This window comes from Burkholderia sp. AU19243, assembly GCF_018148075.1.
Taxonomy (GTDB): domain Bacteria; phylum Pseudomonadota; class Gammaproteobacteria; order Burkholderiales; family Burkholderiaceae; genus Burkholderia; species Burkholderia latens_A.
This window is the reverse complement of the sequence record NZ_JAGSTV010000019.1, coordinates 57,131-105,259: the sequence shown is the minus strand read 5'-3', so window position 1 is coordinate 105,259 and position 48,129 is coordinate 57,131. Positions and strand designations below refer to the sequence as shown.

47 protein-coding genes, 1 other RNA gene and 1 riboswitch (1 of these 49 running past the window's edge) are annotated in these 48,129 nt (G+C 67.9%); of the genes, 21 read left to right on the top strand and 27 right to left on the bottom strand.

What is annotated here, in order from left to right:
- From KDW55_RS26525 to apbC, 5 genes are all read right to left on the bottom strand, one after another.
- On the bottom strand, positions 1-531 hold a 531-nt coding region (locus tag KDW55_RS26525), incomplete at its 3' end, for a lysozyme inhibitor LprI family protein (RefSeq protein WP_212198083.1).
- Positions 531-2,810, bottom strand: a complete 2,280-nt coding sequence (locus KDW55_RS26520) for an arginine/lysine/ornithine decarboxylase (protein WP_040141407.1) — start codon at positions 2,808-2,810, stop codon at positions 531-533. The genes KDW55_RS26520 and KDW55_RS26525, both read right to left, overlap by 1 nt.
- Positions 2,811-2,891: 81 nt before the next feature.
- Positions 2,892-3,461, bottom strand: a complete 570-nt coding sequence (dcd, locus tag KDW55_RS26515) for a dCTP deaminase (RefSeq protein ID WP_006398615.1) — start codon at positions 3,459-3,461, stop codon at positions 2,892-2,894.
- A gap of 195 nt (positions 3,462-3,656) precedes the next feature.
- Positions 3,657-4,193, bottom strand: a complete 537-nt coding sequence (locus KDW55_RS26510) for a superoxide dismutase family protein (protein ID WP_040141408.1) — start codon at positions 4,191-4,193, stop codon at positions 3,657-3,659.
- 133 nt (positions 4,194-4,326) lie between these two features.
- Complete coding sequence (gene apbC / locus KDW55_RS26505) at positions 4,327-5,418, bottom strand: iron-sulfur cluster carrier protein ApbC (RefSeq protein WP_040141410.1); 1,092 nt, start codon at positions 5,416-5,418, stop codon at positions 4,327-4,329.
- Positions 5,419-5,771: 353 nt separating this feature from the next.
- On the opposite strand from apbC, the gene KDW55_RS26500 reads away from it, so the two are divergent.
- Entirely contained in the window at positions 5,772-6,413 is a 642-nt protein-coding gene (locus KDW55_RS26500; RefSeq protein WP_040141411.1) for an OmpA family protein, read from the top strand.
- Between the two features lie 376 nt (positions 6,414-6,789).
- Positions 6,790-8,961 carry a methionine--tRNA ligase gene (metG, locus tag KDW55_RS26495; RefSeq protein ID WP_209820775.1) on the top strand — a complete coding sequence of 724 codons (2,172 nt, stop codon included), beginning with the start codon at positions 6,790-6,792 and terminating at the stop codon, positions 8,959-8,961.
- A 169-nt stretch (positions 8,962-9,130) separates the two neighbouring features.
- Here the strand turns inward: metG and KDW55_RS26490 are convergent, their stop codons facing one another.
- Positions 9,131-13,180 carry a translocation/assembly module TamB domain-containing protein gene (locus KDW55_RS26490; RefSeq protein WP_212161865.1) on the bottom strand — a complete coding sequence of 1,350 codons (4,050 nt, stop codon included), beginning with the start codon at positions 13,178-13,180 and terminating at the stop codon, positions 9,131-9,133.
- A 28-nt stretch (positions 13,181-13,208) separates the two neighbouring features.
- Positions 13,209-15,035, bottom strand: coding sequence for an autotransporter assembly complex family protein (locus tag KDW55_RS26485; protein WP_212198082.1), 1,827 nt, complete (start codon positions 15,033-15,035; stop codon positions 13,209-13,211).
- 255 nt (positions 15,036-15,290) lie between these two features.
- Here KDW55_RS26485 and KDW55_RS26480 point away from each other — a divergent pair, with 255 nt between their 5' ends.
- The 4 genes from KDW55_RS26480 (at position 15,291) to panD (ending at position 17,877) form a co-directional block, all read left to right on the top strand.
- Positions 15,291-15,479, top strand: coding sequence for a DUF3460 family protein (locus KDW55_RS26480; RefSeq protein ID WP_212198081.1), 189 nt, complete (start codon positions 15,291-15,293; stop codon positions 15,477-15,479).
- Between the two features lie 4 nt (positions 15,480-15,483).
- Positions 15,484-16,356, top strand: a complete 873-nt coding sequence (locus KDW55_RS26475) for a ScpA family protein (protein ID WP_040141422.1) — start codon at positions 15,484-15,486, stop codon at positions 16,354-16,356.
- 254 nt (positions 16,357-16,610) lie between these two features.
- Positions 16,611-17,450: a pantoate--beta-alanine ligase gene (gene panC, locus KDW55_RS26470; protein WP_040141424.1), complete on the top strand. Its 840-nt coding sequence runs from the start codon at positions 16,611-16,613 to the stop codon at positions 17,448-17,450.
- 40 nt (positions 17,451-17,490) lie between these two features.
- Positions 17,491-17,877: an aspartate 1-decarboxylase gene (panD, locus tag KDW55_RS26465; RefSeq protein WP_040141426.1), complete on the top strand. Its 387-nt coding sequence runs from the start codon at positions 17,491-17,493 to the stop codon at positions 17,875-17,877.
- Between the two features lie 169 nt (positions 17,878-18,046).
- Here the strand turns inward: panD and KDW55_RS26460 are convergent, their stop codons facing one another.
- The 4 genes from KDW55_RS26460 to KDW55_RS26445 form a co-directional block, all read right to left on the bottom strand.
- On the bottom strand, positions 18,047-18,706 hold the full coding sequence (locus KDW55_RS26460) for a ParA family protein (protein ID WP_040141428.1): 660 nt from the start codon (positions 18,704-18,706) through the stop codon (positions 18,047-18,049).
- Positions 18,707-18,834: 128 nt separating this feature from the next.
- Positions 18,835-19,248, bottom strand: coding sequence for a DoxX family protein (locus tag KDW55_RS26455; RefSeq protein WP_040141430.1), 414 nt, complete (start codon positions 19,246-19,248; stop codon positions 18,835-18,837).
- A gap of 171 nt (positions 19,249-19,419) precedes the next feature.
- The gene (locus KDW55_RS26450; protein ID WP_167432646.1) at positions 19,420-19,557 is read right to left on the bottom strand and encodes a hypothetical protein; all 138 of its coding nucleotides are present in this window, start codon (positions 19,555-19,557) and stop codon (positions 19,420-19,422) included.
- A gap of 82 nt (positions 19,558-19,639) precedes the next feature.
- Complete coding sequence (locus tag KDW55_RS26445) at positions 19,640-21,142, bottom strand: cobyric acid synthase (RefSeq protein ID WP_212161576.1); 1,503 nt, start codon at positions 21,140-21,142, stop codon at positions 19,640-19,642.
- 74 nt (positions 21,143-21,216) lie between these two features.
- Between KDW55_RS26445 and cobU the strand changes: the two genes are divergently transcribed.
- The 4 genes from cobU to KDW55_RS26425 are packed head-to-tail and all read left to right on the top strand — an operon-like array spanning position 21,217 to position 24,641.
- A complete protein-coding gene (gene cobU, locus KDW55_RS26440) occupies positions 21,217-21,777 on the top strand; it encodes a bifunctional adenosylcobinamide kinase/adenosylcobinamide-phosphate guanylyltransferase (RefSeq protein WP_069241646.1) in 561 nt (186 codons plus the stop codon).
- On the top strand, positions 21,771-22,715 hold the full coding sequence (gene cbiB / locus KDW55_RS26435) for an adenosylcobinamide-phosphate synthase CbiB (RefSeq protein ID WP_059548809.1): 945 nt from the start codon (positions 21,771-21,773) through the stop codon (positions 22,713-22,715). The genes cobU and cbiB overlap by 7 nt, the downstream gene beginning before the upstream one ends.
- Entirely contained in the window at positions 22,708-23,727 is a 1,020-nt protein-coding gene (cobD, locus tag KDW55_RS26430) for a threonine-phosphate decarboxylase CobD (protein WP_069241647.1), read from the top strand. The genes cbiB and cobD overlap by 8 nt, the downstream gene beginning before the upstream one ends.
- Positions 23,724-24,641 carry a cobalamin-binding protein gene (locus tag KDW55_RS26425; protein ID WP_059548849.1) on the top strand — a complete coding sequence of 306 codons (918 nt, stop codon included), beginning with the start codon at positions 23,724-23,726 and terminating at the stop codon, positions 24,639-24,641. Before cobD ends, KDW55_RS26425 begins: the two co-directional genes overlap by 4 nt.
- A gap of 42 nt (positions 24,642-24,683) precedes the next feature.
- Here the strand turns inward: KDW55_RS26425 and cobC are convergent, their stop codons facing one another.
- From cobC to KDW55_RS26400, 5 genes are read right to left on the bottom strand one after another with little or no spacing between them, the layout of a single operon-like run.
- On the bottom strand, positions 24,684-25,268 hold the full coding sequence (cobC, locus tag KDW55_RS26420) for an alpha-ribazole phosphatase (RefSeq protein WP_212161574.1): 585 nt from the start codon (positions 25,266-25,268) through the stop codon (positions 24,684-24,686).
- Positions 25,253-26,029, bottom strand: a complete 777-nt coding sequence (locus tag KDW55_RS26415) for an adenosylcobinamide-GDP ribazoletransferase (protein WP_040141446.1) — start codon at positions 26,027-26,029, stop codon at positions 25,253-25,255. The genes cobC and KDW55_RS26415 overlap by 16 nt, the downstream gene beginning before the upstream one ends.
- A complete protein-coding gene (gene cobT, locus KDW55_RS26410; protein ID WP_069241649.1) occupies positions 26,019-27,083 on the bottom strand; it encodes a nicotinate-nucleotide--dimethylbenzimidazole phosphoribosyltransferase in 1,065 nt (354 codons plus the stop codon). The genes KDW55_RS26415 and cobT overlap by 11 nt, the downstream gene beginning before the upstream one ends.
- Positions 27,084-27,135: 52 nt before the next feature.
- The gene (locus KDW55_RS26405) at positions 27,136-27,936 is read right to left on the bottom strand and encodes an ABC transporter ATP-binding protein (protein WP_069241650.1); all 801 of its coding nucleotides are present in this window, start codon (positions 27,934-27,936) and stop codon (positions 27,136-27,138) included.
- Positions 27,933-28,934 (bottom strand): iron ABC transporter permease, encoded by a 1,002-nt coding sequence (locus KDW55_RS26400; RefSeq protein WP_212161573.1) that lies wholly within the window; start codon positions 28,932-28,934, stop codon positions 27,933-27,935. The genes KDW55_RS26405 and KDW55_RS26400 overlap by 4 nt, the downstream gene beginning before the upstream one ends.
- Positions 28,935-29,018: 84 nt before the next feature.
- Between KDW55_RS26400 and KDW55_RS26395 the strand changes: the two genes are divergently transcribed.
- From KDW55_RS26395 to KDW55_RS26370, 6 genes are all read left to right on the top strand, one after another.
- On the top strand, positions 29,019-29,426 hold the full coding sequence (locus tag KDW55_RS26395) for a hypothetical protein (RefSeq protein WP_212161572.1): 408 nt from the start codon (positions 29,019-29,021) through the stop codon (positions 29,424-29,426).
- Positions 29,427-29,481: 55 nt separating this feature from the next.
- A riboswitch (cobalamin riboswitch) is annotated at positions 29,482-29,733 on the bottom strand.
- A gap of 165 nt (positions 29,734-29,898) precedes the next feature.
- On the top strand, positions 29,899-30,249 hold the full coding sequence (locus KDW55_RS26390; protein WP_069241652.1) for an ATPase: 351 nt from the start codon (positions 29,899-29,901) through the stop codon (positions 30,247-30,249).
- Complete coding sequence (locus tag KDW55_RS26385) at positions 30,246-30,560, top strand: cell division protein ZapA (RefSeq protein WP_040141458.1); 315 nt, start codon at positions 30,246-30,248, stop codon at positions 30,558-30,560. The genes KDW55_RS26390 and KDW55_RS26385 overlap by 4 nt, the downstream gene beginning before the upstream one ends.
- An 80-nt stretch (positions 30,561-30,640) precedes the next feature.
- Positions 30,641-30,822: non-coding RNA, 6S RNA (gene ssrS / locus KDW55_RS26380), on the top strand.
- Between the two features lie 69 nt (positions 30,823-30,891).
- On the top strand, positions 30,892-31,353 hold the full coding sequence (locus KDW55_RS26375) for an EVE domain-containing protein (RefSeq protein WP_212161570.1): 462 nt from the start codon (positions 30,892-30,894) through the stop codon (positions 31,351-31,353).
- Positions 31,354-31,558: 205 nt separating this feature from the next.
- Positions 31,559-32,299, top strand: a complete 741-nt coding sequence (locus KDW55_RS26370; protein WP_040141462.1) for an SIMPL domain-containing protein — start codon at positions 31,559-31,561, stop codon at positions 32,297-32,299.
- Positions 32,300-32,450: 151 nt separating this feature from the next.
- Here the strand turns inward: KDW55_RS26370 and lgt are convergent, their stop codons facing one another.
- On the bottom strand, positions 32,451-33,341 hold the full coding sequence (gene lgt / locus KDW55_RS26365) for a prolipoprotein diacylglyceryl transferase (protein ID WP_040141464.1): 891 nt from the start codon (positions 33,339-33,341) through the stop codon (positions 32,451-32,453).
- Positions 33,342-33,451: 110 nt separating this feature from the next.
- Complete coding sequence (locus KDW55_RS26360; RefSeq protein ID WP_040141466.1) at positions 33,452-34,369, bottom strand: LysR family transcriptional regulator; 918 nt, start codon at positions 34,367-34,369, stop codon at positions 33,452-33,454.
- Between the two features lie 135 nt (positions 34,370-34,504).
- Here KDW55_RS26360 and ilvD point away from each other — a divergent pair, with 135 nt between their 5' ends.
- A complete protein-coding gene (ilvD, locus tag KDW55_RS26355) occupies positions 34,505-36,178 on the top strand; it encodes a dihydroxy-acid dehydratase (protein ID WP_212161569.1) in 1,674 nt (557 codons plus the stop codon).
- Between the two features lie 125 nt (positions 36,179-36,303).
- Entirely contained in the window at positions 36,304-36,633 is a 330-nt protein-coding gene (locus KDW55_RS26350) for a c-type cytochrome (RefSeq protein ID WP_069241655.1), read from the top strand.
- A 143-nt stretch (positions 36,634-36,776) separates the two neighbouring features.
- On the opposite strand, the gene KDW55_RS26345 is transcribed toward KDW55_RS26350, so the two are convergent.
- Genes KDW55_RS26345 through KDW55_RS26335 form a run of 3 tightly spaced genes read right to left on the bottom strand, consistent with a single transcriptional unit; the run spans position 36,777 to position 39,514 of the window.
- On the bottom strand, positions 36,777-37,526 hold the full coding sequence (locus KDW55_RS26345; protein ID WP_212161568.1) for a DUF2486 family protein: 750 nt from the start codon (positions 37,524-37,526) through the stop codon (positions 36,777-36,779).
- Between the two features lie 25 nt (positions 37,527-37,551).
- A complete protein-coding gene (locus KDW55_RS26340; protein WP_040141470.1) occupies positions 37,552-37,968 on the bottom strand; it encodes a DNA polymerase III subunit chi in 417 nt (138 codons plus the stop codon).
- 34 nt (positions 37,969-38,002) lie between these two features.
- Entirely contained in the window at positions 38,003-39,514 is a 1,512-nt protein-coding gene (locus KDW55_RS26335; protein ID WP_040141471.1) for a leucyl aminopeptidase, read from the bottom strand.
- 122 nt (positions 39,515-39,636) lie between these two features.
- Here KDW55_RS26335 and lptF point away from each other — a divergent pair, with 122 nt between their 5' ends.
- From lptF to KDW55_RS26320, 3 genes are read left to right on the top strand one after another with little or no spacing between them, the layout of a single operon-like run.
- A complete protein-coding gene (gene lptF / locus KDW55_RS26330; protein WP_069241658.1) occupies positions 39,637-40,728 on the top strand; it encodes an LPS export ABC transporter permease LptF in 1,092 nt (363 codons plus the stop codon).
- 3 nt (positions 40,729-40,731) lie between these two features.
- A complete protein-coding gene (lptG, locus tag KDW55_RS26325; protein WP_040141473.1) occupies positions 40,732-41,880 on the top strand; it encodes an LPS export ABC transporter permease LptG in 1,149 nt (382 codons plus the stop codon).
- A 25-nt stretch (positions 41,881-41,905) separates the two neighbouring features.
- Positions 41,906-42,289 carry a CbiX/SirB N-terminal domain-containing protein gene (locus tag KDW55_RS26320; protein ID WP_040141474.1) on the top strand — a complete coding sequence of 128 codons (384 nt, stop codon included), beginning with the start codon at positions 41,906-41,908 and terminating at the stop codon, positions 42,287-42,289.
- A gap of 123 nt (positions 42,290-42,412) precedes the next feature.
- Here the strand turns inward: KDW55_RS26320 and cobA are convergent, their stop codons facing one another.
- The 6 genes from cobA to KDW55_RS26290 form a co-directional block, all read right to left on the bottom strand.
- Entirely contained in the window at positions 42,413-43,162 is a 750-nt protein-coding gene (gene cobA / locus KDW55_RS26315) for a uroporphyrinogen-III C-methyltransferase (RefSeq protein WP_212161577.1), read from the bottom strand.
- An 85-nt stretch (positions 43,163-43,247) separates the two neighbouring features.
- Complete coding sequence (locus KDW55_RS26310) at positions 43,248-44,564, bottom strand: sulfate adenylyltransferase subunit 1 (protein WP_212161567.1); 1,317 nt, start codon at positions 44,562-44,564, stop codon at positions 43,248-43,250.
- 22 nt (positions 44,565-44,586) lie between these two features.
- Entirely contained in the window at positions 44,587-45,549 is a 963-nt protein-coding gene (gene cysD / locus KDW55_RS26305) for a sulfate adenylyltransferase subunit CysD (RefSeq protein WP_040141477.1), read from the bottom strand.
- Positions 45,550-45,624: 75 nt separating this feature from the next.
- A complete protein-coding gene (locus tag KDW55_RS26300) occupies positions 45,625-46,371 on the bottom strand; it encodes a phosphoadenylyl-sulfate reductase (protein WP_212161565.1) in 747 nt (248 codons plus the stop codon).
- Positions 46,368-46,925, bottom strand: a complete 558-nt coding sequence (locus tag KDW55_RS26295) for a DUF934 domain-containing protein (protein ID WP_040141479.1) — start codon at positions 46,923-46,925, stop codon at positions 46,368-46,370. The genes KDW55_RS26300 and KDW55_RS26295 overlap by 4 nt, the downstream gene beginning before the upstream one ends.
- A gap of 25 nt (positions 46,926-46,950) precedes the next feature.
- Positions 46,951-48,129, bottom strand: the 3' portion of a protein-coding gene (locus KDW55_RS26290) for a nitrite/sulfite reductase (RefSeq protein ID WP_040141480.1). The gene runs 501 nt beyond the window's last position; 1,179 of the gene's 1,680 nt are visible here — the last part of the coding sequence; its start codon lies off the right edge, out of view; the stop codon is at positions 46,951-46,953.

Sequence of the window (48,129 nt, the reverse complement as noted above, 5' to 3'; positions counted from 1 at the left end):
GGCCGGCGCCGCGCCCGGGACAACGCCCCGCGCGCCGCTCGCGGCCGCGACCGGCAACGCAGCCGGCGGTGGCGCATAGCGATCGGCCGCCGCGCGCAGCGCGAGCGCGCGATCGCGCACCGGCTGCAGCTGCATGTCGGCGCTCGACATCGCGTACGACGTGCCGCGTGTCGTGTCGTACACGGCCTTCAGCAGCTGGAGTTCATCCTTGCGCCATGTGACCCAACGGCGCTGGCTGTCCTGCCAGCCGCGCTTCGCGTCGGCCGGCGCATCGCTCGACAGTCGCTGGTACGCGCGGTCCATCACCGCCTGCCACTGCTGCTGCGCTTCGCCCATGCACTGGATCTGGCCGGCCGTGGACGACCGGTCGCGCCGTGCGAGACACTGCCGCATCGCGACGTCGATCGGATCGGCCGCGGCAACTTCCGCACGAGCGACGCCCGCGCCCGCGAGCCCCGTCAATCCTGCCGTCCAGACGACGAGCGCGGCAAGCGCCGCACGCATCGTCCGGATTCGTCCCTGCGCCGCCATCAGTCGCGCACGCAGTCGACGAAGTACTCGACGCGGCCGTTGACTTCTTCCGCGACGAGGCCGTGGATATCCGTATGGAAACCCGGGAAGCGCTCGTTGAAGTCGCGCGCGAACCGCAGGTAGTTCACGATCGTCTTGTTGAAGCGCTCGCCCGGAATCAGCAGCGGAATACCCGGCGGGTACGGCGTGAGCAGGATGCTCGTCACGCGGCCTTCGAGCTCGTCGAGCGGCACGCGGTCGATCTTGCGGTGCGCGAGCTTCGCGAACGCATCCGACGGCTTCATCGCCGGCTCCATGTCCGACAGATACATCTCCGTCGTCAGGCGTGCGATGTCGTTCGCACGGTATACGTCGTGAATCTGCGTGCACAGGTCGCGCAGCCCGACGCGCTCGTAGCGCGGATGCTGCGCAACGAATTCCGGCAGCACGCGCCACAGCGGCTGGTTGTTGTCGTAGTCGTCCTTGAACTGCTGCAGCTCGGTCACCATCGAGTTCCAGCGGCCCTTCGTGATGCCGATCGTGAACATGATGAAGAACGAGTACAGGCCCGTCTTCTCGACGATGATCCCGTGCTCGGCCAGGTACTTCGTGACGATCGCGGCCGGAATGCCCGTCTCGCCGAACTCGCCGTCGACGTCGAGACCCGGCGTGATGATCGTCGCCTTGATCGGGTCGAGCATGTTGAAGCCTTCCGCGAGCGGGCCGAAGCCGTGCCAGTGGTCGTTCGGCTTCAGCATCCAGTCGTCGCGCGAGCCGATGCCCTCTTCCGACAGGTCGTCCGGGCCCCACACGCTGAAGAACCAGTCGTCGCCGTATTCGGCATCGACCTTGCGCATCGCGCGACGGAAGTCGATCGCCTCGGCGATCGATTCCTCGACGAGCGCGGTGCCGCCCGGCGGCTCCATCATCGCGGCCGCGACGTCGCACGACGCGATGATCGCGTACTGCGGGCTCGTCGACGTGTGCATCAGGTACGCCTCGTTGAAGCGGTGCTTGTCGAACGTGCGGTTCTCCGAATCCTGCACGACGATCTGCGAGGCCTGCGAGATGCCCGCGAGCAGCTTGTGCGTCGAGTGCGTCGCGAACACGAGCGCGCCCGTGCGCGGGCGGCCGTCGCCGATCGCATGCATGTCGCGGTAGAACGGGTGGAACGTGGCGTGCGGCAGCCACGCTTCGTCGAAGTGCAGCGTGTCGAGCAGGTCGCCGAGCAGGTCCTTGATCATCTCGACGTTGTAGACGACGCCGTCGTACGTGCTCTGCGTGATCGTCAGGATGCGCGGCTTCAGGTCCGGATTCTGGCGCATCGCCTCGCGCGCGAACGGGTTCGCGTCGATCTTCTTGCGGATGTTCTCCGGCTTGAATTCGTCGCGCGGAATCGGCCCGATGATGCCGAAGTGGTTGCGCGTCGGCGTGAGGAACACCGGAATCGCGCCGGTCATCGTGATCGCGTGCAGGATCGACTTGTGGCAGTTGCGATCGACCAGCACGATGTCGCCGGGAGCGACCGTCGCGTGCCAGACGATCTTGTTCGACGTCGACGTGCCGTTGGTCACGAAGAACAGGTGGTCCGCGCTGAAAATCCGCGCGGCGTTGCGCTCGGACGCCGCGACCGGCCCCGTGTGATCGAGCAGCTGGCCGAGTTCGTCGACCGCGTTGCAGACGTCCGCGCGCAGCATGTTCTCGCCGAAGAACTGATGGAACATCTGGCCGAGCGGGTTCTTCAGAAACGCGACGCCGCCGGAGTGGCCCGGGCAGTGCCATGAGTACGAGCCTTCGTCCGCGTACTTCACGAGCTCCTTGAAGAACGGCGGCGCGAGCGAGTCGAGATAGACCTTCGCTTCGCGGATGATGTGGCGTGCGACGAACTCCGGCGTGTCCTCGAACATGTGGATGAAGCCGTGGAGTTCGCGCAGGATGTCGTTCGGCAGGTGGCGCGACGTGCGCGTTTCGCCGTACAGGAAGATCGGAATGTCCGCGTTGCGGCGGCGCACTTCGGTGACGAACGCGCGCAGCTCGATGATCGCGGTCGCGAGTTCGGGCAGTTCGCCGTCCGGGCCGATTTCGCCGAGCATGAGTTCGTCGTCGTCGATCGACAGGATGAAGCACGACGCGCGGCTCGATTGCTGCGCGAACGACGTCAGATCGCCATAGCTCGTGAGGCCGAGGACTTCGACGCCCTCTTTCTCGATCGCTTCGGCCAACGCCCGGATGCCGGAGCCCGAGATGTTCTCGGAGCGGAAATCTTCGTCGATGATCACGACGGGGAAACGAAACTTCATGGGCGATTCTCCAAAAAGAACGACCGCGGCGCGTCACGCGCAGCGGTCACCCGAAAACTGGTGAGACGTTATGCAACCAGATCAGGTTTTCGGCAGCGTGACACCGCGCTGCCCCTGATACTTGCCGCCGCGATCGGCGTACGACACGTCGCACACTTCGTCGCTTTCGAAGAACAGCACCTGCGCGACACCTTCGTTCGCGTAGATCTTCGCGGGCAGCGGCGTGGTATTCGAGAATTCCAGCGTGACGTAGCCTTCCCATTCGGGTTCGAACGGCGTCACGTTGACGATGATCCCGCAGCGCGCGTACGTCGACTTGCCGAGGCACACGGTGAGCACGGTGCGCGGGATGCGGAAATATTCGACGGTGCGGGCCAGCGCGAACGAGTTCGGCGGGATGATGCACACGTCGCCCTTGAAATCGACAAACGAACCTTCGTCGAAGTTCTTCGGATCGACGATCGTCGAGTTGATGTTCGTGAAGATCTTGAATTCGTCCGCGCAGCGGATGTCGTAGCCGTAGCTCGACGTGCCGTAGCTGACGATCCTGCGACCGTCCTCGGACGCGCGAACCTGATCGGGCACGAACGGCTCGATCATCTTGTGTTCTTCGGCCATGCGCCGAATCCACTTGTCGGACTTGATGCTCATGCGTGCCTCCGCCGGGCCGTCCCAGGAAGGCGGGCCGTCCCCTCGGGGGACAGCGAACGAAGCGGGCGTTGGGGTCGTTTCATTTCAGGGCGCCAGGAAACGCTGCGTGACGGTAAGTGAAGGCCGCCGGTTCGGGACGGCGGCCGCGAAAGGCGCACATTTTACGCGATCATCGGGTCGGGCACGCGACGGCCGTCACCGGATCACGCCGCACGCGAGCGCGGGCCCCGCGCCGTGCTGCGGAAACGCGGGGTCGCTCGACTCGCGGTGCACCAGCGCCGCGCGGTTCAGCACGGACCGCACGCCGTCGAGGGCCAGATCGGGGGCGACGATGAAGCCCGCCGCGACGCCATTCGCATCCGCATGGATGTTGCCGAGATCGCCGGCGACCCGCGCGCCCGCGCGCAGCCGTTCGGCGGCCGGCGCGAACACGGGGCCGGCGCTCGAGCCGTCGCCCGCGTTGCAGTCGCCGCGTTCATGCACCTGCAGTGCGTGATCGCTGTTCGGCGGCAGGCCGACGAGGTTGTACGTGACCTGGACGCCGTCCGGGCGTTCGACGAACGTCACCGCGCCGCGCGTCTGCGAGCCGACGGTCGGCTGCAGTTGCACGTCGGCGCGCTTTTCGTGCGACGAGGAAAACGAGGTACAGCCGGCCAGCAGGCCCAGCGCGGCGGCGGCCAGCAGCGCGCGCTGCACGCGGCCGGCGCGCGCGCCGTGATGTGGTTGGTTCATTCGATCCTCATGCCGGCTGGCGACCGTGCGACACGGCGGCCATGCCGGGCGGGTAAAGGGACCCGGGAAAAGTCGCCATGATACCGCGCCTCGCGGCGCCGTAAACAGCGTAAGGCCCCGCCCCGCAAGGGTTTTACGTATTTTGAACAACGATCGACGGGAACTTCGACGTCATGTCGCGTGCGCGCTCGGCGATCGCCAGCGCGACGCCGCGCGCGATCTCGCGATAGCGCCGCGCCAGCGCACCGTCCGGCTCGGCCACGACCGTCGGTGTGCCGCTGTCGGCGCGCTCGCGGATCGCGATGTCGAGCGGCAGGCTGCCGAGCACGTGCACGCCGTAGTCCTTCGCCATCCGCTCGGCGCCGCCCGCGCCGAAGATGTGCTCTTCGTGCCCGCAGTTGGAGCACACGTGGATGCTCATGTTCTCGACGATCCCGAGGATCGGAATCCCGACCTTCTCGAACATCTTCAGGCCCTTCTTCGCGTCGAGCAGCGCGATGTCCTGCGGCGTCGTGACGATCACGGCGCCCGTCACCGGCACGCGCTGCGCGAGCGTGAGCTGGATGTCGCCCGTGCCCGGCGGCATGTCGACGATCAGGTAATCGAGCTCGCGCCAGTTGGTCTGGCGCAGCAGTTGCTCGAGCGCGGACGTCGCCATCGGGCCGCGCCATACCATCGGGTTGTCTTCCTCGATCAGGAAACCGATCGAGTTCGCCTGCAGCCCGTGGCCCGCGAGCGGGTTCATCGACTGGTTGTCCGGCGACTCGGGGCGCTGGCCGTGAATGCCGAGCATCGTCGGCAGCGACGGCCCATAGATGTCGGCGTCGAGAATGCCGACCGACGCGCCTTCCGCGGCCAGCGCCAGCGCGAGGTTCACGGCCGTCGTGCTCTTGCCGACGCCGCCCTTGCCCGATGCGACCGCAACGATGTTCTTCACGTTCGGCAGCAGCTTCACGCCGCGCTGGACCGTGTGCGCGACGATGTCCTGCGACACGGCAACGCGCGCATCGCGCACGCCGGGCACGGCTTTCAACGCGGCGGCGATGCGCGCGCGCACGTCGTCGTGCTGGCTGCGCGCCGGATAGCCGAGCACCACGTCGACCGCCACGGCGTCGCCGTCGATCGCGACGTTGCGCACGCCCTTGTTCGCCGCATACGGACGGCCGGTATTGGGATCGACGACAGCCGCCAGCGCGGCGTCGACTTGTGCCCGGTCAATGCTCATCGAAACTCCGTGAAAACGTTTTTCTCTCGCGCAAACGTCAAGAAACATCAAATAACGCTGCGAAAAACGGGAAAAGTGAAAGAATCTGTTGCACGCCATTGCGCGAACGCGCGCGGCGGAGCAATCTTCGCGTGCGGCATGCTATGGGGCCAAATCGGCCGCCAACCGCCTATATTGTAGAGGCTGACGCGTCACCCTGTCCGAACAGCCACGCTGGCGAACAGGGCATGCGGCCGCCTCGGCGGCTGCCGCGAGTGCGAGCCTGCCCTCCCTTTTTCGGGCGGTTCGCGCTGGACGCCGTCACTGTTGTTTGTCGTCGTTGTCGACTCGTTCAACCAAGAGAGGAATCCAAGATGAACATGAAAATCGCGACCCGCCTGTCCGTCTTCGCACTTGCCGGCGCACTGCTCGCAGGCTGCGCCACCCAGCAAGGCAACAACACGGCCGTCGGCACCGGCACGGGCGCGGCGCTGGGCGCGGGCATCGGCGCACTGGCCGGTGGCGGCAAGGGCGCGGCAATCGGCGCGGGCGTCGGCGCCCTGGTCGGTGGCGTGACGGGTTACAACTGGCAGGCGATCAAGAACAAGCTCGCACCGTCGGCAGCGAAGACGGGCACGCAGGTGACCGAGCAGCCGGACGGTTCGCTGAAACTGAACGTACCGAGCTCGGTCACGTTCGCGACCAACCAGTACGCGATCACGCCGGCCTTCACGCCGCTGCTGAACGACCTGGCGACGACGCTGAACCAGAACCCGCAGGTGACGGCGTCGATCATCGGCTACACGGACAGCACGGGTTCGCAGCAGCTGAACCAGACGCTGTCGCAGAACCGCGCGCAAAGCGTCGTGAACGCGCTCGTGCAGCGCGGCGTGGCCGGCGGCCGCCTGTCCGCGCAAGGCATGGGTCCGTCGAACCCGATCGCGGACAACGCGACGGAAGCGGGCCGCGCGCAAAACCGCCGCGTCGAAATCTACCTGCGCGCAGCACAGCAGTAAGCATCGCAACGACCGGAATCGGGGCCGTGCGAACCGCACAGCCCCGTCCCACAAGGCTTTCCGCACGGCTCGTAACAAATCGAAAAAAATTTCGAACTTCTGTCGCGACACGCGGTCTGTCTTTACGGTACGCGGCTGGCGCTGCCGGCGCGTCACCATTCTCCTCTTGTCGTTGTTGCTCCGGGGCCGTATCCGCCCCGGTTTTTTTTGCCCGCAATTTCTCTGCTGCGGCGCAGCATTGAGCGACCATGCACGCTGCTGCCGCATTCGCCGGCCCGACCGTGCCCGCCCCGTGGCGCCTGCCCCGGCTGAGCGGCCCGCGCCCCTGCTAGAATCGCAGTTTCCGTCGTTTTCCCGCCGTTCTTCTACAGACCCTATGTCCGCATCCGACCTCACTTCCGTGCAGGCCGCGGCGCCGCAAGGCAGCCGCCAGATCCTCGTTACGTCCGCACTGCCCTATGCCAACGGGCAGATCCACATCGGCCATCTGGTCGAATACATCCAGACCGACATCTGGGTGCGGACGCTGCGAATGCACGGCCATGAGGTGTACTACATCGGCGCCGACGACACGCACGGCACACCGGTGATGCTGCGCGCGGAGAAGGAAGGCCTCACGCCGAAGCAGCTGATCGACCGCGTGTGGACCGAGCACAAGCGCGACTTCGACAGCTTCGGCGTGTCGTTCGACAACTTCTACTCGACCGATTCGGACGAAAACCGCGTGCTGAGCGAGAAGATCTACCTCGCGCTGAAGGAAAACGGCCTGATCGCCGAGCGCGAGATCGAGCAGGCGTACGATCCCGTCAAGGAAATGTTCCTGCCGGATCGCTTCATCAAGGGCGAATGCCCGAAGTGCCACGCGAAGGACCAGTACGGCGACAACTGCGAAGTGTGCGGCTCGACCTACCTGCCGACGGAGCTGCTGAATCCGTACTCGGTCGTGTCCGGCGCGACGCCGGTGCGCAAGACGTCGACGCACTATTTCTTCCGCCTGTCCGACCCGCGCTGCGAGTCGTTCCTGCGCGAATGGGTCAGCGGCCTCGCGCAACCGGAAGCCACGAACAAGATGCGCGAATGGCTCGGCGACGCCGGCGAAGCAAAGCTCGCCGACTGGGACATCTCGCGCGACGCGCCGTACTTCGGCTTCGAGATCCCCGGCGCGCCCGGCAAGTACTTCTACGTGTGGCTCGACGCACCGGTCGGCTACTACGCGAGCTTCAAGAACCTGTGCGACCGCAAGGGCATCGACTTCGACGCGTGGATCCGTTCGGGGTCGACCGCCGAGCAGTACCACTTCATCGGCAAGGACATCCTGTATTTCCACACGCTGTTCTGGCCGGCAATGCTCGAGTTCTCCGGCCATCGCACGCCGACCAACGTATTCGCGCACGGCTTCCTGACGGTCGACGGCGCGAAGATGTCGAAGTCGCGCGGCACGTTCATCACCGCGCAAAGCTACATCGACACGGGCCTGAACCCCGAATGGCTGCGCTACTACTTCGCCGCGAAGCTGAACGCGACGATGGAAGACATCGACCTGAACCTCGACGACTTCCAGGCGCGCGTGAACAGCGACCTCGTCGGCAAGTACGTGAACATCGCGAGCCGCGCGGCCGGCTTCCTGATCAAGCGGTTCGACGGCCGCGTGCAGGACAGCGCGATGAACCATCCGCTCGTCGCGAAGCTGCGCAATGCGATTCCGACGATCGCCGCGCACTACGAAGCGCGCGAATACAGCCGTGCACTGCGCCAGACGATGGAACTCGCCGACGAAGTGAACGCGTACGTCGACGGCGCGAAGCCGTGGGAACTCGCAAAGGATCCGGCCAATGCGGTCGCGCTGCACGAAACCTGCAGCGTGAGCCTCGAGGCATTCCGCCTGCTGTCGCTCGCGCTGAAGCCCGTTCTGCCGCGCGTGGCCGAAGCGGTCGAAGCATTCTTCGGCATCGCGCCGCTCGCGTGGGCCGATGCGGCGAAGCCGCTGTCGTCGGCGCAGCCGATCAGTGCGTACCAGCACCTGATGACGCGTGTCGACGCGAAGCAGATCGACGCGCTGCTGGCCGCGAACCGCGACTCGCTGCAGGCGGATGCAGCCAGCGCCGCCGCGGCCGGTGCGGCCGGTGCGGCCGCTGCCAACGCCGCGAAGGACGCGAAAAGCGCAAAGGCGAACGCGAAGGCAGCCGCGGCAAACGGTGCGGACGACGGCCCGATTTCGATCGACGATTTCGCGAAGATCGACCTGCGCATCGCGAAGATCGTGGCGTGCCAGGCCGTCGAAGGCTCGGACAAGCTGCTGCAGCTCACGCTCGACGTCGGCGAGGAAAAGACCCGCAACGTGTTCTCGGGCATCAAGTCCGCGTATCAGCCCGAGCAGCTCGTCGGCAAGCTGACGGTGATGGTCGCGAACCTTGCGCCGCGCAAGATGAAGTTCGGTCTGTCCGAAGGGATGGTGCTCGCGGCATCGGCGGCGGACGAGAAGGCCGAGCCGGGCCTCTACATCCTCGAACCGCACAGTGGCGCGAAGCCGGGCATGCGCGTGAAGTAAGACGGCGCACCAGCTCGGGCGACAACCCCGCACCTATCGTGCGGGGTTTTTTTTGCCCGCGTGCCGGTGCCGTTGCGGGCCGGTCTCACGGTGTTCGCCCCGACCCCGTCGCGACCGTGCCCGCACCGCACTACCCCGCCGGCCGGCTACGTGCGCTTCGGCTTCAACCTCACCGCTGCCCGAACCACCGATCGAATCGCCGCGTGTAGTTCAGGTCGACGCCCTGGAACGTGCCGCCATACGCGGACACCGACCAGAACCGCGTCAGGTTGATCGTCGCCTTGAACGCGTTGCTCGCCGACTGCAGCCCCTGCTCGTATCCGAGCACGAAGCGCTCGTTGATCGCCTTCGAAATCTGCACGACCTGCGGATCGGTCAGGCCGACGTCGCTGCGGCCGATCGAGAATTCGTCGAGGCCGATGCTCTGCGCGACGCGCTTGCCGGTCGCGCTGCCGAGCAGCGCGAGTGCGGCCGTCATCGCGTTCTGCTGGCCGACGTTGTTGCCCTGGTCGGTGCCGTGGCCGAACAGCAGCCACGACAGCTTCTCGTTGTCGGTGACGTTCGGCTCGGACACGAGCTTGACCGTCGGCGACTGGATCGTGCCGGTGACCTGCACGCCCGCTTCCACCTCCTGGTTGCGCCGCATCGCGAGAATGTTGATCCCCGGGTTAGACACCGGGCCGTTGAACGTGAAGAAGCCGTTCTCGACCGCGAGCTTGCGGCCGAACGACGTGTACGTCGACCCTTCGGTCACGCGCACGTTGCCGACCGCACGCAGCGGCACGCCCGGCGCGCTCATCACGGTGATCGTGCCGCGCAGCCCGAGATCCGCGCCGTGACCCTTGAAGCGGAAGTCGTTGCCGAGCCCGATGTCGATATTCGCGCGCGGCGCGAGCGACGGCGCCGGCTTCTCGTCGACCTTCTGCGGTTTCGCGGCCGCGGTGCCCGTCTGTACGTCGCCGCGCACCGTGCCGTCCGGGCGCACGATCACGACGTCGTCGGACAGATGCGGCGCCGACTGCTCCGGCAAGTCGAATAGCGCGCGATCGACGACGAACTTGCCGTCGATCGACAGCGCGCCGCGCGGCCCGTCGTTTGCGACGGTCGCCTTGCCCGACAGCGAAAGCTTGCGGTCCGGCGCCGCGAACAGCTCCAGCTTGTCGGCGACGATGTTCGCGGTCAGGTCCGGCGCCTCGCCGTCGAGCCGCACGCGGCCGATCGCGCGCAGCGTGCCGTCGCCGCCGTGGAACTCGACCTGCTGGAACTCGACCAGGTTCTCCGCGAGCTTCACGCGGACGATGCCGTCCTTCAGCTGCACGCCCTGATCGACCAGCGTCGCCGACAGATCGTCGCCCGTCAGCATCCCCGACACTTTTGGCTTCACCGGCGTGCCTGCGACCGTCAGGTGCAACGCCGCGCGTCCGCCGAGCAGGTAGCTCGGCCCGAACAGGTTGCCGGTTGCCCTCAGCGACGGGATGTCCGCGTCGATGCGGCCGGCCAGCTGGCCGTCGTCGGCGACGCCGAACACGCCGTCGCGCAGCGCGAACGGCACGGTCAGGTTCGCGTCGAGCGAGCCGATCCGGTTCGCCTTCGCGAGCGCGACCACGTTCAGCCGGTTGCCGGGCACGAAGCTCGCGCGTGCGGACAGGTCGGTCAGCCCCAGCGACGCGATCCCGCGCCCTGTCTCGATCGTCACGTCGCCGCCCCGCCGCTTCACCTGCACGTAGCCGGTCGCGTTCTGACCGAGCGCGAAATCCCAGTCGGCGTCTAGCACGACGTCGGTGCGCACTGGCGGCCGCTGGCCTGTCAGCTCCTGGCGGACCTGCAGGAAGCGCGCGACCGATGCGTCGCGCACGGTGCCGGCCGAGCGCATCTGGCCATGATCGAACACGAACGACTTCAGGTCGATTGCCGCGCCCTCCAGCGTGAGCCGCGCCGCGCCGAGCGTGACGCGCCCCGCGCCGGCCGACACGGCGAGCGGCGACTGCAACGCGACCGACGGCGTGCCGCGGTTTGCGAGGCGCGTGACGGTGCCGTCCCAGCGCATCCCGTCGCGGTTCTCGACCACGCCGCCGTTCGCCGCGAGCGTCAGGTCGATCACGCGGCCGCCGGCCGCGCCGAGCGCCGATGCGTCGAGCGTGTGCTTCGCGCGCGTGCCGTCGAGGTTCGCACGCAGCGATTTCAGCTGCAGCGAGCCGAGCGCGATGTCGGTTGCGTCGGCGGTGAACACGAGCGCGCCGTGCGCGCCATCGCGGATGTCCGCGCGGCCCTGTGCGGCTCCGATCCGGTTGGATCCGATCACGACGTGCTGGGCCTTGTAGCTGGCCGTCACGTTCGGATGCGCAAAGCTGCCGGTCAGGTCGCCCTGCGCCTGCACGAGGCCCTGCATGCCGAAGCCGAGCCGGTCGAGCTCCGGCGCATCGACGACGAAACGCAGCCGGTCGCCCGGCGCGCCGAAGCTGCCGCGCAGCTCGACGTGGTTGCCTGCGATCGACAGCGTCGCATTGCTCGGCAGGATCCGCGTGCCGGCGAGCTGCACGACGCCAGCGCCGGTCAGCGGCACCCCGTCGTACAGGCTGTCGCCGAGCTTGAAAGTCGCCTTCGTCGATACCTGCGGCGCAAACGCACCGGATGCCGTCAGCGTGCCCGATACGCGCGTTTCGCCGCGTTTGGCAGGCGCCTTCGCAGCCGGTTTCGTGGGCTTGCCCGTGCGCGCGCTGCCTGCGCCCGGCGCGTTCCCCGCGGCGAGCCGCAGCGGATCGAATGCGGTCAGCGTTGCCTTCGCGTCGTAGCTCGAATGCGCGTCGTGCCGGAACACGCCGGTCAGATCGATATGCCCGTTGCCGGCCGTCACGCGTGCATCGGTCACCACCGTCTGCTGCTGCGTCAACGCGACCTTCGCGCGCGCGCCGAGCGCGAGCTTCGGATCGTTCACGTTGAAGTCGACTGTCGTTGCGTCGCCGGCAAGCGTCACGCCGATCGGACCGCCGAGCCGCATCGGCCGCAGCTCGGCGACGAACGCATTGAGATCGAGATTCGCGACTTTCAGATCGAAGCGGCCCTTGCCGCCCGTCAGCGTGCCGCCGCCGGTCACGCTGCCATCGCGGATCAGCTTCAGCGCGAGGCCGTCGATTCTCTGCGCGTGCGCGTCGAGGTTCACGGTCGCGTGCGCATCGACGATCGGCAGCAGGTGCTCGCCGAGCGTGCCGGGCTTCGCGTTGACGATCGACACCGGCCCCGTGACCGCGAAGCCCTTTGCGGGTGCTGCGCCGGCCGGCGCGGTCACGGGGGCGAGCTCCGCGCGCACCGCGAGATCGGCGGCCGGCGCGCCGGGCGAAATCGCCTGCGGATTCACGTGATCGAACACGAGCGACGCGCGGGTGAGCGGCACCGCGCCGAACGGCGCGGCCTCGACGTGCGCACGCCCGTTCAGCTTCATCCCGCTCGCGGAGATGTCCGCGACGAGCGCTTCGAGCGAACCCGACACGTTCGCGCTCGCGTTGACCGGCTCGTTGGCGAGCTTGCCCGCGTAAGTGGCGTTGCCCGTCAGCGCGAACGGCTTCACGCCATCGAGCTTCGCCCGCGCGGTCAGCGCGCCGTACGGCGTGTCGACGCCATCGAGCGCAAGTTCATGGTGACGGCCGTCGCTGCGACCGTTCAGCGCGAGATGATCGAGCTGCGTCGTCGACGCGCCCTCGTGAATCGCGAGGTGGTCGACGCGCAAGTCGTCGATCCGTACCTGCAGCGGCAGGCTCAGGTCCTGCGGGGTCGTGGACGGCGTCGACGGCCCCGGCGCGATCCGCACGTCGATCGTGCCCGCGCGCAGATACGCGACCGACAGCCGCCACGGCGCGCGCGTCAACGCCCAGCGGCCGTCGAGCCGGTCGATCCGCACTTCGGTGCCTGCGGTGCCGGGGCTCGTCCATGCGAAGCCGCGCAGCCGCACCCCCGTCGCGAGCGCGCCGCCTTCCAGCGTACCCGCGAGCCGGCCGCCCAGCACGCGCACGGCCGCCTGCCACGCGAGCCGCGTGCCGCGCTCGGTCGTCGCCGCCGCCAGCACGAGCCCGACCGCGAGCACGACGAGCAGCAAGGCCGTCACGAGCGACCACGCGACGATTCGGCCCGCACGTGCGCGGCGCCGCGTGCGCGGCCGCTCCCCGGGCGCTCGCTCGGGCGAGTCCGGGTTCGGAGGCGGCATGTCGTTCGGGTCCTTCGTCATGCGGTTCGTCGTGGGTCGGGCAACAAGGTCAGAAAGCGATGCCGAGCGTCAGGTACGGGCGCACGCTGTGGTTGCGCAGCCCGTATGCGACGTCGACGTTGATCGGGCCGACGGGGCTGCGCCAGCGCGCGCCGATGCCGACGCCCGGATAGAACACGCGTTCGCCCCACGCATCGGTCGCGGTGCCGATGTCGAAGAACGTCGCGGCACCCCAGTCGTGGTTGAACCAGTGCTGGTATTCGGCGGTGCCCGTCATCAGGTATTTGGTCGGCAGCACGGAGCCGCCGACGTTGTTGCCGATGCTCTGGTAGCCGTAGCCGCGTACCGAGTTCGACCCGCCGGCGCGAAACAGCAGCGACGCCGGCACGCCGTTCGAACTGCCGCTCGTGAACACGCCGCCAAGCTCCGCGCGGAACACGAACAGATCGCGCCGGCCGATCGGCAGGTATTGCTGGCCGCGCGCGTAACCGCGAATGAAGGTCTGATCGGTCAGCACGCCCTTGATCGCAAAGCCGGCCTCCGCGTGGATCAGGTTCCCCGAGCGCGGGAACAGCGGATCGTCGACGTTGCGCCGCGTCCACGCCCACTGCGGCACCAGTGCACGGCTCGTGGTCGGGCCCGCACTGTTCTGGTCGAGCCGATCCTGGTAGTACATGAGCGAGTACGAATAGTCGATGAACTGACCGGTACGCGTGCGCTGCGCGCCGACACGCGCGCTGTAGATCCGCGTGTCCGACACGTTGGTGTTCGTGTACGACGCGAGCACGCTGTTGGTCCATCCCTTCTCGCCGGGCGGCATCGACAGCTGGACCTGGCCGTACTGCTGGATCTGATCGAGCCGACCCGACACGGTAAGCGGCCACGCAGCGCCGAACGTGTCGAGGTAGGTGTATGAGCCCTGCACGTGCGGGCCGGTGTCCGTCGCGTAGCCGACGCCGCCGCGAATGCTGTTGTACGGGAACTCGCTGACCTTCACGTGCACGGGCGTACGCTCGGGCTTCGACGTATCGTCGCCGACGTCGATCGCGACGCTCGCGTAGTACGGCGTGTTCTGCAGTTGCCGCTGCAGCTCGGTGATCCGGCGCGCGTCGTAGATCTCGCCTTCCGACAACGGATTGACGTTCGTGACGATTTTCTCCGGGTAGCGGCGCACGCCATCGACGTCGACCTTGCCGATCGTAAACGTCGGGCCGCTGTCGAACGTGACCGCCAGCGCCGCGCGCTGCGTGCGCGGATCGATGCGCGCCTCCGACGACGCGATCTTCGCGCCGAGGTAACGGCGCGACTGCAGCTGCCTGAGCGCCGCCCCTTTCGCGCCGTCCCAGTCGGACTGCGTGAACGGCTCGCCCGGCTTCAGGGAAAAGGCGAAGCGGGTCGCGGCTTCCTGCTTCGGATCCTCGGTGCCGACCGGCCCCTTGAACGTCAGGTCGACACTCGATACGACCGTCTGCGGCCCCGGATCGACCGCGACACGCACATCGCGCTTGCCGTCGCGCGTGCGCACGTCGGTGCGCACCACCGGGGAAAAGTAGCCGGCGGTCGCGGTCAGGTCACGCACCTGCTGCGGCGTGGCGGTCACGAGGAAGTCGAACTGGTCGTCGCTGATGTCGTCGCGCTTCGCGAAGCGCGCGATGTCGAGATGAGCCTTGAGCAGCTTGCGGATCGGGCGCGGCGCGTCGATGTCGACGTCGTACTTCGCGTACGCGGGCAGCGCGACGAGCGCCGCCAGACAGCCGGCGAGGGCCGCCCGGGCCGCGGCGCCGGCGCCGCGCCGCGCGCGCCGGCCAGGGTTGCGGGCCGCGCGCGCGGCCGCGTCGTCCGCCGTATGTGCTTGCTGGTTCGCCTGACCCGCCAAATAGGACCTCGCCCTCGGTTGTCGTGATTTCGTGGAAAACCCTGTATTTGACCACATGGCCGCGGTCATGCCCGCTCCGGCGCCGCTTTGACGCTTGCACGCAACGAAGCGCGTGCCGGGCCGGCGCGACCACGCCGCGCGAACGGGCCAGCGGATTCGACGCGCGATTGACGCCGGCTGTTCCCCGCGATGCGGTAAAATCCCGCCATCGCGAACCCGGCGCACCGTGCGCCGCCCGAAACGGAAAGACAAGCCATGCCGTACCAGTCCGACGTCACGCAGTTCCTGAACCAGCTCAAGCAACAGAAGCCGACGCTCGAAGAAGAGCAACGCAAGGGCCGTTCCCTGCTGTGGGACAAGCAGCCGATCGACCTCAACGAGCGCGCCGAGCAGCAGGAATCGCGCGTGAAGCAAACGCCCTACGTCTATTACCAGAACTTCTGACGACGTGAGCGCCGCCGACGAGGGCAGCGCCGCCCGGCAGGACGACGCGATCGCCGCGCCCGCGGGCGCCGACTCGACGCCCGACACGGTCGACGGTGTCGCGGCGTTCGCTCGCCTGTACGGCGAGCCGCTCTTCAAGCTCCCGCAGGATCTCTACATCCCGCCCGATGCGCTCGAGGTGTTCCTCGAGACGTTCGAGGGCCCGCTCGACCTGCTGCTGTACCTGATCCGCAAGCAGAACTTCAACGTGCTCGACATCCCGATGGCGCAGGTGACCGCGCAATATCTCGGCTATGTCGACCAGATCCGTACGTCGAACCTCGAGCTGGCTGCCGAATACCTGCTGATGGCCGCGATGCTGATCGAGATCAAGTCGCGCATGCTGCTGCCGGTCAAGAAGGCCGACACCGGCGAGGAAGCCGAGGATCCGCGCGCGGAACTGGTGCGCCGCCTGCTCGAATACGAGCAGATGAAGCTCGCCGCGCAGCGCCTCGACCAGTTGCCGCAACTCGGCCGCGACTTCCTGCGCGCCGAGGTCTACATCGAACAGAGCATCACGCCGCGCTTTCCGGACGTGAACTCGGACGACCTGCGCGCCGCGTGGGCCGACGTGCTCAAGCGCGCAAAGCTCGTCCAGCACCACAAGATTTCCCGCGAGGAACTGTCGGTGCGCGAGCACATGAGCCTGATCCTGCGCCGGCTGCAGAACGCGCGCTTCATGGAGTTCGCCGATCTCTTCGACACGTCGCGCGGCGTGCCGGTCGTCGTCGTGAATTTCATCGCGATGCTCGAGCTTGCGCGCGAATCGCTTGTCGAGATCACGCAGGCCGAGCCGTTCGCGCCGATCTACGTCCGGCTCGCCTACCTGCCCGCGTAACGCGCGCCGCCCCCGGCGTCTCCCGAACCCGCCTGCGTGCACTGGTCGCTTGCCACGGCGCCTGCGCGCCCGGTCGCGGCACGCTCGAGTAAAAAGTGAACGATCGTTCCATTTTCGATGCGTGCGGCGGCCAAATCCTCTACAATCCGCCGACGCCCGATGCGCCGCCCGCGCGCCGGCGTTCTCCGCTTCGACCCCGACGCCGCTGTTGCGGCGCCAACGCGCGCCTCGCGCGAGGAACCCGCTACCCGATCATGAAAGTCATCAGCTCGATCCAGGAACTGCGCGACCAGTTGCGCGGCCAGAACCGCACGGCGTTCGTGCCGACGATGGGCAACCTGCACGAAGGTCACCTGTCGCTGATGCGCCTCGCGCGCCAGCACGGCGACCCGGTCGTGGCGAGCATCTTCGTCAACCGCCTGCAATTCGGCCCGAACGAGGATTTCGACAAGTATCCGCGTACGCTGCAGGACGACATCGAGAAGCTGCAGAAGGAAAACGTCTACGTGCTGTTCGCGCCGACCGAGCGCGACATGTATCCGGAGCCGCAGGAGTACCGCGTGCTGCCGCCCGACGATCTCGGCGGGATTCTTGAGGGCGAGTTTCGGCCGGGCTTCTTCGCCGGTGTGTGCACGGTCGTCACGAAGCTGATGTCGTGCGTGCAGCCGCGCGTCGCCGTGTTCGGCAAGAAGGATTACCAGCAGCTGATGATCGTGCGCCGGATGTGCCAGCAGCTCGCGCTGCCGGTCGACATCGTCGCGGCCGAGACCGTGCGCGACGAGGACGGTCTCGCGCTGTCGTCGCGCAACCGCTACCTGGGCACCGACGAGCGCAAGGAAGCGCCCGAACTCGCGAAAACGCTGCAGCGCGTGCGCGACAGCGTGCTTGGCGGCGAACGCGACCTCGGCAAGCTCGAGCAGCACGCGCGCACGCACCTGACCGAGCGTGGCTGGGCGCCCGACTACATCGCGATCCGCCGCCGCGCGAACCTGCTCGCGCCGAGCGCCGCCGAACTTGAAGCCGGCGAGCCGCTCGTCGTGCTCGCGGCCGCGAAACTCGGTGCGACGCGCCTGATCGACAACCTGGAAATCTGACGGCGGGCCACCTTCGCCAGTCACGCATCACGGAGATACCATGCAGCGCCACATGCTCAAATCGAAGATCCACCGCGCGGCCGTCACGCACTGCGAGCTGCACTACGAAGGCTCGTGCGCGATCGACGAAGATCTGCTCGAAGCGGCCGGTCTCATCGAAAACGAACGGATCGACATCTGGAACATCAACAACGGCGAGCGCTTCTCGACGTATGCGATCAAGGGCGAACGCGGCAGCGGGATGATCTCGCTGAACGGCTCGGCTGCACGCCGCGCGCAGTTGGGCGATCTCGTGATCATCGCGGCGTTCGCGATGGTCGACGAAGCCGAACTGCAGGCCGGCTGGAAGCCGAAGCTCGTGTTCATCGACGAAGGCAACAAGATCAAGGGCCACCGCGATCACGTGCCGACGCAGAGCTGGAGCTGATCCGCGCGCCCGGCCGCGTGTCGCGACACGCGCCGGGTGTTGCCATGGCGCCCCGCACGCTCGCGCGGGCCAACCCCGAGGCGCCGCATACGTACGAAGGGCCTGATCCGGCGCGATGCCGGATCAGGCCCTTCGTCGTTTCACACAACCCGCCGGCGCGCGGCGCGGGTCAGGACGCCTTCGCGGCCTTCTCCGCCTTCGGCGCACGGCGCTCGGCCCACTCGACGATCGGCCGCCATTGTTCGAGATCCTTCTCGACGCGGCTCTTCGCGACGTCCCACAGTGTCAGGCCGTGCGCGGCGATCTGCACGTAGTTCTGCGTGTCTCGCACGTAGCCGAGCACCGGCAGTCCGAGCCCTTCGACGAAACGGTGCAACTGGTCGGACGAACGCGTGCGCGCATCGACCCGCATCCCGACGATCCCGATCTCGACGCTGCCCTTGCGCACGGCCTTTTCGGCGGCGAGCCGCTCGAGAAACTGCTGTGTCGCGAGAATATCGAACATCGACGGCTGCAGCGGCACGATCACCTTGTCCGCGAGTTGCAGTGCGACGTTGAGCCGGTTGCCGTGCAGGCCGGCCGGCGTGTCGATCACCGCATATTCGAGGCCGCGCGGCGGCTTCGACGGCGCGTCCGGATCGAGATCCCATGCCTCGATCGCCGGCAGGCCTGCGGGCCGCAGATCGAGCCATGCATGCGCAGACTGCTGCCGGTCCAGATCGGCGAGCGCCACCCACGCGCCCTGCGCCGCGAAATAGCCGGCAAGATTGGTGGACAGCGTGCTCTTCCCCACGCCGCCCTTCGGATTCGCCACCACGATCACCGTCATGAATTCCCCCGAAAAAGCCGCGCGGCGCGTGCCGCGGTTGGCACGCGCCGCTCGATTGCGGATACAGGGAGCGATGATATCGGCAAACCGGGGGTCACCGGAACGGGTGGCGCCGATGCCCGCCCCGTTTAGGCGGTTCGCGCCGCGACGCGCGGGGCGCCGAGCGCAAATGCTCCGCCGCCCAGCAGCGCCTGCACGGCCAGCGTGACAGCCCAGAACGCCGGATACTCCCAGCCGCCGTGCGGCGATGCGAAGCCCCAGCCGTTCGGCAGATGCGCGGACACCGCGCCGAGCATGAACGGCAGCAGCACCAGCGCGGCGGTGCGCACGCGGAAACCCGCGAGCAGCGCAAGCCCGCCGGCCAGTTCGACGACGGTCGTCACGTACGCGAGCCAGCCGGGCAGGCCGATCGACGCGAAGAACTGCGCGGTGCCCGGCAGCGTGAAGACGAACACCTTCTGCGCAACGTGCGCGAGATACAGCACGCCGAGCGCGACGCGCAACAGCGTCGCGCCAAGATCGTTCAGGCGGTTGGGGTTCATGGCGGATTCCTTCGTGAGTGGAGGGGAATGGACCGCACTGTATTCGAATCGAATCCGCCAATAAACGCGCTGAACGGCTTTAACTGATTCCCATGGAGAACGAATCGATGGATAAAAAAGGGCATGATCGATCATGCCCTTGTATCCGGTATGTGTCGGCCGGGATGTCTTTCAACCGCCGCTCTTGCCTTGTGCGGCACCGCCCGAGCCTGCGCCGCCGCCAGGCGCGTACGAATCGCACGCATGCGCCGCCGCGGATGCGCCCAGCAGCGCCGCGAGCAGCACGCTCAACCACCATCGACCCTTCATCGTCGCGCTCCTTCGGGCGGACCTCCGCCCCTCTAAGTTGTACGCGATTCGCCGCAAAATGCCAGAGCCGGCGCGCCGTCGGTCAACGAAATTCGGCGTACAGCGCGCGCAGGTCGAGGTGTTCGGCGAACGAATCGGCCAGCCGCTCCAGCGACGCCTCGCGCAGCGCCGGGTAGTCGATGCGCGCCGCGCCGTCGAGCCCCGCCCATGCAAGCAGCGCCGCGCACGCGTCGGCCGCGTCGAACAGACCGTGCACGTAGGTCGCAAGGATCTGCCCGTCGGCGGAAATCGCGCCGTCGGAGCGCGTGCCGCCCTGCGCATCGTCGGCGGCCAGTTCGAGCGCGGGTGCCGCAAGCGCCGGCCCGCGCGTGTCGCCCATGTGAATCTCGTAGCCTTGCACGGCGGCCGCACCGGGCAATGCGAGCCGCCCGCTCACGTTCTTCAGCGTCTTGTGCGGTTGCAGCGTCGTGTCGAATTCGAGCAGCCCGAGCCCCGGCACGCTGCCGGGCGCGCCTTCGAGGCCGAGCGGATCGTCGAGGGTGCGGCCGAGCATCTGCATCCCGCCACAAATGCCGATCACCTTGCCTCCGTAGCGCAGGTGGCGGCGGATCACCGTGTCCCAGCCCGCGCCTCGCAGCCACGCGAGATCGCGCTGCACGCTCTTGGAGCCGGGCAGGATCAGCAGGTCGGCGTCCGGCACCGGGCCGCTCTTCCAGTAAGTGAACTCCACCTGCGGATGCGCGCGCAGCGGATCGAAATCAGTGTGGTTGCTGATGCGCGGCAGCGCGGGCACGACGACGCGCAGCACGCCGGCGTCGCCGCGCACGGCCGCGCTGCGCGCCTGCGACGGCAGCATGTCCTCGGCGTCGAGCAGCAGCCCGTGCAGGTACGGCAGCACGCCGAACACGGGCTTGCCGGTCTGCGCCCGCAGCCAGTCGAGCCCCGGTTCCAGCAACCTGATGTCGCCACGAAAGCGGTTGATCACGAAGCCGCGCACGCGCGCACGCTCGCTGTCCGACAGGCACGCGAGCGTGCCGACCAGATGCGCGAACACGCCGCCGCGATCGATGTCCGCCACCAGCACGACCGGGCAGTCGACGCGTTCGGCGAAGCCCATGTTCGCGATGTCTCCTTCGCGCAGATTGATCTCGGCCGGGCTGCCCGCGCCTTCGACGAGCACCGTGTCGTAGCCGGCGCGCAGCCGCGCGTACGACTCGAGCACCGCGTCGAACGCGACGGGCTTGTAATCGTGATACGCGCGCGCGTCGAGGTTCATGCGCGCCTTGCCGTGGATGATCACTTGCGCACCGCGGTCGCTGGTCGGCTTCAGCAGCACCGGGTTGAAGTCGGTATGCGGCGCGACACCCGCGGCCAATGCCTGCAGCGCCTGCGCGCGGCCGATCTCGCCGCCGTCGGCCGTCACCGCGCTGTTGAGCGCCATGTTCTGCGGCTTGAACGGCGCGACGCGCGCACCGGCGCGGCGCGCGAGGCGGCACAAGCCCGCGACGAGCGTGCTCTTGCCCGCATCGGACGTCGTGCCCTGGATCATCAACGTGCCGCGCGGCCGCGGTTCGGGTGCGTTCATCGTATGGAGAGTCGTGGCGAAGCGAAGGCCGCATTATCGCCCGCGTGCGACGCCCGCGCCGTTACAATCACGCGATGATTCCGCACGACCTCACCTTCGTCCTCGGCGGTGCACGCTCGGGCAAGAGCGCGCATGCCGAGCGGCTCGCCGCCGACTGCGGCCGCCCCGTCACCTATATCGCGACCGCGGCGTCGAGCACGGCCGATGCCGAATTCGAACGGCGCATCGCGCATCACCGCGCGCGCCGGCCGGCCGACTGGGGTTTCGCCGATGCGCCCGTCGATCTCGCCGCCACGCTCGTGCGGCTCGACGATCCGCGCGCATGCCTGCTCGTCGACTGCCTGACGCTGTGGCTCACGAACCTGCTGTGTCCACTCGACGGCGAACCGCTCGACGACGCGCAGTACGCCGCGCAGGTCGAGCGACTCGAACACGCGCTGCGCCACGCCCGCGCGAAGGTGATCGTCGTCAGCAACGAAATCGGGCTCGGCGTCGTGCCGCTCGGATCGGTCACGCGCCGCTACGTCGACGAGCTCGGACGCCTGAACCAGCGCATCGCAGCGCTCGCGACCCGCGTGACGCTGCTCGTGGCGGGACTGCCGCTCGAACTCAAGGACGGAGCGCCGTCATGCTGATGCTGTCGCTGCCGCTCGTCGCGATGCTCGCGGTCGCGGCCGCGATCGTCGATCGCGTGCTTGGCGAACCGGCCGGCTGGCATCCGCTCGTCGCATTCGGCCGGCTCGCCGCGCGCGTCGAAGGTGCATTGAACACGGGTCGGCACGGCCGTGCGGCCGGCGTCGCCGCATGGCTCGCCGCCGTCGCGCCCCCGGTGGCCGTCGCCGCGTGGCTCGCTGCGGTGCTGCCGTGGCCGCTCGCCGCCGCGTTGCACGTCGCGCTGCTGTGGTTTGCGCTCGGCGCGAGAAGCCTCGCCGATCACGTCACGCCGATCGCCGCCGCGCTGCTGCGGCGCGATCTCGATGCCGCACGCGCGCTCACCGCGCGCATCGTGTCCCGCGACACGAGCGAGGCCGACGAAGGCGCGCTATCGCGCGCGGCCGTCGAATCGGCGCTCGAGAACGGCAACGACGCGATCTTCGGCGCACTGTTCTGGTTCGTCGTCGCAGGCGGCCCGGGCGCGCTGCTGTTCCGGCTCGCGAACACGCTCGATGCGATGTGGGGCTACCGCACGCCGCGCTTCCTGACGTTCGGTTGGGCGGCCGCGCGTCTCGACGACGCGCTCAACTGGATTCCCGCGCGCGCCACCGCCGCGAGCTACGCACTGCTCGGCGACACGGCCGCCGCGTGGCGCTGCTGGCGCACGCAAGCGCGCCACTGGGACAGCCCGAACGCCGGCCCCGTGATGGCCGCCGGCGCCGGCAGCCTGAACGTGCAGCTCGGCGGCCCGGCCGTCTATCACGGCGAGATCGAAGATCGTCCCGTGCTCGGCACCGGCGCGACGGCGACGGCCGTGCACGTCGTCGCCGCGCTGTCGCTCGTCACGCGCACGCTCGCGCTGTGGCTTGCGCTGCTCGTCGCGGGCGGCGCACTCGTCCTCGCTACTCATCATGTCTGACGCACGCATTCCACACGGCGGCAACCTGCACGAAGCAGCGCGCCGCCACGGCATTCCATACGACGCATGGCTCGACCTGTCGACCGGCATCAATCCGGTCGGCTATCCGGTGCCGCCGGTCCCGGCCGATGCATGGCGCCGGCTGCCGGACGACGGCGACGCGCTCGCCGCGTGCGCGGCCGGTTACTACGGCGCGCCGGATGCCGAGCACGTGCTGCCGGTCGCCGGCAGCCAGGCCGCAATCCGCGCGCTGCCCGCGCTGCTGCCGACCGGCGACGCCGGTGTCGCGCCGCTCGCGTATGGCGAGTACGCGCCGGCATTCGCGCGTCGTGGCCATCGCGTCGTCGCGCTCGACATCGGCGTGGACGCGTTGCCCGCCACGCTGCGTCACGTGATCGTCGGGAACCCGAACAATCCGACCGCCGAATTCGTGCCGGTCGAACGGCTGCTCTGCTGGCATGCGCAGCTGTCCGCACGCGGCGGCACGCTGATCGTCGACGAGGCATTCGCGGATACCGGCACCGCACCATCGCTTGCGCAATACGTTGATCGTCCCGGCCTCGTGGTGCTTCGCTCGGTCGGCAAGTTCTTCGGCCTTGCCGGCATCCGCGCGGGCTTCGTGCTCGCGCATCCCGCGTCGATCGCGGCACTGCGCGACGTGCTCGGTGCGTGGACCGTCAGCGGGCCCGCGCGCCATGCGGTTGCCGCCGCGTTCGCGGACCGCGCATGGCAGGCCGCCGCCCGCGAACGGCTCACCGCCGACGGCGAACGCCTCGCCGCGTTGCTGCGCGCACATGGCTTCGCGGTGCGCGCGACGCCGCTCTTCAGCTGGACCGACGACGCGCGTGCCGCCGCACTGCATGCAGCGCTTGCCGCGCACGGCATCTGGACACGGCACTTCGCGCAGCGGTCGAGCATCCGCATCGGCCTGCCCGGCAACGAAGCCGAATGGCAGCGCTTCGCCGACGCGCTCACGCAATGCATGACGGCGCTGCAGCCGGCATCCGCATGAGCCGCGCCCCGCTCGGCCGCCTGCCGGCGCTGGCGATGCTGGCCGCACTCGCGCACGCACCGCTCGCGCGCGCGGACGTCGCGGCCCGTGACGATGCCGGCAACACAGTGACGCTCGCCGCTCCCGCGCAACGCGTGATCAGCCTTGCGCCGCACGCGACCGAACTGATCTATGCGGCCGGCGGCGGCGCGAAACTGGTCGGCACGGTCACGTACAGCGACTATCCGCCCGCAGCGCAGGCGGTGCCGCGCGTCGGCGACAACAAGGCGCTCGACCTCGAACGAATCGCCGCGCTGAAGCCCGATCTGATCGTCGTATGGCGGCACGGCAATGCCGAGCGGCAGACCGACGCGCTGCGCGCGCTGCAGATCCCGCTGTTCTTCAGCGAACCGAAGCATCTCGACGACGTGGCGACGTCGCTGCGCCGGCTCGGCACGCTGCTCGGCACGGGGCCGGCAGCCGATGTGGCGGCCGCCTCGTTCTCGCGAGACATCGCGGCGCTGCGCGCACGCTATTCCGCGCGGCCGCCCGTCACGATGTTCTTCCAGGTATGGGACCGGCCGCTGACGACGCTCAACGGCGCGCATCTGTTCAACGACGTCATTGCGCTGTGCGGCGGCCGCAACGTGTTCGCAGCGCTGAAGCCGCTCGCGCCGGCCGTCACCGACGAAGCCGTGCTCGCGGCGAATCCGGAAGCGATCGTCACGACCGCCGCCGGTGCGACGCGCTCGGATGCCCCACTGCCGAGTCTCGCACGCTGGCGTGCGTGGCCCGCGCTGACGGCCGTTGCACGCAACAACCTGTTCGCGATCGACGGCGACCTGCTGACGCGGCCGTCGCCGCGAATCGCGCAAGGCGCGGCCGCGCTGTGCGAGGATCTGGACGCCGCGCGCGCGAGACGGCCCGCACGCTGATTTCCGGCTTCTCCAACACTGTTGCGCGGCGTGCACGAGCGCCTACTCGTCCCAGTGCTCGACTTTCCACGAGCGTGACGCATCGTCCAGCCGCAACCACACGACACCGCCGGTCGGCACCGGTCGCGCCAGCAGCGTATCGAGCGGCACGCGCAGCGCGTGCGACGCGAACGCGCGGATCACGCCGGCGTGCGTCACTGCCCATTGCGGCGTGCCGGCCAGCACGACCTCGTCGGCCGCGCGCGCCACTCGTGCGGCGAATCGCGCCACGCTCTCGCCACCGTGCGCGCACGCATGCATCAGATCGGCGGCCCATGCGTCGAGCGCGGCGCGGCCGATATCGTCCCAGCGTTGAAGTTCCCACGCGCCGAAGTCCATTTCCTGCCAGCCTGCGTCATGCCGCAGCGGCACGCCGAACGCGTGCGCGAGCCGTTCGGCGACCGATGCGCAGCGCGTCAGCGGACTCGTCCAGATGTGCCGGGGCAACGGCGCCCCGAGCGTCGCGACACGCTCGCGCACGTGCTGCGCGCCGATGTCGGCCGATGCGGCGAGCGGCACGTCGCTGCGGCCGTAGCAAATGCCGCGTTCGACATCGACGGCCGGATGACGAATCAGGACGAGATCCATCCGAGCACCACGAGGTAGATCGCCAGTTCGCTCAGTTGCTGCGCGAAGCCGAGACAGTCACCTGTATAGCCGCCGATCCGTTTCATGAAATAGCGCGCGGCCCATGCACGCACGAGCACGAGCGCGACAAAGGCCGCGAGCCCCGCGCGCCAGTCCGGCCAGAACAGCCATGGCAGCCCGAATGCGGCCGCGGCCCACGCCGCGCGCGCGCCCATGCGCTGCGCGACCGGCTTCGCCTTGCCCTCTGGGCGCACGTAGTCGAGCGACATCAGCAGGCTCACCGCCGCCGCGCGGCTCGCCGCATGCGCGGCGATCATCGTCCACGCGGCACGCAGCGGCAGCATGGACGCAAGTGCCTGCCACTTGAGGCCGAGCGTCACCACGAGCGCCACCGCACCGAAGGTGCCGATCCGCGAGTCGTGCATGATCCGCAGCACGTCGTCGCGTGTATAGCCGCCGCCGAACGCATCGCAGCTGTCGGCGAGGCCGTCCTCGTGGAACGCGCCGGTCGCAAGCAACGTCGCGGCCATCGACAGCCCGACCGCGATCGACGCCGGCAGCACGCGCAGCGCGACCAGATAGACGAGCGCACCCCACGCGCCGACGCATGCGCCAACCAGCGGGAAGTAGCGCGCGGCCTGGTCGAGGTCGCCAGCCGCATGGCCGATCGAGCGCGGCACCGGCACGCGCGTGAAATAGCCGAGCGCGACGAAGAAGTAGCGCAGCTCCGCGCGTGGGCCGCGTGCGCGCTCAGGCGTCACGGTTGTCGACGCCTGCGGATTCGAAGCTCGCCATCTCGGCGAGGAATGCGGCTGCCGCGCGCACGAGCGGCAGCGCGAGCGCGGCGCCGGTGCCTTCGCCGAGCCGCAGGTCGAGTGCGAGCAGCGGCTTTGCGCCGAAATACTCGAGCATGCGCCGGTGCCCGGCTTCGTGCGACGTATGCGAGAACACGCAGTAGTCGCGCACGCCGGGCGCAATGCGCTCCGCGACGAGCAGCGCAGCCGTCGCGATGAAGCCGTCGACGAGAATCGTCATCCGTTCGCTCGCGGCCGCGAGATACGCGCCCGTCATCATCGCGATCTCGAAGCCGCCGAACGTCGCGAGCACGTCGAGCGGCGCGATCGCATGCGAATGCCGTACGAGCGCGCGTCCGAGCACCGCGCGCTTGTGCGCGAGACCCTGATCGTCGAGGCCCGTGCCGCGGCCGACACACGCATCGATCGGCACGTCGAGCAGACGGCTCATCAGGCACGCGGCCGACGACGTGTTCGCGATTCCCATTTCGCCGAAGCCGATCACGTTCGTGCCGAGCGACGCGTGCACGCGCACGCGCGCCGCGCCGGCGGCGAGCGCCGCGTGCGCTTCTTCGTGCGTCATCGCAGGTTCGGCTGCAAAGTTGCGCGTGCCGCGCGCGACCGGCAACGACACGAGCCGGTCGGACACCGGCAGCGGCGACGCGACGCCCGCATCGACGATTTCGAGCACGCTCTGCGCGACGCCGGAAAACGCGTTGATCGCCGCGCCGCCGGCCAGGAAGTTCGCGACCATCTGCGCGGTGACCGACTGCGGATACGGACTCACGCCCTCGGCCGCGATCCCGTGGTCGCCGGCAAACACGATCGTCACGGGACGCAGCACCTGCGGCCGCTCGGTACGCTGGATCAGGCCCAGTTGCAGCGCGAGCGACTCGAGCTGGCCGAGACTGCCGGGCGGCTTGGTCTTGTGATCGATCACATGCTGCAGGCGCCGGCGCAGCGCGTCGTCCAGCGGGGCGATCGCAGGCGGGAAGTCGGTCTGGGCGGTCGGGTTCGTCATCGTAAGGTTGCCTCGTTGGCGCGGCCGGCGCCGCGGATCGAAGGAAGAAGGTTCATCGTCGCTGCGGCCACGCGGGCAGCAGCGCGTCGCGGCCGTTCTCGCGGATCAGCACGATCGGATAGCCGAACGCGTCGCTCGCGCGCGCGGGCGTCAGCACGTCGTGCACGGGGCCGGCCCACGCATGGCCGCGGCCGTCGAGCAGCAGCGCGTGCGTGGCGAAACGCCGCGCGAGATTCAGGTCGTGGCATGAGAACAGCACCGTGCGCGCGCCCGCGCCGAGCCACTCGGTCAGCGCGGTCAGCGCGTCGATCTGGTGATGGAGATCGAGATGGGCGAGCGGTTCGTCGAGCAGCATCAGCGGCGCGTCCTGACACAGCGTCGCGGCAAGCGCGACGCGCTGCCGCTCGCCGCCCGACAGAGAGAGCACGTCGCGCGACGCGAGCGCGTTCAGTCCGAACGTGGCGAGTGCGTCGCGCGCGGCCGCGCGGTCGTCGTCGCGCTCCCAGCCCCACCCGCCGAGATACGGGAAGCGGTTGAGCAACACCGTGTCGAATACGGTCGCGCTGAACGCGTCGTGCAATTGCTGCGGCATCAGCGCCCGGCGCCGCGCGAGCGCGCCGGCCGGCCAGTCGGCGAGCGGCCGACCGTCGATCTCGACGTGGCCGCCGGCCGGCCGCTGCAAGCCTGCGAGCGTCGCGAGCAGCGTCGTCTTGCCGGCACCGTTCGGCCCTGCGACACACCAGATCTCGGCAGGCCGGAACGCGTGCGTGAAACCGTCGAGCAGCATCCGCTCGCCGGCCTTGAGCGTCAGGTCGACCGCTGCACAACGGACGTCGCAGGCGGCTTGCGTCATCGCATCGGCCTCCTCAGCAACATCCACAGGAACACCGGCACGCCGACGAGCGCGGTCATCACGCCGACCGGCAATTGCGCGGGCGCGATCGCAGTGCGCGCGAGCAGGTCAGATGCCATCACGCCGCCGCCGCCCGCCAGCATCGCTGCGGGCAGCAGCATCCGCTGATCGTTGCCGAATGCCAGCCGCAGCGCGTGCGGGACGACGAGGCCGACAAAGCCGATCGTACCGGCCGTCGTCACCGCGGCCGCGGCCGCGAGCGACGCGACGAGGTAGATCTGCACGCGCAAGCGCGCGACCGGCACGCCGAGCGCGAGCGCGGTCGCGTCGCCGCGCAGCAGCACGTTCAGTTGCGGCGCTGCCGGCAGCGCGACGCATGCGGCCAGCAACAGCGCGCCCCACGCGAACCATGGCGTCGTCACGCCGTTCAGATCGCCCGTCAGCCAGAAGATGATTCCCCGCAGCCGCGCATCGGGCGCGAGCGACAGCAGCAGCGTGACGAGCGCGCCCCACCCGGCCGCGATCACGACGCCCGTCAGCAGCAGCCGCGGCGATGCGTCGCGCGAATCGCCGCGCCACAGCTCGCGGCGCGCGAGCCCGAGCACGAGCGCGACCGACACCAGCGCGCCGGTGAACGCGCATGCGTCGACGACCCACCACGCGGCGCCCGCGATCATCGCGACGAGCGCGAAACCGGCCGCGCCACCCGATACGCCGAGCACGTACGGCTCCGCGAGCGGATTGCGCAGCAGCACCTGCAGCAGCGCACCGGCCAACGCGAGCAGCGCGCCGCACGCAAAACCCGCGAGCGCACGCGGCAATCGCAGTGTGCGCACGATGTCGGCAAACAGCACGTCTGCGCCGCCGTGCGGAACGAGCGAGGCGAGCGCCTGCCAGGGCGACATCGGCACGCTGCCGATCGACAGCGAAGCCACGAACAGCAGCGCGACCACGGCCGCCAGCACGGCCCAGATCGCCGCGGCGCGCGCGGCGCTCATGCGCTGCACGGCGCGGTGCATGACGTGCGACGCTCAGGCTCGTCGCCGGCCCGGCCGGACATGGGCGTCGCGCGACCGCGTGTAATGGGCATACGCAAGCTCGTCATCCTCGTTGAACGGGTTGTTGATGCGCGCACCGGGAACCGTAACGCGGCGATGCCGTCGCGCGACACGGCCGACGTTGGTGTTTGCTTCGCAGCGCAACGTCGCGCGGCCGGCAATCTGCGCAATATAGTGGAAGCCGCCGTACCGGGTCGACCGGCGCCGCGCCTGCGCGGTCCTTTGGCGCGCTCGATACTGCTGCACGCATGGCTCGCCCTGCCTGATACGCGCCGGTGCGCCGCGCAGTCGATCCGTGCGCTGCGACCGCCGGCGTCGGCGCCGCTGCGCACGAAGCGGCAGCCGCAGCAGTCCGCGCGGGGACCGCGGCGAGCGGCACGCGGCGGCGCACTGGAGGCGCTGCGCGCGCGATTGGGGTCAGCATCGAAGTGAAATCTCGTGGAGCACTGCGCGCCCCGCTTCCCCGCGGGCCACGCGTCATGAAGCCCTGCAGGCTTCCCGCATCGGCCGGTATCCGGGCTGGCGACGGACCGGCTCGCCTTCCCGCGCGCACGCGCAGTGGCCCGCGCCCGCGTGCGAACCTGCACGCGAAACGCGCCCGAGCCGGCCTGCGTCATACGACGCGGCCGCTTACCGTTGCGGGGGCAGCGCAGGTTGGCGATCTCCTGGCGGAGCACGCGCCCTGCTTCCCGTTTAACCGCGCGACACGCGCGCGAGCACCGATGCGGCGCCAGTTTAGGAGCGGGCTGCGCGAGCGTCAAGAAAGCGTCAAAACGCATGCGCAGCGCATGCCGGGCATGCATATTCGCAGCAAGAAGCGGGGGTGTTACGACTGGAAACGTTACAGATGTCGGAATGCGCGTTATTCCGCGCTAAAATGCTGGGTCTTTAGAGGACGCAGCAGATGCTCAACGAACTCGAAACCTTATCTCAAAATATTGGCCGTCTGATCTCGCTGAACAAGCGCTATCACTCGGAACGGCTCGCGCTCGAGGAGCAGGTCGCGCAAATGCGCGCGGAAGCGGACACGGTCCGCGCGGAGCTCGAGCAGCTGCGCGACGAACGCAATGCGCTTGCGGCCGAGCGCGACGCGCTGTCGGCGAAGATCGACGACGCGCAGGTCAAGCTGAACGCGATTCTCGAAAAGCTGCCGCGCACGAAGAGCGCGGAGCAAGCCGACAACCAGCTCGACCTGCTCGATGCGCAGGCGCGCCCGGATAGCGACGACGCGGCCAGCCACGGAGAACATGCATGAGCACCAAGCAGATCGAAGTCTCGATTCTCGGTCAGCCGTATCGGCTCGCCTGTTCGGCTGAAACCGAAGCGGCGCTGCTCGAGGCCGTCGCGCGCGTCGATGCCGAAATGTCGAAGATCCGCGCGAACAGCTCGGTGCGCGGCACCGATCGCATCGCAGTAATGGCCGCGCTGTCGCTCGCGTCCGAATTGCTGCGACTGCAAACGAGCGTGCGGCACGGTGAAGCATTTCCGGCCGAAGAAATCCGTCGTACAATGCACCAGATGAACGAACAGCTCGGCGCGGTGCTCGCACAGCACGAAGCGCAGTAACGTTTGATCGATGCGTCGATTCCCCTTGATCTCGGCGATCAACGGTGGTCAAATTGGCGCAACGAAACACAGTTCAGTCAGCTTCCCTGCCTGGTTCGCCAAGGTCATATATTCCTTGAACCAATGCCATGTGCACGGTTGCGGAAATTTGTAGCACGGGCGCGCGCGTCACTCTGTCTGATGTACCCGAAGTGCTGCTAACTGCGACCAATTCTGAACCTCAGGTTCAGGATGCCGGCCTAGCGGCCAAGGCGGGGGCCTATTCAACGGCATCGGGAACTCCCGATGCCGTTTCCTTTTGCAACAGCCCTTTCTGCGTCGATTACGATCCATGCAATACTGGCTGATGAAGTCCGAACCGGACGAAGCAAGCATCGACGATCTCGCGCATGCGCCGCAGCAATCGCTGCCATGGACGGGCGTGCGTAATTATCAGGCGCGCAATTTCATGCGCGACACGATGAAGATCGGCGACGGCGTGCTGTTCTATCACTCGAGCTGCCCCGAACCGGGCATCGCGGGCCTCGCCGAAGTCTCGTCGATGCCATACCCCGATCCAACGCAGTTCGATCCGAAAAGCCCGTACTACGATCCGAAGTCGACGCAGGAAGCACCGCGCTGGCTGCTCGTCGACGTGCGCTTCGTGAAAAAGTCTCCGCTCGTGCCGCTCGCGGTGCTGCGCGAACACGATGAACTCGCGGACATGCGCGTGCTCGCGCGCGGCAACCGGCTGTCGATCACGCCGGTCACGCGCGCGGAATGGCGCTTCATCACCGAAAAGTTGATGAAGTAAGCGCACGCAGTACGCGCAGGCCAAACCGCACGCCGAACGTCAAATCCGGTCAAGCCGCGCCGCCACCACGGAACTCCCGGCACGTTCGTGCAGCCTAAGCAACCGCTGTCGCCCGATCGGGCAGGCGGCTGTTTTTTCGTCGCGCGGCACGCCCGCGTCGCGCACGCGTGATCCGCGTGCGCGCCCTCGCACAAGGAGTCCAACAATGACCAAGAAATCCGCACTCGCGCTGTCGCTCGCCCTCGCCGCCGCCGTGCCTGTCGCACTGACCCTCGCATCGCCGGCCGCGCATGCGCAGACCGCGAACCCGCATTTCCCGGAGCCGGCCGGCGTGCTGTCGCTGTCGTCGCAGGCGAGCGCCGACGTGCCGCAGGACATCATCCACATCACGCTGTTCTACGAGCAGCAAGCGAAGGACCCGGGCAGCCTGACGGCCGCGCTGAACCAGCGCGCCGACGCGGCGCTCGCGCAGGCGAAGGGTGCGTCGGGCGTGTCCGCGCACACCGGCGCGTTCTCCGTGTATCCGAGCACCGATCGCGACGGGAAAATCTCCGCGTGGCGCGGCCGGACCGAAGTCGTGCTCGAATCGCGCGATTTCGCGGCGGCGTCGAAGCTCGCGGGGCAACTGTCGAGCCAGATGCAGGTCGCGAACGTCGAATTCTCGCTGTCGCCGGAAGCGCAGCGCGCGGCCGAGCAAAAACTCACGACGGAGGCGATCAAATCGTTCCGCGCACGCGCCGACGAAGCCGCGAAGGCGTTCGGCTACAGCAGCTACTCGATTCGCGACGTGAATGTTGGCGGCGGCCGCAACGTGCAGCCGTACACGCGGATGATGGCAATGGCCGCGGCGCCGATGGACAGCGCGAAGATGAGCGCACCGATCTCGGTCGAAGGCGGCAAGGCAACCGTGTCGGTGACCGTCAACGGTTCGGTGCAGATGAAGTAACGCGCATCGCGCCGTCGCGCGCCCGATGTGAAAACGCCGGCCCTCGGGCCGGCGTTTTTGTTTGCGAGTCAACGCTCGCGACGGACACGGCATGTGCGCATCGGCAACGCGTCATCCGGCAACGCAAACCGCTGCGCATCATGCGGCGGCATTACGCCACCGCGTTCACCGTGCGGCGGCGATACGCCCATACGAGCAACGCGATGCCCGCGACGATCATCGGCAGCGACAGCCACTGCCCCATCGACAGGCCAAGTGCGAGCAGGCCCAGGAAGTCGTCCGGTTCGCGCGCGAATTCGACGGTGAAACGCGCGAGCCCGTAGCCGATCAGGAACAACGCGGACACCGCGCCCATCGGCCGCGGCTTGCGCGCGAAGAAGAACAGCACGAAGAACAGCGCAATGCCTTCGAGTGCGATTTCATAGAGCTGCGAAGGATGGCGCGGCAGCATCTGGTACTGCATGAACACATCGGCCAGATGCCACTTCTCGACGAGCGCCGGATGCTTCGGCAGCCACGCGGCGTCGTCGCGCATCGCGCCCGGGAACAGCATCGCCCACGGTGCGCCCGGATCGGTCACACGGCCCCACAGCTCCCCGTTGATGAAGTTGCCGAGCCGCCCTGCCGCAAGCCCGGTCGGCACCATCGGCGCGACGAAATCGGTGACCTGCAGCCAGTGGCGCTTGCGCTGCCACGCGAACAGCACCATCGCGAGCGTGACGCCGAGGAAGCCGCCGTGAAACGACATCCCGCCCTCCCACACCTTGAACACGTCGAGCGGGTGCGAGAGGTAGAAGTCGGCCTTGTAGAACAGCACATAGCCGAGCCGGCCGCCGAGCACGGTGCCGAGCACGCCGTAGAACATCATGTCGTCGATGTCCTTCACGGTCCAGCCCTGCGCCGCGACATGCGGCAGCTTCAGGCGGATTCGGCCGACGACGATCGCCGCAATGAAACCGACGAGATACATGAGGCCGTACCAGCGCACGGCCAGCGGGCCGAGATGGATCGCTACGGGGTCGAAATTCGGGTGAATGATCATGGGTTAGCGATGAAGTTTTCGAATGCGGTACGGCGCTCGCACTGCGCCGCACCGCGCATTGGACGGCGCCGGCGTGCCATCGTTCGCGCCGCGGCCGGCCGCGGTCCGCATCACGCGGTCACGGCCTGCGCGCGCACGACGTCGATGAAGCCCGCGAGCACGGGGCTCACGTCGCCGGTGCGCCACACGAGGCCCGTCTCGACGACCGGTGCGTGCCCGGCCAGCGGCCGGTAGACCACGCCGGTGCGCCGCAGGTTACGCAGCGACTGCGGCACCAGTGCGACACCCATGCCGGCCGATACGAGGCTGACGATCGTCTGCATCTGGATCGCCTCCTGGCCGATGCGCGGGGTTTCCCCCGCCGCGCCGTAGCAGCCCGTAATGATGTCATAAAAGCCGGGCGCCAAACGACGCGGGAAGATGACGAGCGGCAGCGCGGCCAGGTCGGCCAGATGCACGGGCTCGGTTTCGGGCACGTCGGGCGCGGCGGCGGCCGGCATCGCGACCACCAGCGGCTCGCGCACCACCGGCAGATACGACAGCCCGGCCGCGTGGCGCGGCGGCACCGGCGGAATCACGAGCCCCGCGTCGATACGGCCCGCGACGAGTTCGTCGATCTGGACGTCGCTCGTCGCCTCCGCGAGCTGCAGCCGCACCTGCGGATACCGCGCGCCGAACGCGCGCAGCAGCGACGGCAGCAGCCCGTAATCGGCGGTCGACACGAACGCGAGCGACAGCGAGCCCGCCTCGCCGCGCGCGAGACGCCGCGCGAGCGGCGGCAGCGCGTCGGCCGACGCGAGCAGCCGGCGCACGTCGGGCAGCAGCGCGGCGCCCACCGCCGTCAGCGCGACCGAGCGCTTGGTGCGCGCGAACAGCGCGACGCCGAGCGCGTCCTCCAGCGCGCGGATCGCCTGCGACAGCGGCGGCTGCGTCATCGACAATCGCTCGGCCGCGCGGCCGAAGTGGCGCTCGTCGGCAACCGTCACGAAATAGCGCCACTGGCGCAGGTCGGGCGTCGGGTCGGCCATGTATTACTCATTCGGAAAACGACTTAATAAGCGAGAAATAATATATTGGACATCCGATAACGAAAACTCCATTCTTGATCGATCCATCCGGCGCGCCTGCGCGCCGGCGTCGCTCAAACAACGATGGAGCTCCCCATGCCGTACAACCGCCGCTCTCGAAACATCACGCAAGGCGTGGCCCGTTCGCCGAATCGCTCGATGTACTACGCGCTCGGCTATCAGAAGGAGGATTTCGACAAACCGATGATCGGCATCGCGAACGGCCACTCGACGATCACGCCGTGCAATTCCGGCTTGCAGCGGCTGTCGGACGCGGCCGTCGCGGCCGTGAAGGCGGCCGGCGCGAACCCGCAGATCTTCGGCACACCGACGATCTCGGACGGCATGTCGATGGGCACGGAAGGGATGAAATACTCGCTCGTCTCGCGCGAAGTGATCGCCGACTGCATCGAGACCTGCGTGCAGGGCCAGTGGATGGACGGCGTAGTGGTAGTCGGCGGCTGCGACAAAAACATGCCGGGCGGGATGATCGCGCTCGCGCGTCTGAACGTGCCGGGCATCTACGTGTACGGCGGCACGATCCGCCCGGGACTCTGGAAGGGCCGCGACCTGACGATCGTGTCGTCGTTCGAGGCGGTCGGCGAGTTTACTGCCGGCCGGATGTCCCAGGAGGATTTTGAAGGGGTCGAGAAGAACGCATGCCCGACGTCCGGATCATGCGGCGGCATGTACACCGCGAATACGATGAGCTCGTCGTTCGAAGCGCTCGGCATGTCGCTGATGTATTCGTCGACGATGGCGAACCCCGATCAGGAGAAGGTCGACTCGGCCGCCGAATCGGCGCGCGTGCTGGTCGAGGCCGTGAAGCGCGACCTGAAGCCGCGCGACATCATCACGAAGGAGTCGATCGAGAACGCGGTGTCGCTGATCATGGCGACCGGCGGCTCGACCAACGCGGTGCTGCACTATCTCGCGATCGCGCATGCGGCCGAGGTCGACTGGTCGATCGACGACTTCGAGCGCATCCGCAAACGCGTACCGGTGATCTGCGATCTGAAGCCGTCGGGCCAGTACGTCGCGACCGATCTCCACCGCGCCGGCGGCATCCCGCAGGTGCTGCGGATCCTGCTTGACGCGGGGCTGCTGCACGGCGACTGCATGACGATCACCGGCCGCACGATCGCCGACGAACTGAAGGACGTGCCGGGCGTGCCGCGCGCGGATCAGAGCGTGATCTTCCCGATCGATCGCGCGCTGTACAACGAAGGCCATCTCGCGATCCTGAAGGGCAATCTCGCCGAAGACGGCGCGGTCGCGAAGATCACCGGCCTGAAGAACCCGGTGATTACCGGCCCGGCGCGCGTATTCGACGACGAGCAAAGCGCGATGGACGCGATCCTCGGCGACAAAATCCGCGCCGGCGACGTGCTGGTGTTGCGCTATCTCGGGCCGCAGGGCGGGCCCGGGATGCCGGAAATGCTCGCGCCCACTTCGGCGATCATCGGCAAGGGGCTCGGCGAGTCGGTCGGGTTCATCACGGACGGCCGCTTCTCGGGCGGCACGTGGGGCATGGTCGTCGGCCACGTCGCGCCCGAAGCGTTCGTCGGCGGCACGATCGCGCTCGTGCAGGAAGGCGATTCGATTACGATCGACGCGCATCGGCTCGTGCTGCAGCTGAACGTCGACGACACTGAGCTCGCGCGCCGCGGCGCCGCGTGGAAGCAGCCGGCCCCGCGCTACACGCGCGGCGTGCTCGCGAAATACGCGGCGCTCGCGCGGCCGGCGAACAAGGGCGCGGTCACCGGTTGACGAGCATCCCAGGGTATATGACCCCATTGCGGACCGCCGCGGCGGAAACGCGCAGAACGGCGGTTCCCTTTGCTCTTATAATGCGCGGACCGTGAAGCCGGCCGTCCCCGCCGGCGGAGAACCGCATGAAACAGACGATATTGCGCGCGCTGCTCGTCGCGCTGCTGACCGGCAGCGCGACCGCCGCGCATGCCGACCTGGCCGGCGACGGGGTCGCGCTCGCGCAGCGCAAAAACTGCATGGCATGCCATGCGGTCGGCAAGCCGTTGATGGGCCCGTCGTTCCACGACATCGCCGGCAAGTACGCGATGCGCGCCGACGCCGTCGATTACCTTGCGCAATCGATCGTCAGGGGCAGTGTGGGCGTATGGGGCGGCGTGCCGATGCCCGCCAACACGCAATTGACGAGCGCCGAAGCGCATACGCTCGCGCAGTGGGTGATGTCGCTGCACTGAGCCGTTAACGAGCTGCGCGCCAGTACGCGTCGCCGTTCGCCGCGCACCGCTCGACGCACTTCATTGTTGGCGCATCGCGCCGACATCGCCGATGCGGACGGAACCCGCGCGTGCGGTTCGCCCACACGCGGCGGCGGCAGACGTCAGCCCGAATGACCGGTCCGGCGGCGCGCGATCTCTTCATCGACCGCGTCGCGAACCCACTCCATCACTTCGGTTTCAAGTGCCAGCGCCACCTCGCGCGTGATCTGGCCGACAAGCCAGGCCGTATGGTCGTGCAGCGCGTCGCGGCAGCGGGCTTCGATAGCGTCGCGCCCTTCGCCGGTCAGATAGTTCGTGAGCCGATTGCGCAGACGCTCGGCGATGTGCTGCGCATCTTCCGGCGTCAGCACCGCGGCTGCGGGCGCAGCCGCCCGTGACACACCGCCGGCGAGATGATCAGTGACGAGCGCGCCGGCAGCCGGCGTGGTTTCCCGGTGCAGCATCGCGTCGTCATCTGCCGGCGCCGCGCTCATACCGGGCGGTTGCAGATCCTCGGCGCCGAGCACGGACCGCAGCGGCGCCAGCGCGGACGCCGGTTCGTGCGCGACGACGTGCCCGGCCGCACCCGGCTGCGCCGGCGCGTCGCTATCGCCCGGCAATTCGATGGCCGGCACTTCCGGCGTCGGGACCGGCTCGACCACGACGAATTCGGGGTCCGTTCGTACGTGTGGGAATCCGGCGGACACGCGGGTCGCAAGGCCCGACGTAACCACATCGGTCAGCACCGGAATGGCGGCATCGTCACGCGGCGGCGCATCGGCCGCGTCCGAACGCGCCGGCGCCGGCACCGGCTTGCCCGGCACGAGCACGTCGGTCAGCGTCGGGATCGAAGGGGATTCGGGTTGTGTCACGGGTGCGCTCCGTCGACGGTTTCGGCTAGCCGCCCTGCTTGTAATTGTTCAGCGCGTAGCCGCGATCGCGGTAAAAGCGGTAGCGATCGCGGCCCGCGGCAAGTTCGTCCGGCGCATTGCCCACCACTTCGAGCAGGCGCTCGAAGCGTGCGAACTGCGCGGGCACGGTCGCGCCCAGGTTCAGCAGTACGTGATGATGCGGCGCCTGGGCGAGGTCCGTCGTCAGCACGATCGGCGTGCTCGCCGCGTGCGCGCTGTCGACGCTGCAGTGCGGGATGAAATCCAGCGGCGAGAACGTCCACAGCCGCTCGTCCAGCGCGCGCAGGCGCGCGGGCTCCGCGAGCACGACGACCGGCTGCCCTGCCTGATAGGCCTTGCGCAGCAGCCGGCATGCATACGCAAGCGAATCGCCGACGTTCGAATGGAAATCGATTCGCGTCATTGCCCGCTTGCCCGCATCGTCTTGACTGCCTCCATCACTGGCCGGCGCGGTCGATCAGGAACTGCGCGAGCAGCGGCACCGGACGTCCCGTCGCCCCCTTCGCCGCGCCGCCCTTCCACGCGGTGCCCGCGATGTCCAGGTGCGCCCACGGGTAGCTCTCGGTGAAGCGCGACAGGAAGCACGCGGCCGTAACGGCGCCGGCCGGACGACCGCCGATGTTCGCGATGTCCGCGAAATTCGACTTCAGCTGTTCCTGGTATTCGTCGTCGAGCGGCATGCGCCACGCCGGATCGTTCGCTTCGCGCGATGCGTCGAGCAGTTCGCCCGCGAGCGCATCGTCCTTCGAGAACAGGCCGCTGTTGTGCGCGCCGAGCGCGATCACGCACGCACCCGTCAGCGTCGCGACGTCGATCACGGCTGCCGGCTTGAAGCGTTCCGCATATGTGAGCGCGTCGCACAGGATCAGGCGGCCTTCGGCATCGGTGTTCAGCACCTCGATCGTCAGCCCCTTCATGCTGGTGACAATGTCGCCCGGCTTCGTCGCGTTGCCGCCCGGCATGTTCTCGCAGGTCGGCACGATCGCGACGACGTTGATCTTCAGGCCCATTTCGGCGACCGCACGCATCGTGCCGAGCACCGAACCGGCGCCGCACATGTCGTACTTCATTTCGTCCATGCCCTCGCCCGGCTTCAGCGAGATGCCGCCCGTGTCGAACGTGATGCCCTTGCCGACCAGTACGATCGGCGCGGCCTTCGCGCCAGCGCCCTGGTAGTGCAGCACGATGAACTGCGGCGGCTCGACCGACGCGCGCGCGACCGACAGGAACGAACCCATCTTCAGCGCCTGGATCTGCTTCAGCCCGAGCACCTCGGCCTTCAGGCCCCAATCCTTCGCGATCTTCTTCGCGGTGTTGCCGAGATAGGTCGGCGTGCACACGTTGCCGGGCAGGTTGCCGAGGTCGCGCGTGAGGTCCATCCCGTTCGCGAGCGCGACGGCCTGCTTGATCGCAACCTTCGCAGCCTTTTCGTCCGCCGGGTCGACGCTGAACACGACGCGCTTGAGCGTGTGCGACGCCGGTTCCGGCTTGCTCTTCATCTGCGTGAAGCGGTACGTCTCGTTGCGCAGCGCGAGGATCGCGGCGCGCACGCCCCAGTCGGAGCTGCGCTCGTCGACCGGCAGTTGCGCGAGCGAGAACGTGACCTGGACGACCTTGGTCGCCAGCAGCGCGCGCCATGCGGCCGTGACCGCATCGTTATAGGCTTTCTGATTGAAAGCATCCTGCTTGCCGAGGCCGACCAGCAGCACGCGCGATGCGCCGATGCCCGACACTTCATGCAGGAACAGCGTCTTGCCGCGCTTGCCGTCCATGTCGCCGGCCTTCACCACGCGCGAGATGAGCCCCTTGGTCGCCGTGTCGATGTCGAGCGCCGCACCGGAGAGCGTCTGCGCCTCAAAGATGCCGAGCACGATGCAATCGGACTTCCCGGTCAGGAACCCCTTGGCCTCGCCTTTGCTCCAATCACAGCCTTTTATGCTAAAGTCCATCGCGCTTGTCCTCGGATAAAATCTGGGCTAAGGATGAAAGCCGCAATTATCCGCTATTTTTCCCGTGGCGGCGCGAGCGCTCCACCACGCGTGCGCAGCCTCCCGCCCTCTTCTCATCAAGAATGATCTTCGAACGCTCCCTCCAGCGCGAGCTTGCGTATACGGCTGGCGCCGTGTTCATGGTGCTGCTCACGATCATGCTCACGACGATGATGATCCGCATCGTCGGCTATGCCGCGTCCGGCGAAATCGATCCGCGCGACGTGCTCGTGCTGATCGGCCTGACCGTGATCGGCTATCTGGCCGTGATGCTCGTCGTCACGCTGTTCGTGTCGATCCTGTTCGTGCTGACCCGGTGGTACCGGGACTCCGAAATGGTGGTCTGGCTCGCGTCGGGCGTAAGCCTCACGCGCCTGATCAAGCCGATCGGCGTGTTCGCGACGCCGATCGTCCTGCTGATCGCATTCTTCGCGTTCGTCGGCTGGCCGTGGTCGAACCAGCAAAGCAAGATGATCAAGGCGCGCTTCCAGCAGCGCGACGAAATCTCGCTGCTTGCGCCCGGCCAGTTCCGCGAATCGGCGTCGAACCATCGCGTGTTCTTCATCGAAAAGATGTCGCCGGACCAGAGCAAGGTCCAGAACGTGTTCGTCACGTCGACCGAGAACGGCAAGGTCAACGTCGTCGTGTCGCATACGGGCCATACCGAGACGCGCGACGGAGACCGTTTCGTCGTGCTGGAAGACGGCCGCCGCTATGACGGCACGCCCGGCCAGCCGAACTTCAAAATCATGGAATTCCAGCGCTACGGCGTGAAGATCACGAGCACGCCGGTCACCAACGTGCCGACCACCAACAGCACGTCGACGCCGGACCTGCTGCGCGATCCGACGCGCAACAATCTCGCCGAATTCGCATGGCGCGCGGGGCTGCCGCTGATCGCGATCAACCTGATGGTGCTCGGCATTCCACTGTCGTACCAGAACCCGCGCCGCAGCCGTACCATCAACCTCGTGATGGCCGTGCTGATCTACCTGACCTATTCGAATCTGCTGAACGTCGTGCAGGCGCAAATCGAACAGGGCAAGATGTCGTTCGGCGTCGGCCTCGTCGGCCTGCACGTGATCGTCGCGGCGATCGTCGCGTTCATTTTCTGGTTGCGGGTCCGCAATCGTCCGCTGTTTACACGCGCGCTGTTCGGCCGCTCGGGAGCATGATCGATGCGGCTCTATGAAAAATACTTCGCGCGGCAAATCTACATCACGTTCGTCTTCATCCTGTTCGCGTTCTCGGGCCTGTTCTTCTTTTTCGACCTGATCAACGAACTGAACTCGGTCGGGCACGGCAACTACAAGTTCGGCTACGCGGTGTTGCGCGTCGCGCTGCAAACCCCGTCGCGCTTCTACGAGATCATCCCGGTCGCCGCGCTGATCAGCGCGATCTACGTGTTCGCGCAGATGGCCGCGAACTCGGAATTCACGATCTTCCGCGTGTCGGGTCTCGCGACCAACCAGGCGCTGCGCTCGCTGCTGAAAATCGGCGTTCCGCTCGTGATCGTCACCTACCTGATCGGCGAATTCGTCGGCCCGTACGCCGATCAATTGTCCGAACGCGTGAGACTGCAGGCGCTCGGCGCGTCGGTGTCGTCGAACTTCCAGTCGGGCGTGTGGGTGAAGGACACGCTCGCGGCCCGGGAGAACGGCGATCAGGTCACGCGCTTCGTGAACGTCGGCAGCCTGTCGCCCGATTCGACGATCAGCAACGTGCGCATCTACGAGTTCGATTCGAAATTCCAGCTGCAGAACGTGCGGATCGCGCAGACGGGCAGCTATGAGCCGCCCGGCCACTGGCTGCTCAAGGGCGTGACGGAAACCGAACTGACGCCGATCAAGCCGGTCAGCGGCGAGCCGGCCGACGCGCTGAACCCCGTGTACCGGTCGCAGCAGGTGACGCTGCCCGAATACCGGCTGCGCTCGGATCTGACGCCGCAGATTCTGTCGGTGCTGCTCGTGTCGCCGGAGCGCATGTCGCTGATCAACCTGTTCCGCTACATCCAGCACTTGCGCGAGAACCAGCAGGATACGCAGCGCTACGACATCGCGCTGTGGCGCAAGCTGCTCTACCCGTTCGCGGTGTTCGTGATGCTCGTGCTGTCGCTGCCGTTCGCGTATCTGCATACGCGCGCCGGCGTGGTCGGCGTGAAGGTGTTCGGCGGCATCATGCTCGGGATGAGCTTCCAGCTGCTGAACACGCTGTTCTCGCACATCGGCACGCTCAATACCTGGCCGGCGCCGCTGACCGCGGCCACGCCGGGCCTCATCTATCTCGCGCTCGGCCTGTTCGCGCTGAAGTGGGTCGACCGGCATTGAGCGCCGTCACGACGGAGGCTTCGACATGAGTTCGCAAGGCATCGTCCTGTTCGGCCACGGCGCGCGCGATCCGCGCTGGGCCGACCCGTTCGAACGGCTGGCCGCAAGACTGCGGGGCGCGGGCGCGCCCGCGCCGCACGTGTCGCTCGCATTCCTCGAACTGATGACGCCGTCGCTCGACACGGCCGTCGCCGCGCAGGTCGCGGCCGGATGCACGCGCATCACCGTGGTGCCGGTGTTCTTCGGCCAGGGCGGCCATGTCCGCCGCGACCTGCCGCAGCTCGTCGACGCGTGCCGCGCCGCGCATCCGGGCGTCGACATCCGCTGCGCGACGGCGGTCGGCGAGGACGACGGCGTGCTCGATGCGATCGCACGCTACTGCATCGAGCAGGTCGAGCGCGACGCGTAAGCGACTCGGCGGCCCGACCCGGCCACCCCAAACAAAAAAAGCGCTGGCTTCCATAGCCAGCGCTCTTTTTTTGCGTGCCGGACTCATCGCCGCGACGTTTGCCGATCGGACCGCCCCGCCGATTCAAGCGGCATTGCGCAACGCATCGCCCGATTTCGCGATCGGCGCGCGCTCGGCGAATGCATCGCCGATCATCAGCAGGCTCGGTTCGGCCGGGTCGAGCCAGGCCTGCGCGTCGCCAGCGGCCATCTGCGCGAGCGTCAGCGTGAGCGTGCGCTCGCGTGCGGTGCTGCACGCCTCGACGATCGCGACGGGCGTCGCGGGCGCACGGCCGGCGTCGATCAGTTCCTGCGCAATGCCGGGCGCGCTGTCGCGGCCCATGTAGTAGACGATCGAATCGGCGCGCGCGGCCTCGCGGATCTCGTCGCTCCCCGGCGCGCGGCTGTGCGTCGCAAACGCCACGCTGCGCGACACACCGCGCAACGTGAGCGAACGCTTGAGCGTCGCCGCGCCGGCCAGCGCCGCGGTGATGCCCGGCACGATCTCGTAGTCGATGCCGGCCGCTTCCAGCGCGCGCATTTCCTCTTCGGCGCGACCGAACAACATCGGATCGCCGCCCTTCAGCCGCACGACGCATGCATGCTCGCGGGCTGCATCGACGATCTGCTTGTTGATGAAGTGCTGCGCGGTCGAACGCTGCCCGCAGCGCTTGCCGACCGCGATCCTGCGCGCGTTCGGCGCGTAGTCGAGCATCGCCGGCTCGACGAGCGCGTCGTGCAGCACCACGTCGGCCTGCTCGAGCAGCCGCAACCCGCGCACCGTGATGAGGTCCGCTGCGCCCGGCCCTGCGCCGATCAGATACACCTTGCCCATGTTTGTCGCTTCACTCGTCCTGCTCATGCCGATGGCAGCCGGCGCGCACCGCCGCGACGGCGGCGGTCAACGCCGGTCATGCCGCTTACGCGGAGAACGCGCGGATCATGCCGGCGGCGACCGTATGGTGCGTCGCCTCGTCGATCAACACGAACGCGCCCGTGCCCGGATGCGCATCGTACGTATCGCAGACGATCGGCTTCTGCAGCGTCAGCGCCACGCGTCCGATGTCGTTCATTTTCAGTTCCTGACGGTCGGTCGCGTGCGACAGCGTATGCACGTCGAGCACTTCCTTCACCGCGCCGATCTTCGCGAACACCGTGCTGGTGGTCTGCTTCAGCAGGTACTTGCGCTGCGGCGACAGCGGCGTCTCGTCGAACCAGCACAGGTCCGCCTCGAGCTTCTTCGCCGGCGCGACCGGCTCGGCGGTCGTCACGAACATGTCGCCGCGCGACACGTCGACGTCTTCCGCCACGCGAATCGTCACCGTCTGCCCCGCGAACGCGTGCGGGACCGCCGCGGTGCCGCCCGGCACCGGCGCGATGATCTCGGCGACCGTCGCGGTGCGGTTCGACGGCAGCACGACGATGGTGTCGCCGACCTTCACTTCGCCCGACTCGATCCGGCCCATGTAGCCGCGGAAATCGTCGGCCGAACTGCCGTCCTGGCGCGCGACCCACTGCACCGGGAAGCGCAGCGCATCGTGCGCCTGCGTCTCGACCGGCAGCGATTCGAGCACGTCGAGCAGCGGTTCGCCCGCGTACCACGGCATGCGCTCGCTCGCGCCGACGATGTTGTCGCCCTTCAGCGCGGACACCGGTACGAAGCGCACGTCATTCAGCCCGAGCTGCTTCGCGAGCGCGACGTACGCGTCGCGGATCTCGTTGAACCGCGCTTCGCTGTAATCGACGAGATCCATCTTGTTGATCGCGACGATCACGTGCTGCAGCGCGAGCAGCTTCACGATCGCGCTGTGGCGCTTCGTCTGCGGCAGCAGTTCGGCGACGCCGTTATGGACCGTCACGCGCGTCGCGTCGACGAGGATGATCGCCGCGTGCGCGGTCGATGCGCCCGTCACCATGTTGCGCGTGTACTGCTCGTGGCCCGGCGTGTCGGCGATGATGAACTTGCGCTTCGCGGTCGCGAAATAGCGGTACGCGACGTCGATCGTGATGCCCTGCTCGCGTTCGGCTTCGAGCCCGTCCGTCAGCAATGCGAGGTCGATCTCGTCGCCGACGGTGCGCTTGTTCTTCGCGCGCGACAGCGCGGACAGCTGGTCGGACAGCACGGCCTTGCTGTCGTACAGCAGGCGGCCGATCAGCGTGCTCTTGCCGTCGTCGACGCTGCCCGCGGTGATGAAACGCAGCACGCCGAGGTCTTCGGTGTTCTCGATGATGCTCATGGTGTGAATGTCCTCGTGTGCTTCAGAAATAACCTTGCTTCTTGCGCTGTTCCATCGCCGCTTCGGACGCCTGGTCGTCCATCCGCGTCGCGCCGCGTTCGGTGATCTCGGTCACCGCCGTCTCGGCAATGATCTTCTCGACGTCGTCCGCGTCGCTCGCGACCGGGCACGTGCAGCTGATGTCGCCGACCGTCCGGAAGCGGACCTGCGCGATCTCGCTCGTCTCGCCTTCACGCATCGGCGTGAGCGGCGTGACCGGCACGAGCAGCCCGTTGCGGCGCACGATCTCGCGCTGGTGCGCGTAGTAAATCGACGGCAGTTCGAGGTTTTCGCGCGCGATGTACTGCCACACGTCGAGTTCGGTCCAGTTGGAGATCGGAAACACGCGCAGGTGCTCGCCGTTGTGCAGGCGTGCGTTGTACAGGCTCCACAGTTCCGGACGCTGCGCTTTCGGATCCCACTGGCCGAATTCGTCGCGGAACGAGAAGATCCGCTCCTTCGCGCGCGCCTTCTCTTCGTCGCGGCGCGCGCCGCCGATCAGCGCGGTGTAGCCGTGTTGCTCGATCGTCTCGAGCAGCGTCACGGCCTGCGCGGCGTTGCGCGAATCGGTTTCGCGGCGCAGCACGACCGTGCCGCGCTTGATCGAGTCCTCGACGTGGCCGATCACCAGCTCGGCGCCGAGTTCCTTCGCACGGCGATCGCGGAAGTCGATCACTTCCTCGTAGTTGTGGCCCGTGTCGATGTGCACGAGCGGGAACGGCAGCGTCGTCTTGCGGTTCGCGCCGAGACCGAATGCCTTCAGCGCGAGATGCAGCACGACGACCGAGTCCTTGCCGCCCGAGAACAACAGCGCCGGCTTGCTGCACTCGGCGACCAGTTCGCGCAGGATGTGGATCGACTCGGCTTCGAGCCAGTCGAGGTGTCCCATCCGGTTGTCGGCACCGGCGGGCGGGGCAAAGGCGGATTGCTCGAGCGTCGTGCTCATGATTTCAGTCCTTCTCTTCTGGGTTCGTGCCGCCCGCTGTCGCAGGCGGCGCAATATTCGGTTTCTTGTCGGCTTTCAGTGCGCGGCGCCGGCTTCGGCATTCGCGGGAATCGGCGTGATCGTCGTGATGTGCAGCCCGCATTCCTTCGTGTCGCGCGACTCCCACCACCAGCGGCCCGCGCGGCTGTCCTCGCCGGGGCGGATCGCACGCGTGCACGGCTCGCAGCCGATGCTCGGATAGCCGCGCGCGTGCAGCGGATTCACCGGCACGTCGAACGCTTTGAGGTACGCCCACACGTCGGCTTCCGTCCAGTCGGCGAGCGGGTTGTACTTCGCGATCCCGCGCGCTTCGTCCTGTTCTTCCTCGTGCAGCTCCGCACGCGTGACCGACTGCTCGCGACGCTGTCCCGTGACCCACGCGCCGACGTCGGCGAGTGCGCGGTTCAGCGGCTCGACCTTGCGGATATGGCAGCACGACTTGCGCAGCTCGACGCTTTCGTAGAACGCATTCAGACCGTGCTCGGCGACGTACTGGTCGACCGCCTCCTGCAGCGGGTGGAACTGCTCGATCTCGTAGCCGTAGCGCTCGCGCACGCGGTCGATCATGCCGAGCGTCTCCGCATGCAGGCGGCCCGTGTTCAGCGAGAAGATGCCGATCGGCACCTGCTTCGACAGAATCGCGTGCGTGAGCAACATGTCTTCCGCGGCAAGGCTGCTCGCGAGCTTGACCTTGTCGTGGCGTGCGCCGACCTGCGCGAGCAGCGTGTCGAGGCGCTCGATCTTCGCGGCGAGTTCGGGCGAGAGTGCGTTGGCGGTGCTCATGCGTTCACCTTTGCAGCGGGCGTCGCTGCATCGGCCGCGGCAGCGCGGCGGCGGAACAGCGGCGCCGGCTCGTCGAACGCGCCCTGGTAACGCTGCGTGAATTCCGTGAACGCGTTCAGCGCGTCGCGGATGTCCTTGTCGGCACGCACCGCGAACGCGTCGAAGCCGCAACGCGACATGTAAAGCAGCTGGTCGCGCAGCACGTCGCCGATCGCGCGCAACTCGCCGGTCCAGCCGTGGCGCTCGCGCAGCAGGCGCGCGATGCTGTAGCCGCGGCCGTCCGCGAAGCGCGGGAAATCGACGGCGATCAGCGAAATCGCACCGAAGTCGGCCACCAGATCGGCCGGCTCGCTGTCCGGCGCGAGCCACACGCCGAGTTCGTCCTTCGTCTTCGCAGCGACGAGCGTCGCACGCTCGGCCTGCCACAGCGCGAACGGCACCAGCACCTTGCCGGCCGGCAATGCGTCGACCGCGGGCAGTGCGCCGTCTTCAGCCGCGCGCACGACCTGCCATGCGTCGTCGATCACTGCGCGGTTCTTGATAATCGAAGCCATCTGCAAATTCCTTGTACCCGGTTGGTTACGCGTTCACTGCCTGGCGCGCCGCATACACGCGCTCCTTGAACGGCGCGATGCCGATGCGGTCGTACGTGTCGATGAAGCGCTCGCCGTCGATGCGCGCTTCGACGAACGTGTCGATCAGCTTCGCGATCACGTCCGGCACCTCTTCGGCGGAGAACGACGGCCCGATCACGCGGCCGAGGCGCGCGCCGTTGCGGCCCGTGCCCTGCTCACCGCCGAGCGACACCTGATACCACTCGGCGCCGTCCTTGTCGACGCCGAGAATGCCGATGTTGCCCACGTGATGGTGACCGCACGAGTTCATGCAACCGGAAATGTTCAGCGACAGGTCGCCGAGGTCGTACACGTAGTCCAGATCGTCGAAACGCTGCTGGATCGCGAGCGCGATCGGGATCGACTTCGCGTTCGCGAGCGAGCAGAAGTCGCCGCCCGGGCACGCGATGATGTCGGTCAACAGGCCGATATTCGGCGTCGCGAAACCGGCCGCCTTCGCCTTCTCCCACAGCGCGAACAGGTCGCGCTTCTTCACGTTCGCGAGGATCAGGTTCTGCTCGTGCGACACGCGCAGTTCGCCGAGCGAATATGCGTCGGCCCAGTCGGCTACCAGGTCCATCTGCTCGGCCGTCGCGTCGCCCGGGGCCACGCGGTGGTCCTTCAGCGACAGCGTGACCGCCGCATAGCCCGGCACCTTGTGCGGCGCGACGTTGCGCTCGACCCAGCGTGCGAACGCCTTGTTCTCGAGCAGGTGCTGTTCGAACGACGCGTCGGTGTCGGCGAGCTTCTCGTAGACGGGCGGCAAGAAGTATTGCGACACGCGGTCGATTTCGGCCTGCGTGAGCGTCGACGGGCCGTCCTTCAGGTGCTGCCACTCTTCGTCGACCTGTTGCGCGAACTTCGCCGGCGACAGCGCTTTCACGAGGATCTTGATCCGCGCCTTGTACAGGTTGTCGCGGCGGCCGTAGCGGTTGTATACGCGGAGCACTGCTTCGCAGTACGTGAGCAGGTGCTGCCACGGCAGGTCTTCCTTGATCACCGCACCGACGATCGGCGTACGGCCGAGGCCGCCGCCCGCGAGGATGCTCGCGACCACTTCGCCCTGCGCGTTCTTTTTCAGATACACGCCCAAGTCGTGGATCTGGACGGCCGCACGGTCATGCTTCGAGCCCGACACGGCGAT

Bases quoted from the DNA above. Each gene is read 5' to 3' on its own strand.
- lptG (WP_040141473.1), top strand. From the start codon at position 40,732: ATGCGGCTCTATGAAAAATACTTCGCGCGGCAAATCTACATCACGTTC.
- KDW55_RS26500 (WP_040141411.1), top strand. From the start codon at position 5,772: ATGAACATGAAAATCGCGACCCGCCTGTCCGTCTTCGCACTTGCCGGC.
- KDW55_RS26455 (WP_040141430.1), bottom strand. From the start codon at position 19,248: ATGAACCCCAACCGCCTGAACGATCTTGGCGCGACGCTGTTGCGCGTC.
- KDW55_RS26425 (WP_059548849.1), top strand. From the start codon at position 23,724: ATGAGCCGCGCCCCGCTCGGCCGCCTGCCGGCGCTGGCGATGCTGGCC.
- KDW55_RS26480 (WP_212198081.1), top strand. From the start codon at position 15,291: ATGCCGTACCAGTCCGACGTCACGCAGTTCCTGAACCAGCTCAAGCAA.
- KDW55_RS26340 (WP_040141470.1), bottom strand. From the start codon at position 37,968: ATGACGCGAATCGATTTCCATTCGAACGTCGGCGATTCGCTTGCGTAT.
- KDW55_RS26450 (WP_167432646.1), bottom strand. From the start codon at position 19,557: ATGAAGGGTCGATGGTGGTTGAGCGTGCTGCTCGCGGCGCTGCTGGGC.
- panC (WP_040141424.1), top strand. From the start codon at position 16,611: ATGAAAGTCATCAGCTCGATCCAGGAACTGCGCGACCAGTTGCGCGGC.
- apbC (WP_040141410.1), bottom strand. From the start codon at position 5,418: ATGAGCATTGACCGGGCACAAGTCGACGCCGCGCTGGCGGCTGTCGTC.
- cobA (WP_212161577.1), bottom strand. From the start codon at position 43,162: ATGGGCAAGGTGTATCTGATCGGCGCAGGGCCGGGCGCAGCGGACCTC.
- KDW55_RS26375 (WP_212161570.1), top strand. From the start codon at position 30,892: ATGCAATACTGGCTGATGAAGTCCGAACCGGACGAAGCAAGCATCGAC.
- cobD (WP_069241647.1), top strand. From the start codon at position 22,708: ATGTCTGACGCACGCATTCCACACGGCGGCAACCTGCACGAAGCAGCG.
- KDW55_RS26445 (WP_212161576.1), bottom strand. From the start codon at position 21,142: ATGAACGCACCCGAACCGCGGCCGCGCGGCACGTTGATGATCCAGGGC.
- panD (WP_040141426.1), top strand. From the start codon at position 17,491: ATGCAGCGCCACATGCTCAAATCGAAGATCCACCGCGCGGCCGTCACG.
- metG (WP_209820775.1), top strand. From the start codon at position 6,790: ATGTCCGCATCCGACCTCACTTCCGTGCAGGCCGCGGCGCCGCAAGGC.
- cobU (WP_069241646.1), top strand. From the start codon at position 21,217: ATGATTCCGCACGACCTCACCTTCGTCCTCGGCGGTGCACGCTCGGGC.
- cbiB (WP_059548809.1), top strand. From the start codon at position 21,771: ATGCTGATGCTGTCGCTGCCGCTCGTCGCGATGCTCGCGGTCGCGGCC.
- KDW55_RS26510 (WP_040141408.1), bottom strand. From the start codon at position 4,193: ATGAACCAACCACATCACGGCGCGCGCGCCGGCCGCGTGCAGCGCGCG.
- cobC (WP_212161574.1), bottom strand. From the start codon at position 25,268: ATGGATCTCGTCCTGATTCGTCATCCGGCCGTCGATGTCGAACGCGGC.
- lptF (WP_069241658.1), top strand. From the start codon at position 39,637: ATGATCTTCGAACGCTCCCTCCAGCGCGAGCTTGCGTATACGGCTGGC.
- KDW55_RS26390 (WP_069241652.1), top strand. From the start codon at position 29,899: ATGCTCAACGAACTCGAAACCTTATCTCAAAATATTGGCCGTCTGATC.
- KDW55_RS26320 (WP_040141474.1), top strand. From the start codon at position 41,906: ATGAGTTCGCAAGGCATCGTCCTGTTCGGCCACGGCGCGCGCGATCCG.
- KDW55_RS26400 (WP_212161573.1), bottom strand. From the start codon at position 28,934: ATGAGCGCCGCGCGCGCCGCGGCGATCTGGGCCGTGCTGGCGGCCGTG.
- KDW55_RS26460 (WP_040141428.1), bottom strand. From the start codon at position 18,706: ATGACGGTGATCGTGGTGGCGAATCCGAAGGGCGGCGTGGGGAAGAGC.
- KDW55_RS26520 (WP_040141407.1), bottom strand. From the start codon at position 2,810: ATGAAGTTTCGTTTCCCCGTCGTGATCATCGACGAAGATTTCCGCTCC.
- KDW55_RS26350 (WP_069241655.1), top strand. From the start codon at position 36,304: ATGAAACAGACGATATTGCGCGCGCTGCTCGTCGCGCTGCTGACCGGC.
- lgt (WP_040141464.1), bottom strand. From the start codon at position 33,341: ATGATCATTCACCCGAATTTCGACCCCGTAGCGATCCATCTCGGCCCG.
- cysD (WP_040141477.1), bottom strand. From the start codon at position 45,549: ATGAGCACGACGCTCGAGCAATCCGCCTTTGCCCCGCCCGCCGGTGCC.
- KDW55_RS26405 (WP_069241650.1), bottom strand. From the start codon at position 27,936: ATGACGCAAGCCGCCTGCGACGTCCGTTGTGCAGCGGTCGACCTGACG.
- KDW55_RS26295 (WP_040141479.1), bottom strand. From the start codon at position 46,925: ATGGCTTCGATTATCAAGAACCGCGCAGTGATCGACGACGCATGGCAG.
- KDW55_RS26370 (WP_040141462.1), top strand. From the start codon at position 31,559: ATGACCAAGAAATCCGCACTCGCGCTGTCGCTCGCCCTCGCCGCCGCC.
- KDW55_RS26310 (WP_212161567.1), bottom strand. From the start codon at position 44,564: ATGAGCATCATCGAGAACACCGAAGACCTCGGCGTGCTGCGTTTCATC.
- KDW55_RS26385 (WP_040141458.1), top strand. From the start codon at position 30,246: ATGAGCACCAAGCAGATCGAAGTCTCGATTCTCGGTCAGCCGTATCGG.
- ilvD (WP_212161569.1), top strand. From the start codon at position 34,505: ATGCCGTACAACCGCCGCTCTCGAAACATCACGCAAGGCGTGGCCCGT.
- KDW55_RS26395 (WP_212161572.1), top strand. From the start codon at position 29,019: ATGGGCATACGCAAGCTCGTCATCCTCGTTGAACGGGTTGTTGATGCG.
- KDW55_RS26335 (WP_040141471.1), bottom strand. From the start codon at position 39,514: ATGGACTTTAGCATAAAAGGCTGTGATTGGAGCAAAGGCGAGGCCAAG.
- KDW55_RS26360 (WP_040141466.1), bottom strand. From the start codon at position 34,369: ATGGCCGACCCGACGCCCGACCTGCGCCAGTGGCGCTATTTCGTGACG.
- KDW55_RS26300 (WP_212161565.1), bottom strand. From the start codon at position 46,371: ATGAGCACCGCCAACGCACTCTCGCCCGAACTCGCCGCGAAGATCGAG.
- cobT (WP_069241649.1), bottom strand. From the start codon at position 27,083: ATGACGAACCCGACCGCCCAGACCGACTTCCCGCCTGCGATCGCCCCG.
- KDW55_RS26490 (WP_212161865.1), bottom strand. From the start codon at position 13,180: ATGACGAAGGACCCGAACGACATGCCGCCTCCGAACCCGGACTCGCCC.
- dcd (WP_006398615.1), bottom strand. From the start codon at position 3,461: ATGAGCATCAAGTCCGACAAGTGGATTCGGCGCATGGCCGAAGAACAC.